Source organism: Synechococcus sp. J7-Johnson (assembly GCF_024345795.1).
Classification (GTDB): Bacteria; Cyanobacteriota; Cyanobacteriia; order PCC-6307; family Cyanobiaceae; genus Regnicoccus_A.
On record NZ_JAGQBU010000003.1, the window covers coordinates 109,974 to 162,407 of the forward strand.

43 protein-coding genes (1 of these 43 cut by a window edge) are annotated in these 52,434 nt (G+C 64.9%); 28 read left to right on the forward strand and 15 right to left on the reverse strand.

What is annotated here, in order from left to right:
- The 5 genes from thrS to KBY93_RS02895 form a co-directional block, all read left to right on the forward strand.
- On the forward strand, positions 1-150 hold the 3' end of the coding sequence (thrS, locus tag KBY93_RS02875) for a threonine--tRNA ligase (protein WP_255092782.1). It extends 1,632 nt beyond the left edge of the window; only the last 150 of its 1,782 coding nucleotides appear in the window; its start codon lies beyond the left edge, outside the window; the stop codon is at positions 148-150.
- Positions 147-1,178, forward strand: coding sequence for a glucokinase (locus KBY93_RS02880; RefSeq protein WP_255092731.1), 1,032 nt, complete (start codon positions 147-149; stop codon positions 1,176-1,178). The genes thrS and KBY93_RS02880 overlap by 4 nt, the downstream gene beginning before the upstream one ends.
- Before the next feature lie 45 nt (positions 1,179-1,223).
- Complete coding sequence (thrB, locus tag KBY93_RS02885) at positions 1,224-2,174, forward strand: homoserine kinase (protein WP_255092732.1); 951 nt, start codon at positions 1,224-1,226, stop codon at positions 2,172-2,174.
- A gap of 91 nt (positions 2,175-2,265) precedes the next feature.
- Positions 2,266-3,840, forward strand: a complete 1,575-nt coding sequence (locus tag KBY93_RS02890) for an NAD(P)H-quinone oxidoreductase subunit 4 (RefSeq protein WP_255092733.1) — start codon at positions 2,266-2,268, stop codon at positions 3,838-3,840.
- A 55-nt stretch (positions 3,841-3,895) separates the two neighbouring features.
- Entirely contained in the window at positions 3,896-6,031 is a 2,136-nt protein-coding gene (locus KBY93_RS02895) for a M3 family metallopeptidase (protein ID WP_255092734.1), read from the forward strand.
- A gap of 19 nt (positions 6,032-6,050) precedes the next feature.
- Here KBY93_RS02895 and KBY93_RS02900 read toward each other — a convergent pair whose 3' ends face one another.
- Genes KBY93_RS02900 through KBY93_RS02920 form a run of 5 tightly spaced genes read right to left on the reverse strand, consistent with a single transcriptional unit; the run spans position 6,051 to position 13,870 of the window.
- The gene (locus KBY93_RS02900) at positions 6,051-6,644 is read right to left on the reverse strand and encodes an alpha/beta fold hydrolase (protein WP_255092735.1); all 594 of its coding nucleotides are present in this window, start codon (positions 6,642-6,644) and stop codon (positions 6,051-6,053) included.
- A 4-nt stretch (positions 6,645-6,648) separates the two neighbouring features.
- Positions 6,649-7,059, reverse strand: coding sequence for a dihydroneopterin aldolase (locus tag KBY93_RS02905; RefSeq protein WP_255092736.1), 411 nt, complete (start codon positions 7,057-7,059; stop codon positions 6,649-6,651).
- Positions 7,056-8,375: a glutamate-5-semialdehyde dehydrogenase gene (locus KBY93_RS02910; RefSeq protein WP_255092737.1), complete on the reverse strand. Its 1,320-nt coding sequence runs from the start codon at positions 8,373-8,375 to the stop codon at positions 7,056-7,058. The genes KBY93_RS02905 and KBY93_RS02910 overlap by 4 nt, the downstream gene beginning before the upstream one ends.
- Before the next feature lie 49 nt (positions 8,376-8,424).
- Positions 8,425-9,309, reverse strand: a complete 885-nt coding sequence (locus tag KBY93_RS02915) for an ROK family protein (protein WP_255092738.1) — start codon at positions 9,307-9,309, stop codon at positions 8,425-8,427.
- A 16-nt stretch (positions 9,310-9,325) separates the two neighbouring features.
- Positions 9,326-13,870 (reverse strand): translocation/assembly module TamB domain-containing protein, encoded by a 4,545-nt coding sequence (locus tag KBY93_RS02920; protein WP_255092739.1) that lies wholly within the window; start codon positions 13,868-13,870, stop codon positions 9,326-9,328.
- A gap of 68 nt (positions 13,871-13,938) precedes the next feature.
- On the opposite strand from KBY93_RS02920, the gene KBY93_RS02925 reads away from it, so the two are divergent.
- From KBY93_RS02925 to KBY93_RS02975, 11 genes are all read left to right on the forward strand, one after another.
- Entirely contained in the window at positions 13,939-14,406 is a 468-nt protein-coding gene (locus tag KBY93_RS02925; RefSeq protein ID WP_255092740.1) for a Ycf51 family protein, read from the forward strand.
- Positions 14,406-14,795: a DUF4332 domain-containing protein gene (locus KBY93_RS02930; protein ID WP_255092741.1), complete on the forward strand. Its 390-nt coding sequence runs from the start codon at positions 14,406-14,408 to the stop codon at positions 14,793-14,795. The genes KBY93_RS02925 and KBY93_RS02930 overlap by 1 nt, the downstream gene beginning before the upstream one ends.
- 68 nt (positions 14,796-14,863) lie before the next feature.
- Positions 14,864-15,190, forward strand: a complete 327-nt coding sequence (locus tag KBY93_RS02935; RefSeq protein WP_315856379.1) for a hypothetical protein — start codon at positions 14,864-14,866, stop codon at positions 15,188-15,190.
- A gap of 36 nt (positions 15,191-15,226) precedes the next feature.
- Complete coding sequence (locus KBY93_RS02940; protein WP_255092742.1) at positions 15,227-16,771, forward strand: CocE/NonD family hydrolase; 1,545 nt, start codon at positions 15,227-15,229, stop codon at positions 16,769-16,771.
- A gap of 24 nt (positions 16,772-16,795) precedes the next feature.
- On the forward strand, positions 16,796-17,512 hold the full coding sequence (locus tag KBY93_RS02945; protein ID WP_255092743.1) for a DUF3887 domain-containing protein: 717 nt from the start codon (positions 16,796-16,798) through the stop codon (positions 17,510-17,512).
- Positions 17,513-17,568: 56 nt separating this feature from the next.
- Complete coding sequence (gene glgB / locus KBY93_RS02950; protein ID WP_255092744.1) at positions 17,569-19,878, forward strand: 1,4-alpha-glucan branching protein GlgB; 2,310 nt, start codon at positions 17,569-17,571, stop codon at positions 19,876-19,878.
- 26 nt (positions 19,879-19,904) lie between these two features.
- A complete protein-coding gene (gene hemE, locus KBY93_RS02955; RefSeq protein ID WP_255092745.1) occupies positions 19,905-20,963 on the forward strand; it encodes a uroporphyrinogen decarboxylase in 1,059 nt (352 codons plus the stop codon).
- The gene (locus tag KBY93_RS02960) at positions 20,960-21,982 is read left to right on the forward strand and encodes an NAD(P)-dependent oxidoreductase (protein WP_255092746.1); all 1,023 of its coding nucleotides are present in this window, start codon (positions 20,960-20,962) and stop codon (positions 21,980-21,982) included. The genes hemE and KBY93_RS02960 overlap by 4 nt, the downstream gene beginning before the upstream one ends.
- Positions 21,983-22,064: 82 nt before the next feature.
- Complete coding sequence (gene petE / locus KBY93_RS02965; protein ID WP_399222442.1) at positions 22,065-22,412, forward strand: plastocyanin; 348 nt, start codon at positions 22,065-22,067, stop codon at positions 22,410-22,412.
- Positions 22,413-22,523: 111 nt separating this feature from the next.
- A complete protein-coding gene (locus tag KBY93_RS02970) occupies positions 22,524-22,865 on the forward strand; it encodes a c-type cytochrome (RefSeq protein ID WP_255092748.1) in 342 nt (113 codons plus the stop codon).
- Between the two features lie 144 nt (positions 22,866-23,009).
- Complete coding sequence (locus tag KBY93_RS02975) at positions 23,010-23,306, forward strand: hypothetical protein (protein ID WP_255092749.1); 297 nt, start codon at positions 23,010-23,012, stop codon at positions 23,304-23,306.
- Here the strand turns inward: KBY93_RS02975 and KBY93_RS02980 are convergent.
- Complete coding sequence (locus KBY93_RS02980; RefSeq protein ID WP_255092750.1) at positions 23,267-23,473, reverse strand: hypothetical protein; 207 nt, start codon at positions 23,471-23,473, stop codon at positions 23,267-23,269. The two genes, KBY93_RS02975 and KBY93_RS02980, sit on opposite strands and share 40 nt — an antisense overlap.
- 93 nt (positions 23,474-23,566) lie before the next feature.
- Between KBY93_RS02980 and KBY93_RS02985 the strand changes: the two genes are divergently transcribed.
- Complete coding sequence (locus tag KBY93_RS02985) at positions 23,567-23,824, forward strand: hypothetical protein (protein WP_255092751.1); 258 nt, start codon at positions 23,567-23,569, stop codon at positions 23,822-23,824.
- 53 nt (positions 23,825-23,877) lie between these two features.
- On the opposite strand, the gene KBY93_RS02990 is transcribed toward KBY93_RS02985, so the two are convergent.
- Complete coding sequence (locus KBY93_RS02990) at positions 23,878-24,351, reverse strand: hypothetical protein (protein ID WP_255092752.1); 474 nt, start codon at positions 24,349-24,351, stop codon at positions 23,878-23,880.
- Between the two features lie 161 nt (positions 24,352-24,512).
- Here KBY93_RS02990 and clpB point away from each other — a divergent pair, with 161 nt between their 5' ends.
- The gene (gene clpB, locus KBY93_RS02995; protein ID WP_255092753.1) at positions 24,513-27,140 is read left to right on the forward strand and encodes an ATP-dependent chaperone ClpB; all 2,628 of its coding nucleotides are present in this window, start codon (positions 24,513-24,515) and stop codon (positions 27,138-27,140) included.
- An 86-nt stretch (positions 27,141-27,226) separates the two neighbouring features.
- Here clpB and KBY93_RS03000 read toward each other — a convergent pair whose 3' ends face one another.
- Complete coding sequence (locus tag KBY93_RS03000) at positions 27,227-27,679, reverse strand: hypothetical protein (protein ID WP_255092754.1); 453 nt, start codon at positions 27,677-27,679, stop codon at positions 27,227-27,229.
- An 861-nt stretch (positions 27,680-28,540) separates the two neighbouring features.
- Here KBY93_RS03000 and KBY93_RS03005 point away from each other — a divergent pair.
- On the forward strand, positions 28,541-29,929 hold the full coding sequence (locus KBY93_RS03005) for a hypothetical protein (protein WP_255092755.1): 1,389 nt from the start codon (positions 28,541-28,543) through the stop codon (positions 29,927-29,929).
- On the opposite strand, the gene KBY93_RS03010 is transcribed toward KBY93_RS03005, so the two are convergent.
- Positions 29,886-31,124 carry a glycosyltransferase gene (locus KBY93_RS03010; RefSeq protein WP_255092756.1) on the reverse strand — a complete coding sequence of 413 codons (1,239 nt, stop codon included), beginning with the start codon at positions 31,122-31,124 and terminating at the stop codon, positions 29,886-29,888. The two genes, KBY93_RS03005 and KBY93_RS03010, sit on opposite strands and share 44 nt — an antisense overlap.
- Before the next feature lie 176 nt (positions 31,125-31,300).
- Between KBY93_RS03010 and KBY93_RS03015 the strand changes: the two genes are divergently transcribed.
- Positions 31,301-32,335, forward strand: coding sequence for a hypothetical protein (locus KBY93_RS03015; protein ID WP_255092758.1), 1,035 nt, complete (start codon positions 31,301-31,303; stop codon positions 32,333-32,335).
- A 296-nt stretch (positions 32,336-32,631) separates the two neighbouring features.
- Here KBY93_RS03015 and KBY93_RS03020 read toward each other — a convergent pair whose 3' ends face one another.
- The 4 genes from KBY93_RS03020 to KBY93_RS03035 are packed head-to-tail and all read right to left on the reverse strand — an operon-like array spanning position 32,632 to position 40,725.
- Positions 32,632-34,083, reverse strand: coding sequence for an HlyD family efflux transporter periplasmic adaptor subunit (locus KBY93_RS03020; RefSeq protein WP_255092759.1), 1,452 nt, complete (start codon positions 34,081-34,083; stop codon positions 32,632-32,634).
- On the reverse strand, positions 34,083-37,088 hold the full coding sequence (locus KBY93_RS03025; protein ID WP_255092760.1) for a peptidase domain-containing ABC transporter: 3,006 nt from the start codon (positions 37,086-37,088) through the stop codon (positions 34,083-34,085). The genes KBY93_RS03020 and KBY93_RS03025 overlap by 1 nt, the downstream gene beginning before the upstream one ends.
- Entirely contained in the window at positions 37,085-37,885 is an 801-nt protein-coding gene (locus KBY93_RS03030; protein WP_255092761.1) for a peptidylprolyl isomerase, read from the reverse strand. The genes KBY93_RS03025 and KBY93_RS03030 overlap by 4 nt, the downstream gene beginning before the upstream one ends.
- Positions 37,882-40,725, reverse strand: coding sequence for a glycosyltransferase (locus KBY93_RS03035; RefSeq protein WP_255092763.1), 2,844 nt, complete (start codon positions 40,723-40,725; stop codon positions 37,882-37,884). The genes KBY93_RS03030 and KBY93_RS03035 overlap by 4 nt, the downstream gene beginning before the upstream one ends.
- A 275-nt stretch (positions 40,726-41,000) precedes the next feature.
- On the opposite strand from KBY93_RS03035, the gene KBY93_RS03040 reads away from it, so the two are divergent.
- The 4 genes from KBY93_RS03040 to KBY93_RS03055 all read left to right on the forward strand — a co-directional run bounded on the left by KBY93_RS03040 (position 41,001) and on the right by KBY93_RS03055 (position 47,622).
- Entirely contained in the window at positions 41,001-43,070 is a 2,070-nt protein-coding gene (locus tag KBY93_RS03040) for a hypothetical protein (RefSeq protein ID WP_255092764.1), read from the forward strand.
- Positions 43,071-43,080: 10 nt separating this feature from the next.
- Positions 43,081-44,577, forward strand: a complete 1,497-nt coding sequence (locus KBY93_RS16125) for a DUF563 domain-containing protein (protein WP_255092765.1) — start codon at positions 43,081-43,083, stop codon at positions 44,575-44,577.
- 109 nt (positions 44,578-44,686) lie between these two features.
- Positions 44,687-46,714: a sulfotransferase family protein gene (locus KBY93_RS03050; RefSeq protein ID WP_255092766.1), complete on the forward strand. Its 2,028-nt coding sequence runs from the start codon at positions 44,687-44,689 to the stop codon at positions 46,712-46,714.
- 149 nt (positions 46,715-46,863) lie between these two features.
- Complete coding sequence (locus KBY93_RS03055) at positions 46,864-47,622, forward strand: sulfotransferase family protein (RefSeq protein WP_255092767.1); 759 nt, start codon at positions 46,864-46,866, stop codon at positions 47,620-47,622.
- 3 nt (positions 47,623-47,625) lie between these two features.
- On the opposite strand, the gene KBY93_RS03060 is transcribed toward KBY93_RS03055, so the two are convergent.
- On the reverse strand, positions 47,626-48,468 hold the full coding sequence (locus tag KBY93_RS03060; RefSeq protein ID WP_255092784.1) for a bifunctional 2-polyprenyl-6-hydroxyphenol methylase/3-demethylubiquinol 3-O-methyltransferase UbiG: 843 nt from the start codon (positions 48,466-48,468) through the stop codon (positions 47,626-47,628).
- Between the two features lie 37 nt (positions 48,469-48,505).
- Between KBY93_RS03060 and KBY93_RS03065 the strand changes: the two genes are divergently transcribed.
- On the forward strand, positions 48,506-48,742 hold the full coding sequence (locus KBY93_RS03065) for a hypothetical protein (RefSeq protein WP_255092768.1): 237 nt from the start codon (positions 48,506-48,508) through the stop codon (positions 48,740-48,742).
- Here KBY93_RS03065 and KBY93_RS03070 read toward each other — a convergent pair whose 3' ends face one another.
- Positions 48,743-49,987 carry a hypothetical protein gene (locus tag KBY93_RS03070; protein ID WP_255092769.1) on the reverse strand — a complete coding sequence of 415 codons (1,245 nt, stop codon included), beginning with the start codon at positions 49,985-49,987 and terminating at the stop codon, positions 48,743-48,745.
- A gap of 27 nt (positions 49,988-50,014) precedes the next feature.
- Between KBY93_RS03070 and KBY93_RS03075 the strand changes: the two genes are divergently transcribed.
- The 3 genes from KBY93_RS03075 to KBY93_RS03085 are packed head-to-tail and all read left to right on the forward strand — an operon-like array spanning position 50,015 to position 52,037.
- Positions 50,015-51,268: a hypothetical protein gene (locus KBY93_RS03075; protein WP_255092770.1), complete on the forward strand. Its 1,254-nt coding sequence runs from the start codon at positions 50,015-50,017 to the stop codon at positions 51,266-51,268.
- A gap of 11 nt (positions 51,269-51,279) precedes the next feature.
- Complete coding sequence (locus KBY93_RS03080; RefSeq protein WP_255092771.1) at positions 51,280-51,696, forward strand: nucleotidyltransferase substrate binding protein; 417 nt, start codon at positions 51,280-51,282, stop codon at positions 51,694-51,696.
- On the forward strand, positions 51,693-52,037 hold the full coding sequence (locus tag KBY93_RS03085) for a nucleotidyltransferase domain-containing protein (RefSeq protein WP_255092772.1): 345 nt from the start codon (positions 51,693-51,695) through the stop codon (positions 52,035-52,037). The genes KBY93_RS03080 and KBY93_RS03085 overlap by 4 nt, the downstream gene beginning before the upstream one ends.
- The last annotated feature ends 397 nt before the right edge of the window (positions 52,038-52,434 follow it).

A 52,434-nucleotide genomic window follows, 5' to 3' on the forward strand; every position in this document is an offset into this window, starting at 1 on the left:
AAGGAGGCGGAGCAGGGCAGCGTCAGCCTCCGCTCCCGCCGCGACGGTGACCTCGGCAGCGTGGCGGTCGCAACCCTGGTGGCTGCGGCCCGATCCGCCGGCGAGACCCGTGCGGCTGGCCTTGGCCTGGAGCCGGCGACGGCATCTTGACCACCCTGCTGGCTGGCGACATCGGTGGCACCAAGACCCTGCTGGCCACCTACCGGCTGGAGACGGGAGAGCTGGTTCAGCTCCGCTGTGAGCGCTTCGTCTCCGCCGCCTGGGACGACTTCCCGGCCCTGGTACGCCAGTTCTTAGCCGGCGGCGCAGCCGGATCCGAGGCCCCCAGTCATGGCTGTCTGGCGATTGCCGGGCCGGTGCAGGACGGCCTGGTGCGGCTGACCAACCTGCCCTGGGAGCTGGACGAGCTGGAGCTGACGGCTGAGTGCGGGCTCAGGCGCCTGGAGCTGGTCAACGACTTCGCCGTGTTGATTTACGGGCTGCCACACCTGGGGGAGCAGCAGCAGGCGGTGGTGCGAGAAGGAGTGGCCCAGCCGGGGCCCCTGGCGATCCTCGGGGCGGGCACGGGCCTTGGCGTGGCCATCGGGGTGCCTGGAGCCCAGGGCCTGATCGCGCTGGCCAGTGAGGCTGCACATGCTGAGTTCGCGCCGCGGCTGGAGCGGGAGTGGCGGCTGAAGCAGTGGCTGCAGCACGATCTGTCTCTGGAGCGGGTCTCGATCGAGCGGATCGTCAGTGGCACCGGCCTGGGCCATGTCTTCCGCTGGTTCCTGCACGAGGCCGGGTCCGGCGCTCCCCATGGGCTGGCGGAGGCGGCAGGGGCCTGGGCCCTGGCGGAGCTCCACGGCGAGGCGGAGCGCCCCGATCTGCCGGCACTGGTGGCCGCCGCTGCCGCCAGCGACGATCCAACCGCCGCTGCGGCTCTCGATCTCTGGCTGGGTGCCTACGGCTGCGTGGCGGGGGATCTGGCCCTGCAGAGCCTGTGCCGCGGTGGGCTCTGGCTGGGGGGTGGCACCGCCGCCAAGCTGCTGCCCCAGCTGCGCTCCCAGGCCTTTCTCGGCCCCTTGGCGGCCAAGGGGCGGCTGACGCCGGTGCTGCAGCAGATCCCGCTGCGGGCCCTGATCGATCCAGAGGCTGGCCTGTTCAGTGCCGCTTGCAGGGCGCGGATGCTGCTGGACTGAGGCTGGTCGGGCGGATGGGACACTGACCCGAGCAGAAAGGTTGTGATGGTGAGGCCCCGCATCGGGCAGGGTGTGCAGGTGGATGTGCCGGCGACCACCGCCAACCTTGGTCCAGGGTTCGATTGCCTCGGGGCGGCCCTGGAGCTGAACAACCGCTTTGAGCTGCGCTGCATCGAGGGGGATGGTGAACGCTTCGATCTGCTGATCGAAGGCACCGAGGGGGCTCACCTGCGCGGTGGACCGGACAACCTCGTCTACCGCTCGGCCCAGCGGGTGTGGAAGGAGGCAGGCCAGCAGCCGGTGGCGCTCGAGGCCCGGGTGCGGCTGGCGGTTCCACCGGCCCGGGGGCTGGGCAGCAGCGCCACGGCGATCGTGGCCGGCCTGATCGGCGCCAACGCTTTGGTGGGGGAACCCCTGAGCAAGGAGAAGCTGCTGGAGCTGGCCATCGACATCGAGGGGCATCCCGACAATGTCGTTCCTTCGCTGCTGGGTGGTCTCTGCATGACCGCACGAGCGGCCTCGCACCGTTGGCGGGTGGTGCGCTGTGAATGGCAGGAGAGTGTCAAGGCGGTGGTGGTGATTCCGGCCATCCGGCTCTCCACCAGCGAGGCGAGGCGGGTGATGCCCAAGCTGATTCCGATTGCCGACGCCGTGGTCAACCTGGGCTCGCTCACCCTGCTGCTGCAGGGGCTGCGCACCGGCAATGGCGATCTGATCGCCGACGGCATGCACGACCGGTTACATGAGCCCTACCGCTGGGGTTTGATCCAGGGGGGACGCCAGGTGCGCCAGGCGGCGCTCGACGCCGGAGCCTGGGGCTGCGTGATCAGTGGCGCCGGGCCGAGCCTGCTGGCTCTGGCCAGCGCCGACCATGCCCCTGCCGTGAGCCGGGCGATGGTGTCGGCCTGGGAGCGGGAGGGGGTCGCCTCCCGGGCCGAAGTACTGCGGGTGCAGCTGAGCGGCAGCCGCTGGAACGACCTCCCAGACCGCCCCTGAGCAGGTGCTAGTGAGTACAACTACCTAACTGATACATTCAGTGCCCGAAAGCCGGTTCATCCGGCTACAACCGACCCTTCCGCAATCTCGAATGGACGCCACTCTGCCCCTCACAGTTGCGTCCGACTTGCCTGCTTCCTTTCCCTGGCTCAGCCTGATAGCTCTGTTGCCGGCGGCAGGCGCCCTGCTGATGCCGCTGCTCCCCGGCGACGGCACCGATCCCCGCGCGCCCCGCACCATCGCCCTGGTGGTGCTGCTGGCCGATCTGCTGCTGATGATGTGGGTGTTCAGCCAGCGTTTTGACGGTGGACTGAGCGGCCTGCAGCTGGTGGAGCGGGTGCCATGGGTCCCCCTGCTCGGTCTGGAGTGGTCGCTCGGAGCTGATGGCCTCTCGGCGCCCCTGGTGGTGCTCAGCGGATTGGTCACCCTGCTGGCGGTGGCGGCCAGCTGGAACGTGAACCGCAAGACCCAGCTCTATTTCGGCCTGCTGCTGCTGCAGGCCTCGGCCCAGTCGCTGGTGTTTCTGTCCCAGGACTTTCTGCTTTTCTTCCTGGCCTGGGAACTGGAGCTGGTGCCTGTCTACCTGCTGATCGCGATCTGGGGCGGAACCCAGCGCCAGTACGCAGCCACCAAATTCATTCTCTACACCGCCACCGCCTCGCTGTTGATCCTGATCAGCGGGCTGGCCCTGGCCCTGGGCGGCGATGGCTTCACCCTCAACCTGCAGGAACTCAGCCAGCGCTCCTATGGCGGCAGTTTCGGACTGCTCTGTTATCTGGGCTTCCTGATCGGCTTCGGGGTGAAGTTGCCGATGTTCCCCCTCCACACCTGGCTGCCCGATGCCCATGGTGAGGCCAATGCCCCGGTGTCGATGTTGCTGGCGGGGGTGCTGCTGAAGATGGGTGGCTATGCCCTGTTGCGCTTCAACGTGCAGATGCTGCCCGACGCCCATGTCCAGCTGGCGCCGGCCCTGGTGGTCCTGGGCATCGTCAACATCATCTATGGGGCACTGAATGCCTTTGCCCAGGACAACGTCAAACGAAGGATCGCCTGCAGCTCGGTGAGTCACATGGGCTTCGTGTTGCTCGGCATCGGTGCCATTGACAGCCTCGGCATGAGCGGAGCGATGCTGCAGATGATCAGCCACGGACTGATCGCCGCCTCGATGTTCTTCGTTACGGGGGTGTTCTACGAGCGCACCAAGACCCTCTCGATCCCGAACATGGGGGGGCTCGCGAAGGTGCTGCCGATCACCTTCGCCTTCTTCCTGGCCAGTTCGCTCGCCTCCCTGGCTCTGCCTGGCATGAGCGGCTTCATCAGTGAGATCACCGTCTTCCTGGGAATCACCGCCAACGATGGCTTCACCGTGCCCTTCAGGGTGGTCACGATCGTGCTGGCGGCCATCGGCCTGGTGCTCACCCCCGTCTACCTGCTCTCGCTCTGCCGGAGGGTGTTCTTCGGACCCAGGATTCCGGCGCTGGCTGTGGTGGGCGACATGAAGCCCAGGGAGCTGGTGATCGGCCTCTGCCTGCTGGTGCCCACCCTGGCGATCGGCTTCTGGCCCCGCCTGGCGATCGATTTTTACGGGGCCACCACCAACGCCCTGGCGGAAGGGCTCAGCAGCCCCAGCGCGATTGCGATCGGGCGGATTTCCGCTCTCGGTTGAACCGCCGTAGTGGCGCTGATCAGCTGGAATGAGCCCATTGACGCGGTTCACGTCCATGAGCGCCTCCCTGCTTGCGCCCCCGCTGCTTCGCGGCGAAGGCCTTCCCGACTTCTCGGCCATCACTGCCGAGCAGGTGAGCCAGCAGATCCCTGGCCTGCTCGACGAGCTCAACGCCGGCCTGAGCGAGCTGGAGCAGCGCCTGGAGCTGGCCCTGGCCTCGGCTGAACCCCTTGGCTGGGCTGAGGTGATGGATCCGCTGCAGCGGCTGGGGGAGCGCCTGCGCTGGAGCTGGGGTGTTGTCACCCATCTCAATGGCGTCTGCAACAGCCCCGAGCTGCGGGAGGCGCACCAGAGTCAGCAAGTGGCCGTGGTGGCCTTCGGCAACCGCGCCGGTCAGAGCCGCACTGTGTACCGGGCCCTGGAGCAGCTCCAGGAGCAGCACAGGGCTGGCCGCCTGCCCCTCGATGCAACCCAGGAGAGGATCCTCGCGGCCGAACTGCTTGAGATGCAGCTGCGGGGCGTGGCCCTGGAGGGGGAGGCCCAGGCGGCCTTCAATGCCGCCAGTGAGCAGCTCGCCCAGCTCGCCACCCGTTTCGGCAACCACGTGCTTGATGCCACCAACGGCTGGACCCTGGCCCTGAGCACGTCGGACGAGGTGGAGGGACTGCCTGAAAGCCTGCGCCAACTGCTGGCCCAGGCGGCACGGGAGGCGGGGCTGAACGGGCCCGATGGCAGCCAGGCCAGCGCCGAGGCCGGTCCCTGGCTGGTGGGGCTGGACATGCCCCGGGCCATGCCCTTTCTCAAATACAGCCGCTGCCGCGACCTGCGCGAGCAGCTGTACAAGGCCCAGGTGAGCCGTGCCTCATCCGGTGATCTCGACAACCGCCCCTTGATCGAGCGCATCCTCACCCTCAAGCGCGAGCAGGCCGTGCGGCTGGGTTACGCCAACTGGGCCGAGGTGAGCCTGGCTTCGAAGATGGCCGAGTCTGTGGACGCGGTGGAACGCCTGCTGGAGGATCTGCGCGCGGCCTCCTACCCGGCTGCTGAACGGGAGCTGCAGGCACTGGCCGCCTGCGCCGAGCGTCAGGGCGCCCCTGAAGCCAGCGAGCTCAAACCATGGGACGTGAGCTTCTGGGCCGAGGTGCTGCGCCGCGAGAGCTTCGATCTGCACGGGGAGGCCCTGCGCCCCTGGTTCCCCCTGCCGCGGGTGCTCGATGGCCTGTTCGCCCTCTGCGGCCGCCTATTCGGCATCCGCATCGAAGCTGCCGATGGCGAGGCACCGATCTGGCAAGCCGATGTGCATTTCTTTCGGGTCTTCGATGCCGGCAGCGGTAAGCCCATCGCCGGGTTCTATCTCGATCCCTACAGCCGCCCCGGCAGCAAGCGCGGTGGAGCCTGGATGGACGATTGCCTCGGTCGCTCCATTGATGCCGCCGGAAATCCGGTGCTGCCGGTGGCCTACCTGATCTGCAACCAGAGCCCGCCGGTGGGGGACACCCCCAGCCTGATGACCTTCGAGGAGGTGGAGACCCTCTTCCATGAATTCGGTCATGGGCTCCAGCACATGCTCACCACCGTGGAGCGGCCCCAGGCGGCGGGCATCAACCATGTGGAGTGGGACGCGGTGGAACTGCCCAGCCAGTTCATGGAGAACTGGTGCTACGACCGGTCCACGCTGCTTGGCATGGCCCGGCACTTGCAGTCCGGTGAGCCCCTGCCCGAGGCGGAGTTCGCCAAGCTGCTGGCGGCGCGCACCTTCATGGGCGGCAGCGCCACCCTGCGCCAGGTGCATTTCGCCCTGGTGGATCTGCGCCTGCACAGCGCCTGGACTCCCGGTTCAGGCCAGAGCCCCGAGGATCTGCGCCGGCAGATCGCCCGCACCACCACGGTGCTGCCCCCCATCCCGGAAGACTGCTTCCTCTGCGCCTTCAGCCACATCTTCGCGGGGGGCTACTCCGCCGGCTACTACTCCTACAAGTGGGCCGAGGTGCTCAGTGCCGATGCCTTCAGCGCCTTCGAGGAGGTGGGTCTGGGGAATGAGCCAGCCGTTCAGAGCACGGGCCGCCGTTTCCGCGACACGGTGCTCAGCCTCGGGGGCAGCCGCAGCCCCGCCGAGGTGTTTGAGGCCTTCCGCGGCCGGGCTCCCTCGGCGGAGGCCCTGATCCGCCACTCGGGTCTGGTGGCCGCCTGATCAGTGTCGCTGGAGGTGGTCAGGGGCGCAGCAATTCCCGATGGATCACCTCCAGTGACGCTGGCGCGCTGAGCACGTTCTGGTGCAGCAATACCGGCAGGGTCCTGGCGGGTCCGAATGGCAGTACCCCCTTCCAGGCCGGCACCACCACCTGGTCGGTGGGGGTGTAGAGGCTCAGGCACTCCACCCCGGCCAGGGCGTGGGGATCGTCGTTGAGTCGGCGCAGCAGCGGACTGCCCGGTTTCATGTCGGCGATTCCCCCCAGCAGGAACGCCGGCCAGGGCTGGGCCGTGAGCGTGCCCTGCTGCGGGCTGGCCACGCTGATGAAGCGACGGGTGCGCTTCTCGCCGCTCAGCAGCTGCAACCAGCAACGGGCGATCACCCCGCCCATCGAGAAGCCGAGCAGATCGATCGGTTCCTCGGCTCCGAACCTTGCTTCGATGGCCTTGCCCAGCCGCTCGGCCAGGTCCAGCAGGGGGGTGGCACCGAGCCGGTGACTCAGGTGGGGAACCAGCAGCGGATCGCGGGCTCCCGCCAGTTGCTGCTCAAGGCGCCGGAACAGGCGGGGCGAATCCCAGAGCCCATGCACCAGCACCAGAGGCGGGACGGTCATCGGCTCAGCTTGCCGCGGGCGCATGGCGCCAGCGCTCCACCTGCACCAGGCCGCTGAAGCCGCTCACCGGGGCTGCGCATTTGGTCAGGATCACCCGCTGGGTCACGGGGCCGTAGAGCTGCTCGATCCGCTCCATGATCCGCTCGGCGTAGTGCTCGAGGGTGAGACAGCGGACTAGCCGCGCCTGCTCCTGCAGGGCCTGGATCGCCAGGCCGTAATCAAGGCTGAGGGCCAGATCATCGCTTCGGCCTGCGGGGCCGAGGTCGTGGAAGAGGCTGAAGGCCAGCTCGAACCATTGGCCCAGGTCCCTCTCCTGCTCCAGCACACCCACGTGCGCCCAGAGCCGCAGCCCGTTCACGTGAATCGCCTCACGGCCAGGCAGGGATGGGGGCAGTGGCTTGGCCGGAAGGCTCATCGGGGCAGGCTGCGGTGTGTGAATCGGCTTTTGCCGCTGGCGTAGTCGGCCACGATGTGGCCTTCACCGCGCAGGTGATAGCGGTAGGTGACCAGCCCCTCCAGCCCCACCGGCCCACGCGGTGGCAGGGTCTGGGTGCTGATGCCCACTTCGGCGCCGAAGCCGTAGCGGAAGCCATCGGCGAAGCGGGTGGAACAGTTGAGGAACACCCCGGCGCTGTCGACGGCGGCGAGGAAGCGCCGGGCCGCCTCGGGATCGTTCGTGCAGATGGCGTCGGTGTGGCGGGACCCGTGGCGGGCTATGTGCTCCAGGGCCTCATCGAGGCTGTTCACCACTTTCACCGCCAGGATCCGATCGGAGAATTCCCGGCCCCAGTCGTCGTCGCTGGCGGCGATGGCAACTCCCAGCCCACAGGCCAAGGGGCAGCCCCGCAGTTCCACCGCCGCCGCCGCGAAGGCGGCGATGGCCAGCGGCAGGAAGACGGCAGCCGCATCGCGATGCACCAGCAGGGTTTCGATCGCGTTGCAGGCGGCCGGGTACTGGGTCTTGCTGTCGATGGCCAGGCGGAGGGCCTGGTAAAGGTCCGCGGCGCGGTCGACCAGCAGGTGGCAGACCCCATCGGCATGGCCGAGCACGGGAATGCGGGTGTGGTCCTGGATGAAGCGCACCAGCTCGTTCGAGCCCCTGGGGATGATCAGATCCACCAGGCCATCGAGTTTGAGCAGTCCCAGGCTCTCCTGGCGGGTGGTGAGCAGGGCGAGGGCCGCCGGATCCACCGCGCTTGCCGCCAGGCCTTTCTGCAGGGCCGTGAAGATCGCCGCGCAGCTGCGGCTGGCCTCGCGCCCTCCCTTGAGCAGGGCACCGTTACCGGAGCGGATCGCCAGGGCCGCTATCTGGATCAGGGCATCGGGGCGCGCCTCGAAGATCACCCCCACCACCCCCAGGGGCACCGTGATCCGCTCGAGCACCAGGCCCTGATCCAGTTCGGTGTGGAGCTGGCGGCGGCCGACCGGATCGGGCAGGTCCACCAGCTGGCGGACTCCGTCGATGGCGCCTGACAGCTTCGCCGCGTCGAGCCTGAGGCGCGCCACCAGGGCCGGTGCCAGCTGCTCGGCCGCCGCTGCTTCCAGGTCGGCAGCGTTGGCGGCCACGATCGTGCCGGTGGCCTGCTCCAGCGCCTGGGCCATGGCGCTCAGGGCCTGGCGCCGCTGATCATCCGAGGCCTGGCCAAGTGCCATGGCGGCACGGCGAACGGCTCCGGCCCGGCTGAGCAGCTCGGGACTGGGATCGGGGACGCCGGATGGAGTGGAAGCCATCGACCCATCATTTCAGCCGCACCGGCTGTTCCAGTCGCACCGGCCTGGCTCAGGTCGGCAGAGCATCTATGGCCAGCCGCACGGCCCCCAGCCGGCCGGCGCCGTTGCCGAGGGCGCAGCGGCGAATCTCCAGGTCCCGGCGGCTCTCCGGCAGCACCCGCTCCTCCACCTCCCGCCACACCGCCGGCAGGAAGTGGTCGCTGGCGGCACTGAGGCCGCCGCCGATCAACACCAGCTCCGGAGTGAGCACATAGAGCAGCGAACTCAGGCCGATCCCCAGCCAGCGGCCGTAGCAATCCCACACCGCCTGGGCCTCGCCATCCCCGGCATCGGCGCGGCGGCAGAGCTCGGCGGGATCCAGCGGGCTCAGCCGCCCCAGCCCCGTGATGCTGCAGAACTGCTCGAGTGAGCCGCGGTTGCCGCTGCGGCAGGGCGGACCGTCCGGATCGACGCCGATCAGACCGGGCTCGATCGCCGCTCCGTCGCGGCCGGTGAACAGCTGGCCTTCCAGCAGGGCCGCGCCGCCCACGCCCGTGCCCAGGGTGAGCAGCAGCACGTCGCTCCGGCCGCGGGCAGCGCCCAGCCAGGCCTCCCCCAGCAGGGCGCAGTTGGCGTCGTTGGCCAGGACGACCCGCCGGCCCAGCTGGGGCTCCAGCCAGTCGGCCAGGGGAACGTTGTGCCAGCCGGGCAGGTTGATCGAGACCCGTGCCACCCGGCCGCTGCGGTCCATCGGTCCAGGGAGGCCGATCCCCACCCGATCGGCCAGGCCCGCCGGGTCCACGGCCGTGATCGCCTCCACCAGTGCCGTGCAGACCGCACCGGGCAGGGCTGGCCGGGGGGTGGGGCATTCCAGTTCGGCCAGGCAGGCGCCGCTGGCATCGAAGCGGCCGAGCTTGATGGCGGTGCCCCCCAGATCCACGCCGATCAGTTCCATCCTTGAGTGGGCTCCTTCAGAAGCGGAAGAACAACTGCAGCTGGCCCTGCCAGCGCCCTTCGGTGTCGAAGGATCCCTGCAGGCCCAGGGTGTCACTGGCCTGGTAGCGCAGGGTGAGCTGGGGGGGGATGTCGGTGCGGTTCGGGGCCGCCAGCACGGAGAAGTTGAAGCGTTCGGTGATGTCGAGGCCCAGCTCCGAGCCCAGCACCAGCTGGGCCGGCGCGCGCCGCGACTCCCCCCGGGAACCCGAGGCGTTACTGCCCACCTCGTTCACGGAAGGGGAGAAGAAGGTGGGGAACAGGGAGAAGCTCACCCGCTGGCCGAAGGCGTTGCTCAGGGTTCCCACCAGGGGGGAGAGCAGCGACTGGCCAAAGACCGTGGCCAGGGCCGCCGTGGCATTGCCGCCGCTCAGTCCGGCCAGGGAATTGCCGCCGATCAGGGCCACCAGCCGCTCCTCCGGCAGGGGAGGGGAGCTGCGGATCGTGAGCGTTTCGGCGATCCGGTCGGCCGGGCCGCTGACGGTCACCACCACCCTGACCAGGTTGAGCTGATCGAGCGGGGTGTAACCGCCACGCAGGTCGAAGTCGTTGACGGCTTCGCGGCCCTGGCCCACGTTGAGCGTGTTCGATACCCGGGTGCGCAAGGCGATGTCCACGTAGGGGATCAGGCCGAGGCTCGGGGTGAACACCGCCACGTTGGGGGCGTCGGGATCGAGGGTGAAGTTGGTGGTGAACAGGCTCAGACGACCACCGAGCAGCCGCACCACGCCGCTGGCGCTGAGGCTGGGGTCGATGCGGCCGTTGAGGGTGAGGGTGCCGCCCGTCTTGAAGCTGGCCACCGGCGGCACCACCACCTCCAGATCGGGGCCGAGCTTGAGGCGCAGGTTGCTCAGGCGCAGCAGGGGGACCCGGGGGATCGAATCGCGCAGGTCAAGGGCGGTTTTGCTCTCCACCTCCGGCCCCAGCAGCACCAGGGGCTTCTCGAAGTTCCACGACTCCTCCACCAGCCGCCGGGCCTGCTTCGGCTGGAGGACGCCGCTCTCATCCTCCTGGGCCAGGGTGCCGGGCTGGCCGTTGATCGTGCCTTTGCTCAGGCTCAGCTCGCCGCTGAGCAGCGGCCGCAGCAGGCTGCCGCGCAGGGCCAGGCTGCCATTGGTGAGGGCGTTGAGGCGGGGCGCCTTGATCCGCGCATCTTTCACGGTGAGGTTGAGGGGTTGGGGCTGGGGTATGTCACGGAACAGGCCGAGACCACCGCTGCCATCGAGCTCCCCCTGGCTGCCTATGCGGGCCTTGAATTCCTGCACCAGCAGCTCCTCGAAATCGAAAAGCACCGTGGCCTGGAGCTGGCTGATCTCCTGACCGGCCACCACCAGTTCGCCGTCGCGGAAGCGCAGGAAGCCATTGGCCAGGGGCTTGAGCAGGCTGCCCCGCATCAGCAGCTCCAGATCGGCGCTGCCTTTGCGCCAGTCCAGCCCACGCCCCACCAGGGTGCTGATGAAGCGCAGGCCGTCGCCGCGGCTGGAGAGCCTCAGCTTCATCCCCTCCTGAGCGGGATCGAGGGGGACGCTGCCGCTGAGGGCGACGCGGCTGTCGGCCCCTTCGCTGCTGAGGGAGGCCGACAGAGCCAGGGCATCCCCATCCAGGCTCACTGTGGCGTCCTCAAGCCGCAGCGGAATCCCGTTCAGGCTGGCGTCGATCAGGCTCAGGCTGGTGCGGAAGGCGCTCTTGCGCAGAGCCGATCCCAACTGGTAGGAGCCCTCCAGATTCAGCCCCCCCCGCAGGCTGCTGGGCACCGGCGTGGCCAGGGCCAGCAGGGCAAGAGGAAGGTTCTCGAGGCTGAAGCTCCCTTTCCCGCCCCGGATCGGTCCTTCCAGCCGCACCTGGAACGGATCGAGCCGCAGCGCTTCGTCGCGGTCATCGGCCCGCAGCCAGAGGTGGCCCTTGGCGCCCAGATCCAGGTTTAGGCGCTCCAGATCGGGCCCGGCCAGGCTGATGTCGAGATCCACCAGACCGCGCAGGTCCTCGAGCCGTGTCCGTGATCCGGCGGTCGTCGGACCCCGGAATTCAGCCAGCCGTGCCTGGGCCGCGCGGAGAGCCTGGAGCTGGCCATCGATCGTGCCGCCGAGGGTGTCGATCACGAGGGTGCCCAGGTCGCTGGCCCTGCCCCTGGCCAGGGGGCTGCCGCCCCTCCAGATCGTCAGTGCCTGGGCCAGCTCCTGGAAGAGTTGCAGCGGCAGTCCTCGCCCCTCGAGGCGGCTGCGCAGGCGGCCCTTCCGCTCGCCATCGGCGCTGAGGGCCACCGTTCCACCGGCCAGGGGCGTGAGCTCTCCCTTGAAGCGGAACTGGCCTGCCGTATAGCGGCCTGAGGCGGTGAGACGCTGCCCGCGCACCCCCAGCAGCAGCGGACGCTCCACGGCCACGCTGCCCTCCATCGCCAGGGGCTGCAGATCGAGAATTCCCTTGCCGCTGAGCAGTCCGTCGAGGGCCCTGGGCCTGGAGGAACCACCAATGGCGAGCTGCAGGCCCACGAGGGGAAAGCGGCTCGCCTGCCAGCGGTAGCGGCGCGCATCGCCGTTGAAGCTCAGAACCCCTTGCTGGCGGCGCAGCTCCACCTGGCTGGGCAGCCAGGACCGGTTCAGCCTGGCCTTGAGGCTGCCCTGCTGGGCAGGGGTCAATGCCGTCATGGCCAGATCGCCGCCACCGCCGCTGCGGGCAGTGAGCCGCCCTTCCCAGGTTTCCAGCAGTTGCAGGGGGCCGCCACCGGGCTGCCGCACCGACAGCCAGAAGTCGGGGCGCAGGGCTGCCAGGGGGCCACTGAGGCGGCCCCTGGCGCTGAGATCTCCCTGGAGCGTGCTGCCCAGCAGGGGGCCGAGCCGGGCCAGGGCGTAGGGCCTGAGCTGCAGGTTCAGGCCCAGATCGCCTGCCACCAGGCCCCGCCGGCGCTGCCAGCGCAGCGGAAGGCTGCCATCGGCGCTGAGCTCCGGACTCTCGAAGCGGACCAGCCGCAGCTGGTCATCGGACCAGGCCAGATCGGCGCTGGCGGTGCCCAGCAGCAGGGTGTCCTGCAGGCGCAGACCGGAGGGGGCCGTCAGCCGCGCCTGCAGGCGGCCGAGGGGACCAGCCCGGCTCTCGCTCGGCCACGCACTGGCCTGGACGTTCAGCAGGGTGCTCCCCTGCCTCTGAAAGCTGGCGCTCAGGGTCGGCTGCCGCAGGGTTCCAGCCAGGAGCAGGCCGCCTTCCAGCCAGGAACTGCTACCCAGCAGGGCCTGGGCCGCGGCTCCGGCCGGCTGCCAGAGGGAGGGATGGAGCCGCAGCCGCTCGCTGCGCACATTGAGCTGGGGCCAGATCTGACCCCTGGCCGTGATCTCGGAGCGGCCGGAGCGCAGGCGCAGGCTGTCGAGCCGCAACTGGAGGTGGCTGCGCCAGTCGGAGCGGATCAGGGCGTTGAGCTTGAGCGGTTGGGGGCTGGTGGGGGTGCCCTTGCCGAGGGGGATGTGGCCATCGAGTGCCAGCAGCGGCTGGCGCCAGGGCCCGCTCACCCCCAGGCCGAGCCGGTCGCCGCGCTGGGGATCGCTGGCGCTGAAGCGCAGATCGAAGCGGCTTCCAGGCACCAGGGAGCCCTTGACCGTGCCGCGCCAGTTCGCCATCCGCCAGGGATCCCCCTCCAGCTGGATCTCCTGCCCGCGGCAACCAACGGCCAGGCGTCTGGCCTGAAGCGGCGCCGGCAACAGCGGATCCCGCAGCTCCAGCTCCCCAATGCGCAGCGAACCCCGGCAGCTGGTGCTGCCACGGCGGCGATCCAGCTCCAGGCGGCCATCGGCGGTTCCCTTCAGCGACTGCTGGCGCGGAGGACTGGCACGGGGAATCAAGGAGACCAGTGGCGCCAGGTCCCAGCGCCGCAGGTCGAGGCCGAGCTTCACCGCGCCACTGCGCCAGTTGGCCGAGCCGCGCGCCAGCGCACGGCCGTTGCCGGCCCTTGCCCTGGCGGTGGCGCGCCAGTCGACGCTGCGGTTGTGGATCCTCACCCCGGCTCTGCCCTGCAGCTTCAGGTCGAGAGCGCTGGAGCCCAGCTGCAGGCGGGCGGGCTGCTCCAGCAGGATCTTGAGAGTGAGTCTTGGCGGGGGCCTGTCTCCAGCCGGCCCGAACACCCATAGCTGCCCCTGGGCATTGGGGATCAGGCTGAGCTGGGTGCCCCTGGGCCGCAGCTCCAGCACCGGCGCCCGCTCCACCAGGCTGGCCAGGGGATCCAGGTTCACCCCAATCCCGTCGAGGCGCAGGTTGGAGCTGTCGGTAGGCCCGCTCAGGACACGGCTGGGGCCGATGCTCAGCCCCCAGGGCCTGAGGCCTTTGTAGGGACCGAGCTGGACGGGGTGGCCCAGCCCCCGTCCGATCAGCACCTGCAGCCTTGGCCGCCAGCTTTCATAAACCCGGCGAGCCAGGTGATCGGACCCCCACCAGGCTCCGGCCAGCCCTGCGCTTCCACCGAGGGCGGCAGCCAGCAGAAGTCGTTGGCGGCGGCTCCGGGACTGGGTTCCCGTTTCAGGCGAAGGCGGGGACCCCATCGGCTCGTCGCTGTCACCGCCTGAGGTCGCCGCAATATAAAGGGGTTTCCGCTCCTGCTCTGGCCGCCATGCCCGTCGATCCGTTGTCGCTCAAAGCCGGGCTCTGGCTGGGGGCCGCCAGCGGCGCGCTGGCGGTGTGGATGGTGCTGGCCTTTGTCATGGGCTGGGGCTTCCGCTTCCGGCTGGTGGGGGTCACCAGCTTCACGGCCCTGCTCTCGCTCTCCTGTCTGGCCTTCGCCATCAGCTACTCGCCACGCACCCAGGTGGAGGGGGCTGTGACCGTGCCGGTGGTGTTCGACAACGGCAGCAACCTGGTGATCGCCGCTGCGACGGCTGATCTTTCCGCTGAGGCCTATGCCCCCACGGTGGAGCAGCTGGCTCTGAACCTGCGCAGCAGCGGCCGCAGCAGTGCCGATGGGCTGGTGCATGTGCGCCTGCGGCGGGTCGAGTCAGCCAGCGCCGGCGTCAGTCGGCCGGTGGTGCTGGCGGAGGCCACCCGCAGCCTCGATGACGGCGCGGTGAAGGTGCTGCGTTGATGCTGGTTCTTCCCTCCCACTTCCGCGCTGAGCAGAGCCAGCTGAGCCTGGCCGGTCTTAAAGACTGGCCGTCGCTGGCAGCCCAGAGCGATCTGGCCCTGCGGCGCCTGGCCCGCTGCGGCGCTTCGGAGCAGCGACTGATCAAGCTGCGGGGCCAGGCACGCCTGATCAGTGAGCTGGGTCTGGCGCCTGAGCATGCCGCTCTGCTCCTCTATGCGGGCATCGCCAGTTCGGCCGGGCTGGCCGAGGCATCGCCCCAGCAACTGCTGCGTCAGCTGGGCCGGCTGCAGCGCTCTTTGACCGGATCCGCGCTGCCGGCGCCCGATGCCACCCAGGTGCGCGCCTGGATCGCCGCGGCACGGCGGGCCACCGGTCGCCCACCAAACTGACCAGGACTGCTCCAACCGGTCTCACGGAGACCGTCAAATGGATGGATCACCCCTGCGGTGGACGGTCCTTGCCTGTTCTCTCCCTTTTTTCTCAACCACGTAAACGGCTGCCGGTCCTCAGTCAGCTCGCCCTGGTTGCTCTGGCCGCGCTGATCGGAGCCGGGCTGCCGCTCACCCCCCTCCAGGCGGCCTCACCGCTGCTGGAGTCGGTCAAGCAGAACCCGCAGCAGGCCAAACGGATCTGCGCCGACCTGCGCCAGCTCAACAGCCGCGGCGTCAGTTCAAATTCGCCGGAAGCGGTTGCCATGGTGGCCCAGAGCCAGGGGCTGAGCTCAACCGACGCCGAAATTCTCACCACCTATGTGGTCGGGCTTCACTGCCCTGACGTGCGCTGAGTCGCTGCGCTGGAAACCGAGCTTCTCGAGGAGTGGATGCCCTGCCCCGACGGGGTACGGCTGGCCACCAGGGTCTGGAAACCGACGCGGCCCGGACGCTGGCCGCTGCTGCTGATGCGCCAGCCCTACGGGCGGGCCATCGCGTCCACCGTCACCTATGCCCATCCGCGCTGGTACGCCAGCCAGGGCTATGCGGTGGCCGTGCAGGACGTGCGCGGCCGGGGAGATTCCACAGGCGAGTTCAGGGGCTTTGCCCAGGAGGCGGCCGATGGCGCGGTGGCCCTGGCCTGGGTGCGCAGCCTCGCCTACGTCAACGGCCGGGTTGGTACCTACGGCTTTTCCTATCAGGGACTCACACAGTTGCTGCTGAGCCCCGGCAGCCCCCTGCCCGATGCCCTGGCTCCGGCGATGGCGGGCCTGGATGAGCAGCTGCACTGGGCCAGCGAAGGGGGCGCCCACTGGTGGGCCTTGGGCCTGGGCTGGGCGCTGCAGCTGGCGGCTGAAACGGTGCGCCGCGCCGGGGATGAGAACGCCTGGCGTCGCCTGCGCCTGAGCCTGGAGGGGGGCACGTTCCTGCGGGATGGCCTGGCGTTGCTGGAGCAGCACGATCCAGGCGGGATGGGGTTGGGCTGGTTGCGGCTGGATCCCGCCAGCCCCGCTGGCTGGAGGCGCCATCAGCCGCCGGAGGGTCTGTTGCGCAAGCCGATGCTGCTGGTGGGCGGCTGGCACGACCCCCACCTGGGCGGGGTGCTCGATCTGCGGTCCCGCGCCCAGGCCGCCGGCGCCGATCCCTGGCTGCGCATCGGCGCCTGGAGTCATCTGAACTGGGGCGGAGGCCTTGATCGCCTGCAGCTGGCCTTCTTTGACCGGCACCTGCGGGACCGGGATGGCCTGGAGGCCCATCCGCGCGAAGCGGTGGCGGATCTCGGCGCTGGCCCCTGGCGGGGCCTGGCCGCTGGCGGCGCTGAGCCCCGCCAGTGGGCCCTGCGCAGCGAAGGGCTGGCCGCGATCGATGCCGGCGAGGGTCGCCTGCTCGCTGGCATCGAGGGCGGCGGTGTCGTCTGGCTGGTGCATGACCCCTGGCGGCCGGTACCCGGCCGGGGCGGCCATCTGGGCCTAGATGCCGGCCTGGTGGCCCGCACGGATCTCGATGCCCGCGCCGATGTGGCTTGCTTCACCACCACGCCCCTGGCCGAGCCGCTGCTCCTGGCGGGGCGACCGGAGCTGGAGCTGGAACTCAGCGCTGACCAGGACGGTTTCGATCTCTGTGGCGCCCTTTCGGTGATCCGCCAGGGCAGCGTCTGGCAGCTGAGCACCGGGGTGCTCCGGGCGCTTGGCCCCCACTGCCGCCGCCGTCAGCGCTGGCGCCTGAAGCTGCAGCCCCTGGTGGCGAGCCTGGTCCCCGGCGAGCAGCTGCGGCTGTCGCTGGCGGCAGCGGCCTGGCCCCAGGTGTGTGTGAACCCCGGCAGCGGCGAGGCTCCCCTGGGCCCGGTGGGCCCGGGCCACCGGGTGATCACCCTGCAACTGCAGCTGGCTGAGGCCTGGCTGCGCCTGCTGCCGTTTGATTCTCCGGCAGACTGAGCCGAGCCCAACGCCCGCATCTCCGTGAACCTGCGCGTCCCTCTGCTGGCGATGGCCCTGGCCTGCGGACTGCATGGAGGCTGGGCACTGGCCACTTCCGCGCTGCAGCCCGCCCAGGCCAGAGCAGCCGGACAGGTGTTGCTCGATGCCCTCAAGCGCAACGACAGTCAGGCCGTGTTTGAGCTGCTGTCTCCCGACCTGCAGAAGCTGACCACCGTGGAGCGGGTGCGGGAGCGCCTGCAGCAGCAGGGGACCATCCTCGGCAGCCGCATCACCGACGTGTCGACGGGGGTGGATGACAGCACGGTGGAGGCTGAGCTGAGGGGAACCAGCGGCAGCCGGCCCCTGGTGCTGGTGCTAGATGGCCGGGGCCGTCTGCTGGGCTGGGAACTCGATCAGAAGGACACACCGATCAAGCAGATCGCCACCAACTTCATCACGGCCCTCAGCCAGGGCCGGGTCGTGGATGCCCGCAGCCTGCTGATCCGGAGTCTTCAGGACGAGGTCAGCCCCCAGGATCTGCTCAACCGCTGGAAGAATCTCGAGAAACTCACCGGTACATTCCAGCGCCTGCGCTCAACCGTGGTGGCCAGTGAAGGTGGACCCCAGCAGCTGGTGCTCGTCACCACCCAGTTCCAAAGGGTCACCGACAACCTCTTCGTGATCCTTGATCCCGAGGGACACATCATCGGCGTCGATTTCCCTGAAGATCCCGCCCAGCCCGGCACCCCCTTGCCCTGAGCGATGGGGCTCCAGGATCGGCCGGCCTAAGCTCCCGTTCCGCCTGCCGATGCTCGATGCCCTCCACCAGCCTCGAATGGATGGTCCAAGACGGCCAGAGGCTTCAGGACTGCCGGCACGACCATCCGTTCGCCGTGCTGGGACCCCATCCCCATGGCGATGGCTGGGTGGTCAGGGCCTGGATGCCGGAGGCAAGCCAGGTGGACCTGGTGCTCGACGGCCGCGCTCAGCCGATGGCCACGCCCAACCATCCCTGGATCTTTGAAGTCGAGCTGAACGAGGACCCTGGCCGCCGCTACGAATACCGGGTGCAGCGGGGTGGCATCGAGCATCAGCAGCACGACCCCTGGGCCTTCCGTGAGGAGTGGATGGGGGAGCTCGACCGCCATCTCTTCGCCGAGGGCAACCACCATCACATATGGCGCCGTCTCGGCGCCCACCCCTGCGAGCGCGAGGGCATCGCCGGCGTGCAGTTCGCCCTCTGGGCACCCAATGCCCGCAGCGTGGCGCTGCTGGGTGGCTTCAACAGCTGGGATGGCCGCCATCACCCGATGCAGCTGCGCATCGGGGGGATCTGGGAACTGTTCGTGCCCGGGCTGAGCCCCGGAGCCATTTACAAATACGAGGTGCGCTCAGCCGAGGGCCACTGCTATCAGAAGGCTGATCCCTACGGCTTCCAGCACGAGATCCGCCCCCAGACCGGCTCGGTGGTCGCCCAGCTGGGTCAGTACCGCTGGGGCGACCAGGCCTGGCTGGAGCAGCGCGACGGCCGCGATCCCCTCGATCAGCCGATCTCGGTTTATGAGTTACACCTGGGCAGCTGGATGCATGGCCCGGCCGACCAGCCCTACATCGAGGCCGATGGCAGCCCCAGGCCGCCTGTGGCGGCCGCCGATCTCAAGCCCGGCGCGCGCCTGCTCACCTATCCCGAGCTGGCCGACCGGCTGATCCCCTACGTGAAGGAGCGGGGATTCACCCATCTGGAGCTGATGCCTATCGCCGAGCATCCCTTCGATGGCTCCTGGGGTTATCAGGTGACGGGCTTCTACGCCCCCACCAGCCGCTTCGGCCCGCCGGATGAATTCCGTGCCTTCGTGGATCGCTGCCACGCCGAAGGTATCGGCGTGATCCTCGACTGGGTGCCCGGCCATTTCCCCAAGGACAGCCACGGCCTGGCGTTCTTCGATGGTTGCCACCTCTATGAGCATGCCGATCCCCGCATCGGCGAGCACAAGGAGTGGGGCACGCTGATCTTCAACTACAGCCGCAACGAGGTGCGCAACTTCCTTGTGGCCAACCTGGTGTTCTGGTTCGAGGAGTTCCACATCGACGGCATCCGGGTGGATGCGGTGGCCTCGATGCTCTACCGCGACTACCTGCGCCCCGAGGGCGAATGGCTGGTCAACGAGCAGGGCGGTCGCGAAAACCTCGAAGCCGTGCGCTTCCTGCAGCAGGCCAATTCGGTGCTGTTCCATCACTTCCCCGGTGCCCTCTCGATTGCCGAGGAATCCACCACGTGGCCGATGGTCACCAAGCCCACCGACATGGGTGGTCTGGGCTTCAACCTCAAGTGGAACATGGGCTGGATGCACGACATGCTCGATTACTTCGAGCTGGATCCCTGGTTCCGCCAGTTCCACCAGAACAATGTCAGCTTCTCGATCATGTATCACTACACCGAGAACTTCATGCTGGCACTCAGCCACGATGAGGTGGTGCATGGCAAGAGCCATCTGTTGCACAAGATGCCTGGTGACGACTGGCAGAAGTTCGCGAATGTGCGTGCCCTGCTCGCCTACATGTGGACCCACCCGGGCAAGAAGACGATCTTCATGGGTATGGAGTTCGGCCAGCGCTCCGAATGGAACGTCTGGGGCGACCTGCAGTGGGACCTGCTCGAGTTCGAGGCCCATCAGGGACTGCGCAACCTGGTCGACGACCTCAATCGCTTCTACCGCGAGGAGCCGGCCCTGTGGAGGGACGATTTCGACCACTACGGCTTCCAGTGGATCGATTGCAGCGACAGCCGCCATTCGGTGATCAGCTTCATGCGCCGCGAGAGCCGCACCGGCAGCTGTGTGGTGGTGGTGGCCAACTTCACGCCCCAGAGCCACTCCCATTACCGGATTGGTGTGCCGATGGAGGGCTACTACGCCGAAGTCTTCAACACCGACAGCAGCCGCTACGGCGGCAGCAACCTCGGCAACCTTGGGGGCAAGTTCAGCGAGGACTGGGCTGTCCATGGCTACGACCAGTCGCTTGACCTCTGCCTGCCGCCCCTGGGCGTGCTGGTGCTGAAGCTCGACCCGGTTCGCAGCCAGGCCCTCTGTGACGAAGCCGCCGTAACGGGTGGGGCTCTCGGGTAAGTTCGCCCCTGGCATTCCCTTCTCCCATGGCCGACTCGCTCCCCCTGCTGCTGCGCGCCGCCCGAGGTGAGCAGGTGGAGCGTCCACCGGTCTGGATGATGCGCCAGGCCGGGCGCTACATGAAGGTCTACCGCGACTTGCGCGACCGACATCCCGGCTTCCGGGAACGCTCGGAGCAGCCCGATCTCTCCTATGAGATTTCGATGCAGCCGTATCGGGCCTTTCAACCCGACGGGGTGATTCTCTTCTCCGACATCCTCACGCCCCTGCCGGGAATGGGGATTGATTTCGACATCATCGAGAGCAAGGGACCGATCATCGATCCGCCGATCCGCAGCCTGGCCCAGGTGGAGGCGCTGCGGCCCCTGGATGCGGCGGCTTCGCTTCCGTTCGTTGGCGAGGTGCTGGGCCGGCTGCGCCAGAGCGTGGGCAACGAGGCGGCGGTGCTGGGCTTCGTGGGGGCCCCATGGACCCTGGCCGCCTATGCGGTGGAGGGCAAGAGCAGCAAGAACTACGCCGTGATCAAGGCGATGGCGTTCCAGGAGCCGGCGCTGCTGCATCGCCTGCTGGCTCATCTGGCCGATTCGATCGCCGCCTACGTGAGCTATCAGATCGAGAGCGGTGCCCAGGTGGTGCAGTTGTTCGATTCCTGGGCCGGTCAGCTCAGCCCGATCGACTACGACGTGTTCGCCGCTCCGTATCAGAAACGGGTGGTGGATCAGGTGAAAGCGAAGCACCCCGACACCCCCCTGATTCTCTACATCTCCGGCAGCGCCGGTGTGCTGGAGCGGATGGCCAGAACCGGCGTCGATTTCATCTCCCTCGACTGGACCGTGGACATGGCCGACGGCTGCGCCCGCTTGCCGGAGCACTTGGGAGTGCAGGGCAATGTGGATCCCGGTCTGCTCTTCGGCACCCCGCAGGCGATCCGCGAGCGCATCGTCGACACCGTGCTTAAGGCCCGCGGCCGCCGCCACATCCTCAACCTCGGCCATGGGATCCTGCCGGGCACGCCCGAGGAGAACGCCCGGGTGTTCTTCGAGGCCGGCAAGTCGGTGAACGAGCTGCTGGGAGCAGCTGTTTGAGCGGCGTTCCGAGCGGTAACGGTCGTCCGGCCCGCATCCTGATCACCGGAGCGAGCGGCTGCGTCGGTCAGGCCATCGCTGAGCAGCTGCTGGCCAGCTCCGATGCCGAGCTGCTGCTCTGGCTGCGGGATCCCGCCAAGCTCACGGCCGTGCCCAGGCAGCATCCGCGCATCACCCTGCTGGTTGGCGATCTGCGTGATCAGGCGCCCCACGCCGCAGAGATCGCCTCGGCCACCCGGGTGATCCACACCGCCACCGCCTGGGGCGATCCGGAGCGGGCCCAGCAGGTGAACGTGGTGGCCGTGAAGGAGCTGCTGAGCCGGCTCGATCCCGAGCGGCTGGAGCAGATCATCTATTTCTCCACCGCCAGCATTCTCGACCGGCAGCTGCAGCTGCTGCCGGAAGCGGCCGCCTACGGCACCGAGTACATCCAGACCAAGGCCCTATGCCTGCAGCAACTGGAGAGCCATCCCCTGGCCGAGCGGATCGTGGCGGTCTTCCCCACGCTGGTGTTCGGCGGCTCGGTGGGTCCTGGCGATTCCCACCCCACCAGCTATCTCACGGCGGGCCTGAAGGAGGCGGTGCGCTGGCTGTGGCTGGCGAAGTGGCTGCGGGCCGAGGCCAGCTTCCACTTCATCCATGCGGCCGACATCGCCCTGGTCTGCGCCCATCTGGCGCTGAACCCGCACCAGCCCAATCCAGAGCCGAATCAGGGACCGCTGCGCCGGCTGGTGCTGGGGCAGCCTGCGGTCACGGTCGATGACACCGTGAGCCGCCTCTGCCGCTGGCGCCGCAGCTGGCGGCCGCCGCTGGGGCTGGCGCTGAACGGCTGGTGGATTGAAGCCCTGATCCGCGTGCTGCCGATCGAGGTGAACGCCTGGGATCGCTTCAGCATCCGCCAGCGCCACTTCGTCCACGAGCCGGTGAGCCCGCCGGAGCGCTTCGAGCTGGTGAGCCATGCCCCCTCCCTGGAGGCGGTGTTCGAGCTGGCGGGGCTGCCCAACCGCGGGGCTATCTGAAGACGTCTTAAAGTGTCATCAGTGTTAGGAAAACCTGATGGTCCAAGCTCTGCAGGCCTGCGCGGCGCGTCTGATTCAGGCCATGGCAGCTTCTGCCCTGCTCGGGGCGCTGCTGGTGCTGGTGAGCTTCAGTTCGGTCCTGCCGGCAGAGGCCGCCACCGTTGAGGTGAAGCTCGGCACCGACGGCGGCATGCTGGCTTTCGAGCCCAGCGTGATCACGATCAGCAAGGGGGACACGATCCACTTCGTGAACAACAAGCTGGCCCCCCACAACGCCGTCTTCGATGGCCACGAGGAACTCAGCCACATCGACCTGGCCTTTGCGCCGGGTGAAAGCTGGGATGAAACCTTTGATCAGGCCGGCAGCTACGACTACTGGTGCGAGCCCCACCGCGGTGCCGGCATGGTGGGCAAGGTGATCGTGGAGTGAGGTCCCTGGGGCTCAGTGACGAGATTGTTTCATCCACTCCCCCAGCCGGCGCTCTGCCGACTCTGGGACTCTATTTTTGACGGGTTGCCCGCTCCATTGCTCGCCTCCCTGATGCGTCGCCTGCTTTCATTCTTCGCCGTCTGCCTGGCCCTGTTGCTGGGAGCCGCTCCCAGCTTTGCCGCCGACGCCGCCCATGGCGGGCAGATCTTCTCCGCCAACTGCGCCGCCTGCCACATGGGCGGCGGCAATGTGGTGAACGCCGAGCGCACGCTCAAGGCCGAGGCGCTCGAGGCCTATCTGGCCAACTACAGCAGTGACCACGAATCGGCCATCGCCTATCAGGTCACCAACGGCAAGAACGCCATGCCTGCCTTCGGAGGCAAGCTCAGCGAAACTGATATCGCCGATGTGGCCTCCTACATCGAGGAAATGGCCGCCAAGGGCTGGGCCTGATCAAGGGTCGTTGATCCAGAGCGTTCTGCTCCATCTTTGATTTCCATCCACCACCCCTGCCAAGGGGTGGTTTTTTTGTGCTTTGTGTTCGCCCGCTGGTCAATCCCGCTGGGCAAGGCGAGGCTGGGTTCGACCGACGCAACCGTGGTTATGTCGATGGAGCAGCTGCGGCGGCTGGTGGCCGACGCCGAGCGGCAACCGAGGCTGAGGGCCCTGCTGCGGCTGGGAGATCAGGAGCGGCCCTGGCAGCGGCTGATCGAGCGCGCCAGAACCTTGGGCTACCCGATCGAGTGGGCCGACCTGGAGCAGGCGAGTGCGGCGGAGGCTGCCTCCAGGTTCCTGGAGCAATCCAGGATCGCCCCCGTGGCCGATCTGCTGGGCTCGGTGACCGGGCGGAGGGCTCAGCTGAGCGAGCGTCGCCTGGAGAGCACCTCGAGGTAGAGGTCTTCGGGCACGTCGCGGATGTCATATTCGCTGGGCAGCACGCCGTGGGCATGGCGGTGCACCACCAGCCAGCAATTGCGCTCCGGATCCTTGCTGGTGCCCTCGAAGTCGCGGGATTCCTGCGCCAGACGCAGCACCAGGGCCTCCCTCTCCTCGTTGCTCATCCCTATTCTTGGCCCGTGGCCTGACGTGGCGACATCATGGCAACTGCATGGCAACTGCACGGATGGGGGGCTTGCCTGGCAGTGCTGCCCCTCATGCTCGGCGCTCCCGTTTCCGCCCAGCACCAGCCCCTGGCGGTACCGCCCCTTTCCACCACGCCATGGCTGCCTGGTGCCACCTGCCCGCTATTGGTGCCGCTGAAGGACTCGGTTCTGCAGCCGCTGCGGATCGAGCCGCGGCAGGTGCCGCGCAAGAACGCCGGCGGCTGTCTTTCGGCGGCGGATGCGCTGTATGGCGCTGACGGTTGCCCGCTCAGGCCCTGCCCGCGGGCGCTGCCGAACCTGGACCTGTAATTCTGATCCGGGTCAGCTGCTGATTCAGTTGCTGATCCGCTTGCGCCCCGGTGTCAGCGGCAGCCGAACACCGAAATCGTGTAACTGAAGCCGGTGGCGTTGGCGTTGTAGCCCGTACCCACCTTCACATTCACCTGGCTGACAAGTTTGCCGGCCGGAGGGTAGAAGGGGCCGAACTGGCGAAACAGGCCCGGAGGTGCATCCAGGGTTTCATTAACCACCTGCAGGTTGGTGCCGTCGCTGAACTTGAGGTAGGCCTGGATGGGATAGGGCCCACGCTCCGTGGAGGTGGATTTGAAATTCACCTTGTAGCTGGAGTAGGCGCGGTTCACCGTGAAATCGGTGTTGAAGTTGGTGCGGCCGAAGGGAAATACCAGGGGGCCGTTCAACTGGATCGACTTGCTGACGCTGGTGCCTCCCCCCACGGCCGGCAGGTAGGTGCAACTGGCGGCTGCAGCGCCGGGGGCCAGGCATGCGCCGAGCAGGGAGAGGGCCGCCAGCGCGGCAAGGGGCCTGGGCCTGGTCATCGGCATCGTCATCGGGCAGGAGCGGAGCATTCGAGTGAAGTTAAGGACAGGCCCGGCCCGCGCCGTTCGGTTGATTCGCCAATTGTTTCGGCCTGCCCATCCTGTGCTGGCCGTCCTTCTGTTCATAGCGTCAAGAGAACTGATCAGAGAGGAGAACAGGTATGCATCCCACCGCCGAAGCATTCACGGAGAAGGCCTGGGGCGCCATCGTGGCCGCCCAGCAGCTGGCCCAGCAGCGCAAGCAGCAGCAACTGGAGAGCGAGCACTTGTTCGCCAGCCTGCTCAGCCCGCCCGGACTGGCCAGCCGCATTCTCGAGAAGGCCGGCGTTGATGTGTCGGCACTGAGCCAGGCGGTGGAGGCTTTCCTCTCACGCCAGCCGAGCCTGGGCGCGGCGCCCGAGAACGTGTTTCTGGGCAAGGGGCTCAACAGCGTGCTCGATCAGGCCGAGCAGCTCAAGGCCAGCTACGGCGACAGCTTCATTTCGATCGAGCACCTGCTGCTGGCCCTGGCGATCGACGACCGCTGCGGCAAGCAGCTGCTCTCCCAGGCGGGCACCAACGCTGACAAACTCAAAGATGCCGTGAAGGCCGTGCGTGGCAACCAGAGCGTGACTGACCAGAACCCCGAAGGCACCTACGAATCCCTGGAGAAGTACGGCCGCGATCTCACCCAGGCCGCCAAGGACGGCAAGCTCGATCCGGTGATCGGCCGCGATGAGGAGATCCGCCGCACGATTCAGATCCTCTCGCGCCGCACCAAGAACAACCCGGTGCTGATCGGTGAACCCGGTGTGGGCAAGACCGCGATCGTTGAGGGCCTGGCCCAGCGGATCGTGAATGGGGATGTGCCCCAGGCCCTGCAGAACCGTCAGCTGATCGCACTTGATATGGGCGCCCTGATCGCTGGGGCGAAGTATCGCGGTGAATTCGAGGAGCGGCTCAAGGCCGTACTCAAGGAGGTGACCGAAAGCGAAGGCCAGATCGTGCTGTTCATCGACGAAATCCACACCGTTGTGGGGGCTGGCGCCGCCGGCGGCTCGATGGATGCCAGCAACCTGCTCAAGCCGATGCTGGCCCGCGGCGAACTGCGCTGCATCGGTGCCACCACCCTCGATGAGCACCGCCAGCACATCGAGAAGGATCCGGCCCTGGAGCGTCGCTTCCAGCAGGTGTTCGTGGATCAGCCCACGGTGGAAGACACGATCTCGATCCTGCGCGGCCTCAAGGAGCGCTACGAGGTGCACCACGGCGTGCGCATCGCCGACAACGCCTTGGTGGCAGCGGCGGTGCTCTCCAGCCGCTACATCGCTGATCGCTTCCTGCCGGATAAGGCGATCGACCTGATGGATGAATCAGCCGCGCGGCTGAAGATGGTGATCACCTCCAAGCCGGAGGCGATCGATGAACTCGATCGCCGCATCCTGCAGCTGGAGATGGAGAAACTCTCGCTGGGGCGTGAATCCGATACCGCCAGCCGCGACCGGCTGGAGCGACTGGAGAAGGAGCTGGCTGATCTGAGTGAGCAGCAGAGCACCCTCAATGCCCAGTGGCAGCAGGAGAAGGGGGCGATCGATGAGCTCAGCGCCATCAAGGAGGAAATCGAGCAGGTGCAGCTGCAGGTGGAGCAGGCCAAGCGCCAGTACGACCTCAACAAGGCCGCCGAACTGGAATACGGCACCCTGGCGGAGCTGAACAAGAAGCTGGCGGCCAAGGAGGCCGAGCTCAACGCGGGTGATGGCGAGAAAACGCTGCTGCGCGAGGAGGTGACTGAAGACGACATCGCCGAGGTGATCGCCAAGTGGACCGGCATCCCCGTGAGCCGGCTGGTGCAGAGCGAGATGGAGAAACTGCTGCATCTCGAGGATGAACTGCATACTCGCGTGATCGGTCAGGAGCAGGCGGTGACCGCCGTGGCTGATGCGATCCAGCGTTCCCGCGCCGGGCTGAGCGATCCCAACCGGCCGATCGCCAGCTTCCTGTTCCTTGGCCCCACGGGTGTGGGCAAGACGGAGCTATCCAAGGCCCTGGCCGCCCAGCTGTTCGACAGCGACGACGCCATGGTGCGCATCGACATGAGTGAATACATGGAGAAGCACGCCGTGAGCCGCCTGATCGGAGCGCCTCCGGGCTATGTGGGCTACGAGGAGGGCGGCCAGCTGACTGAAGCGGTGCGGCGCCGGCCCTATGCGGTGATCCTGTTCGACGAGGTGGAGAAGGCCCACCCCGATGTGTTCAACGTGATGCTGCAGATCCTCGATGACGGCCGCGTCACCGACGGGCAGGGCCGCACGGTGGATTTCACCAATACGGTGCTGATCCTCACCAGCAACATTGGCAGTGCCTCGATCCTCGATCTGGCCGGTGATCCAGCCCGCCACGGCGAGATGGAGCGGCGCGTGAACGACGCCCTGCGCGGCCACTTCCGGCCTGAGTTCCTCAACCGGCTGGATGAATCGATCATCTTCCACTCGCTGAGGCAGGAGGAACTGCGCCAGATCGTGGAGCTGCAGGTGCAGCGGCTGCGCCTGCGCCTGGAGGATCGCAAGCTGGGCCTGGAGCTCAACGGCGAAGCACTCGACTGGCTGGCCGCCGTGGGTTACGACCCGGTCTATGGCGCCCGGCCCCTGAAGCGGGCGATCCAGCGCCAGCTGGAAACCCCGATCGCCAAGGCGATCCTGGCCGGCACCTTCCCCGAAGGCAGCACGATCGCGGTGGACGTGGAGGCTGCTGCGGAGCCACCGCGGCTGCGCTTTCAATTGGCGAAGAGCCGGGAGTTGGTGGTGGCGTGAGGTAGCTCAAAAACATTAAAAAAATCCCTGTTGCCTGGTCAGGCAGCAGGGATTAGGGGATTAATGATCAAATCTCGCCATAAGAATTAGCCGTTGCTGTTGGGGAAGAGCATAGTTGGATCAAGTGGATTACCGGTCTCAGGGTTAAGTCCACCAATGACGAGAGTGTCGTCAACAGTAGAGGAAACAACCTCCTGTCCAACAATTGAGGTGTCACTGCCTACAAGATCCGTGAATCCAATAGGATTAGCTTCGGATTGGCCAAAAACAACTGCATCAATTGATGGAGCATCCTGAACAGACCCATCAAACTCAACAAGTGAGATTGACTCAGATGTTGCTAAAGTACCCGAATCTACGACAATATTAGTGTCAACACTTGGGGTAGTTATAGGAGTACCAAATTCTCCTTGAGTAAGGTCTCTTGCCCAAAAATTTATAATGGGGGTAGTGTTGTGAGGGCCTGGCAAGGGGCCAAAAGCATTCTCATATTCAGTGATGAGTTCAAAATTGCCACCGCCAAGTTGACCTGTAGACATGATTTAAGAATGATTGGTGAGTTTTGATTCAGAAAAATCCTAATCGAATTTGACGAGAAGGACAATAGTGCTATCTAGCAAATGCTAGAAAGCAAGAGAAGATTGGCAGAAACAATGGATGATCCTGATTGACATGGGACAGTTTGTGATTTGGATTGCTTGCATTAACGACTGGACAACATCATTTCAGAAATCCAGAAGGTGTGTCTGTATCCTTTGCGACAGCCTAGGCTTTCTGATGGTGATTATGAATACAGTCGTACAGTTGTGAGCAAATTGCTGTTGCTAAGCAAATCAAACTAAAAAGTGAGTCTAGCACGAGTCGGCTCTTATGATTAGTTGAAAAGAGAGATTTGTTTGGATATGATGACACTTGCTCATTGGAGGTAGCTTGACGCTGATTCAAAATGTGTCTCAGCCGACTCTGGCTCAAGCTCAGAGCTCTTGTGACACTTTGAATCAGCTCTAATTCACCCTGCCCCCTGAATCGGTGCAGATTCCGTTCACAGCAACGGATTCCGAGAAACGGCAGTCAGGGCCGTGACACGACCTGGGCGCTGGGGCGAAAGACGTGCCGGATCACATCAAGGCGAACTGGCCCGGTTGCAGCTGGATCGTCGAGTTGATCACAACCGTTACCCGCAAAGGGAAGCAGGTCACGCAGACCCACACCTTTGCTACAAGCTTCATACCGCCCCAAGCTCGTGGCTAAGACAGGTGCTCCAGCGCTGGACTATTGAGAATGAGTGGCATTTAGTCTGCGACAATCAGCTGGGCGAGGACGCCCGTCGCTCCGCCAACCGGGTCGGTGTACCGCTCAGTTCATGCCGGCGCCCGGATTTCGCTCACGACATCCACCGGATGCTGGCGTTGGGGGTTAGTCTTGGTGATAAATCTTTAGCAACTGAATTGCCTGATCAGACCGAACAACTTGCTCTATCTATTAGGGAAGCCCTTGTTTGTGAGCAGCGCCATGATTGGATAGGTGCTGCTGCGGGCTATGCAAAGGCGAGCCAGTTGGATCCCCAAGATGCTCGGCTTGTTACCAATTTAGCCCATGCGTTATGGCTCGCGGATCTACCCCATCCGGCAGAGAAATGTTATCGACGAGCTATCAAGATGGATTCCTGCTCAGGCACGGCCTGGTGTGGACTGGCTAATACATTGCGGGATCTGAACCGCTTCGAGGAGGCGGCTGAGGCTTACGCACAGGCTACCGGCAGTGAAGCAGCCTGGTGCCTCAGCCAGGTGATGCTGGGGATGGAGCACTATTCAGAAGGTTTTAGGCTGGCAGAGAACAGGAAAAGCCTAAACTTTTTTAATTTCTATTGGCCTCAGCCTTTCTGGGACCAGAGACGCTTCCATACGCTTGACCCTCGCGAGGACCTCTGGGTGTGGAGTGAGCAGGGTTTTGGTGACACCTTTCAGTACTTGCGTTGGATTCCGCTGCTGATCGAGACTCGCCACCAGCAGGCCATCGCCCTGGGCGCTCCATACCCCGCTGAACTGTATCTTGTTGTGGAGTCTAACCTGGTTTCACTTTTTCGTGAAGGGCTGGCTTGGATGTCAAGACCGCCGCATGTGCTTTGCAAGAGCAAGCCAGCTGGACCCGTACCAAAGAATCACGGGCCGATGATGAGCCTCCCGCACTTTTTGGGAATGGTTCCGGATCCCCATGACTCAGGCCCAATCCTGCGCTCGCCCCTCTGGAATCCTGGTGGACCATCCCTTTTCTCTTGCGACTTGGACGATAAGAGCCACCGAGTTGGGATTGTCTGGGCATCAGGACGGTACCTCGATAAGCCCTATTCTCACAGAGAGTATCTCAAACGTAGTCTTCCCCCGGGTGAGCTTTGGGGACTGATCGAAGGATTGCAGAGTGGTGGAGCTCAGCTTGTTTCGTTGCAGTATGGTGAAGATACTGAATTGGCGTCTCTGTTAGGCTTTTCTTTAGCCAAGCCATTGCTGGACCTTGGAACTTTTTCTGCTGTTGCTCGCGTACTAGCTCAGCTTGATCTGATTATCACTGTTGATACCGCCATGGCTCACCTTGCGGGGTCGATGGGCATGCCTGGGTGGATTCTCTTGCCCTGGAGTGCCGATTCCCGTTGGCTTCGCGATCGATCCGATAGCCCTTGGTACCCGAGCCTTCGTTTGTTTCGTCAACCTCGTACAGGCGATTGGCATGAAGTGATCGACCAGGTGCTCATGGCCTACGGCGAGCTTTTTTCAGCAGCACCAGGCTGTTAATCCACTGTTGAAATGATTGCATTCCCTGGTCATGCCTGAATCGCTCCAGTACGGTCTGGCGCGCCGCGACTCCTAACCTTTGATGCTCCTGAGGGTTCCGCAATACCTCACTGATACGCTCTGCTATTCTTGCCGGATTATTCAGCGAGACTAATAGGCCATTCTCTCCGTCGCGGATCACCTCGCGAACCGGCTCTGTGTTGGAGGCTACGACAACCGCACCACAGGCCATCGCCTCAATCAGGCTCCAAGAGAGAATATAAGGATAGGAAAGATAGGCATGAACAGTGCTGACCTGCAGTAGTGCTACGAGTTGTTCATGTTTGATCACTCCCATTATGTGCAGACGATTCCAGTCAAGATGCTCACCAAGTTCCTCTCGCATGGCGGCCGTGTAGCCCCCAGGATTCAGGCATGGAGGGCTGTAACTCGTTCCGTCCCCTCCCACGATCACGACCTGGAGCCGCGGATGGTTGCGAAAAAGGTATGGTAGAGCCCGCATGAATCGACAGTAGCCTCGCAGAGGCTCAAGGCTTCGACTTACGAATGTAAGAACCATGTCATCGCAGTTGAGTATCAGTCCGTCGTTCAGCCTGATCCGGCGCTCTGAATCCGGCCGGCTGTAACGACTATTCACTCCTTCGTGGATCACCTGGATCCGGCTTCGCCATGCGGAAGGAAACGTGCTCCGCTGGTATAAGGTGGGTGTAAAGGCGGCATCCGAATCGGCAAGGGCTGCCAGCGCCATCAGGTTGTTTCTCCTAAGAAACCGCAACTGCGTCTGGGTTACAGGAGGCGCATCTGGATCATCAATATCAAGCAGTTCCGCCTGTCCGTAAAGCTCCGGGTAGGCGATCAGAACGGCTTCTGGCCAGATGTCTCGCAAGTAGAGGCCTTCTCCCCAGGCGCTGTGGAACACCACCACTTCAGGATTCAGCCCGGAGGCTTTGAGTGCCTCGGCCCGCTCTGCAACCCGTGCCGCCCGGATCAGATTGCACTCCAGTACTGGATCGCAAACACTGTCCGAAAGTTGTAGGGGGTCAGGTCCCTCGTACAGATGGACTTCGCACCCATCCACAACTGAGTGGCTGCCAGTCGTGCCAATGGCATGTACGCAGTGGCCCTCAGCCAGCAAGCCGCTCGCATGAGATGCAAACTGAGCCGGGAACCCTTGATGGATGAACAGGACCTGCATCCTCTGCGGCAGTCTTGGCGACAAGGAGATCTTCCTGGATATCGGTAAAGTAACGTTCAGCCCTTCAGATCCGCCAAACTCCACCAATGCCGTTTCTCCGCCGTCTGCTCGGTCTGCCCATCCCCGCTTCAACCGCTGGGAGATCGACCTCAGAACCTCTTCCCGAGCCGTCCTCGGTGAATCGCCTTGTCAGCAGTAATCCCGAACATGACGCTTCGTTGCCGATTGAGCCGCTAGCATGGTCTGTTCGCCGGCTGCAAGACATCTTCAGTAAGTTAAATAATTCACCTAACCAGCAGGCCTTGGAAGATGCCCAAGCGGCTCGTCTCTGTTTCACCAGATTCTGGCTCACTGCTCCGGTTGATTGCCTGGAAACATTCTATAGCGGTCCGATCGGTGAGGCTTATCGACTGATGCTGGGCGGTGTGCTTCCGGCGCTTGCGTTGAACGAGAAGGAGAAGTGTTGGAAAACCGGTCTATCCCAGCGGTTGACCAAGGCCATCGGCAGCAATGAAACCACCAACCTGCTGTTGGCCGTGATGCCGTACTACGACCTCAACACCATGCGGGTGGCAGATCCCTTACGCCAGGTTCCCGAATGGTTGCAAGTCGATTACGCGGAACGTTGTGATCCGCAGTTGTTAGTGGTGTTGCGCAGCCGCCAGGGTCAGCGATCGAAGGCAGTCAAGCCGTCCAGCCAGCCAGCCCTTCTGGCAGCATCTGCAGCTTCCACAGTGGCTCGCAACCTTCCGCTTTTGTCGGAGCGCCGCGGCAATGAGGCGATGGCACTGATCCAGGACAACGAATTCCTGGGGCGCATGAGCGGATTGATTAATCTGTATGCCATTGATCCCAGTGATGCTGAGCTCAAGGCTGAGCTGAATGTGCTCCGCCGACAGGTGGGCCAGATCTGGCTGGATGTGGAAACATCCCAACTGGAGAGCCTCTATCGCACACCATTTGGTCAGCTCACCCAGAACCTCATCGGGTCAGGGTTCAGCCGCGAACCTCTCGGCGCTGAGGAGGAAGCTGCCAAACGGCAGCTTGGGCTGTTGGTCGGCGAAATGAGCCATCCTCAAGCCTTGAATGCCCTCATCGCGGCCCTGCTTTATTACTCCCCCCTGAAGGTGAACCTAGGTGGCAGTGAACGGTCACTGCCCTCTTGGCTAGTGCAGGAGCTGCACCAATTGCGCCTGCGGATGTCCAATTGAGCCTCAATGGTGAAACTCCCTCCAAAGCAGCCAATAGGCGAGATAGGCTACAGGTGGTGGCAGGAGCATTGGAAGTACCGCCAGAAGCCCTATGGACGCGGATCCCCAGAGCAGCAAATACAGGCACATCAACAGGTAGCCCACCAGCAGGGCGGATACAACAAAGGATCGGCTGAACACCCTTGTTTTCAGCCGTTGCCAAGTGCGCAACCTAATTGCCCTGCTGCGTTGAGGCGCGGGCACGTAGATCGACCAGTTTGATGGGGGTGACTCAGGCAGGTGTGGCTGACGTGCCATCAGCGTGTGCGCTCGAATTCGCGTTTGCGATCCTCGAAGAACCCTGTAAAGATACTGAGAAAAGTCCGTTCTCTGAGCTGAATGTCGGCAGTGAGGGCCATGCCGGGTTTGATTGGGATTGGTTTGCTCGCTCCCTTGAGATGTTGACTCTTCAACTTGAGAATGGCTGGATAGAATAGACCAGTGGCATCGGTTTTCAGGGTTTCAGCCATTTCCTCTGTGGTGAGAGAATCGGAGCCAATGCGTTCAACCACGGCCGGGATGAAGCCGAACTGGCTGGAGGGGAAGGTGTTGAGTGAAATCTCCGCAACCTGGCCAGTACGGATGAAGCCGATCGCATCGTTGGGGATGAATACCTTGGCCTCGAGGGCATCAGCCGGAACCACACGCAACAAGGGTTTGCCGATTTCGACCACCGATCCCTTCGACACGTCTATGTCGAAGATGGCGCCCTTGCTGGGGGCTGTGAGCACTCCATATTGAACTTGTAGTTGAGCCTGACGGATCTGACCATCGAGGTCTGAGAGTTCGCGCAGATTTTCTTCGATCTTGGCGCGCAGTTCGGCACTGGGGGCCGCTTGGGCACTGCGAAGGGCAGCCCTCAGGCCGGCGGCCGTGCGTTCTTCGCTGGCCAGGCTGGAGCGTAGTTCATCGGCACGGTTGCGTGTTTCCAGGGCCTGAACCTCGCTGACCGCACCAGTACGGGAGAGGATGGCGTAGCGCTCGGCAATGTTGGACGTGGTGGCCAGGCTGGTGCTTAGTCCGGCAATCCTGGCCTCACTGGCCCGTAGTTGCTCTTCGGCGAGCTGGCGGCGGCTGCTGAGATCTTCGGCCTGGTTGCCCAGCTGCAGCCGTTGGTTACTGGTGAGGCCGCTGGCCTGCTGATCCCCCAAGGCAGCAGCGAGAATTTTATTTTCATTGAGCAGCCGGTTACGCACAGCCTCGGCGGTGGTGAGGCTGCTGCGGGCCTGGCGGAGATCAAAGCGCAGCACCACGTCGCCTTGGTTCACGGACTGGCCGTCCTTGACCAACACCTCGTCCACGACACCAGGCACCGGTGCCTGGAGGATCTTCACCTTGCTGCCCGGTTGGAGCTTGCCCTGGACGGCAACGGTTTCTCCCAGAGGGGCCACAGCAGCCCAGATGATGAGGAAGCTCGCACCGCCGATTGCGGTCCAGGTGATCAGGCTGGAGGTGCGTCGGCTTTTGTTGAGCAGAGCTGGTTGGTTGAACTGCCAGTCGGGCAATGGAGCGAGGGCACCGCCTGGTTTGGGTGCGGTCGTTGAAGACTGGCCGTTTTGGTCAGTGATGGGTTGTTCTCCCACAAGATCGATGCGTACGGGCACCACTCTTTCGTCGGTGGCGGAAGTGCGACGGCGGCGGGGTGAGCGCAGCCAGTTCAGAACCCTGTCGTAGCTGTCGACCAGGGCGTTCGAGCGATCGCTTGGCATCAGAGTCCTCCCTCCTGGGTTTGACTTTGGTAAAGGGCGTAGTACCAGCCCTGGCGCTGGATCAGGTCGCGGTGGGTGCCTGTTTCCATGATGGCGCCGCGATCCATCAGCACGATGCAGTCGGCCGGTTGAACGGTGGCGAGGCGATGGGTGATGAAGAAGACCGTGCGACCCCTGAAAGCCTCGAACAGGTTGATACACACCTGCCTCTCGGTGCGGGCATCGAGAGCGCTGGTGGCCTCATCGAGGATGAGCATGCGCGGGTTCTGGAGCACAGCCCTGGCCAGGGCGAGGCGCTGGCGCTGGCCACCGGAGAGGCCGGCGCCACGCTCGCCCACATCGGAGTTGTACCCCTTGGGAAGGTCCATGATGAAGTCGTGGGCGCAGGCGATGCGAGCGGCGCGGATCAGCTCCTGGGCGGTGGCATCGGGTTTGACCAGCAGCAGGTTTTCGCGAACGGTGCCATCGAACAGCACGCTGTCCTGGGGCACCACCCCGATCTGGCGACGGAGAGAATAGAGCTCCACCTTGTTGATGTCGGTGCCATCGATCAGCACCTTGCCTTCGAGGGGGCGGTAGAAGCGCGGCAGCAACTTGAGCAGGGTGCTCTTACCGCTGCCCGAGCCGCCCACCATGCCCACGAAGGAGCCCACGGGAACCTCCAGGTTCACGCCATTGAGCACGAGAGGACCGCTATCGGAGAAGCGGAAGGCGAGATCGCGGAATTCCACTTTGCCCTGAAGAGGAGGCATGGGCAGGTTCAAAGACTCACTGGGGGTCTGCTCAGTCTGGCGATCCACCACATCGCCAATCATCTGAATCGATTCACTCACCTGCTCAAAACTTTGCCAGGTGCTGGTGAGCTGGACCAGAGGCTGGGTGATCTTGCTGCTCATCATACGGAAGGCGATGAAAACACCTAACGACAGTTGATTCTGTATGACCAGATATATGGCTACAGCGATCGTCAGGATCTCTCCAAGGCTGTTGATGAAGTGCGATATGTTCGAGATTGTTTCCTTGGTGATCCTGAGCTTGAAGTCTTCACCGATAAAGCGGGAGTAGCGGTTCTGGAATTCCCAGCGGGTCTTGAGCTCAGCGTTCTGGGATTTGATCGTCTGGATGCCGGTGATCGATTCGTTCAGATAGGAGTAGGTGGCCACCGATGCACCCATGCTGAGTTTGATCTGGGTGCGCAGCATGGGTGTGGTGATGATCGTGAGAGCGATCATCAGGGGCAGGGTGGCGAGGCTTGCGAGCGTGAGCGGAACGCTCATGGCCAGAAGAATGAACAAATACAGAAAGCTGAAAGCTAAGTCGACCACCAGGGTGATGCTGTTGCCCAGCAGGAATTCACGCAGTCGATCCAGCTGGCCGAAGTAGAACATCACCGTTCCTACGGGGCGGCTGTCGAAGAAGCCCTGGGGCAATCGCACCAGATGATCGAGAATGGTGGCTTTGGCAGCCTGGTCGATACGGTTGGACGTGTCGGTGAGGATGAAGCTGCGCAGGATCTCGAAGACAGCTTTGACTAACGTCGCCAGCAATAAAACTGCGGCAATGCCCATCAAGACATTGAGACTCTTTGCTTTCACCACGTTGTTGACCATCACCATGGTGCCGAGAGGGACGGCCAGTCCGAGAAAGTTGATGGCGAAGGAGAGGGCCAGCACCTCAATAAACTGACGCCGGTGTTCGCGCAAGAAGGGCAGAAACCAGCTCCAACCGAAACGTTGTTCCTTGGCATCGGGTTTGCGCTGCAGCAGCAGCAGCTCCACCAGGCCGCCGGCTTCCGTGACCACCTGCTCGGGAGGAAGCAGCAGGGGGCCAAGCTCTGGCTCGAGCAGGCGCAGCTCACCTGATTCGGTGGTGCCTTCGAAGATGGCGAAGTGGCCCTGGGCGAAGAGGAGGGCGGGGGTCATCGCCCGCTGCAGCCGGTCGGCGGGGAGCTGGGTAAGCACCACCCGTAGGCCAAGGGAATCGAGGATCTGGCCCAGATTGATCAGGTTGAGTTGACCCTGCCGCTGCAGAACGGCTTCCACTTGATCGAGCAGGGCATCCCTGTTCACGGGAACGCCGAAGTAATGGGCAATCGCCATGCAGATGGCGATCGGGCCCTCCCTGGGGCCGGTGGCGCGCCGTAGGCGCAGTTCACCACCACGGCCTTCGGCCTGGGGTTGGGGTTGCTCGGGGGAGAGGGCATAGCCCCCGGGTGATGGCACGAGTTCGGAGCCAGCCGGCTGCTGTTCAGGAGCCTCAACGGGTCTGGAACCCACCAGCAGATCGGGAGATTCCTCAGTTGGTGGTGGTGGTGTTGTTCCTGAGCTGGGGAGGCCCACCAGGCGCAACCAGGGGCTGCCTGGCTGGGGTGGCTCCAGTGCCACCTCTGTCTGCCAGGGCTGGCCCAACGGTCCGCCGCTGCTCACGAACCAGGCCAGGCTCGCTCCGAGGCTGGGCGGCGTTGAGCCTGTGGCCGGCCAGCTGCGCACACGGGCCTGGTCGCGCTTGGCCGGCCAATCGCGCAGCAAGCTCATCCATTGGGGATCCTGGGCGGAGATCGAAACCAGCACCCGGTGCAGTTCTGCGGCCGGCAGGGTGTTTTCAAACCAGAGGCGAAGCGTGTCGTGCTGGCTTAACAACTCCTGGAAGAGTGTGGCGGGAAGGCTCAGAACTTCCAGTTCGGAGCTGGCACGCAGGTGTTCGCAGGGGTCGCCGCGCACCAGGGAACACCAACCGGCGATGTCGCCGGGTTGGAGGCGATCGATGGTGCGCAGATCGCCGCTGACTGGATCGACGGCCAGGCTGCGCAAGCTGCCGGAGCTGACCAGCAACACAGCTTCCGGCATCACATCAGGGCGCACAACCGTTTGGCCCAGGCGATAGCGGCGGGCGTCGAGCAGTGGCTCAAGCGACTCGATCACCGCAGCGGGGAGGCGATCGAAGGGCCGAAAGGACTTGAGGAGCCGGCGTGCGTGTTGCGGAAGGCTGGAAGCGGAGCTGCTCATGGATTCACCGGTTCGGCAACAGCGATCAGGGGCATCAGCTCTTCCCCTGCCATCAGCAGGCTCACCTGCTCCTTGAACCACACCTGAAACAGTTCGTCCACCATCGCCGCACGCATTGCGTCGTCTAGCTGAGCAGGGAATCGTTCTTCCAGCCGCACCAACAGCCACCATCCAGCCACTTCGAAGGGAGGCCACAGTTGTTTCGGACGGCTGACGCGCAGGCGCTCCACGAGGGCCTTATGGCCGGTGGTGAGGGCGATCGGACCGATCAAGCCCCGGGTGGCGCGTTCCTGCCCCTTACTGTGTGCTGCCACAAGGCTGGGGAAGTCGGCTTCCTCCTCAAGCAGTTGGCAATGCAACTCCTCTGCCAGCTCTCGATCTGACACCCGTAGAAGCGAATAGGTTACCTGATCGAGGTCAAGCTTGCGTTCAAGAAAACGTATTTCAGCCTGTTTAGCGTAGCAGTCCTGGCTGTAGCGGCGTACCCGCTCGGCCTTGGTGGCGAAATAACGCAGATCGTCGAGCGACCAACCTTTGGTCTCCAACCAGCCGGAAAGGGCTTCGTCATTGTTGATGCCCTCAGCTTCGAGGTAGGCCCGCATCAGGGAGATCTCTTCATCCTCGTGCATGGTGATCATGCTGGCCACCCGGTCGAGTACCACCCCCTGGGCCAGGGCCAGGGCAACCCCCTGCTGGCGCAAGAGCCGGTTGGTTTCTTCCACCGACAGCAGCGGGCGATTGGAGGCGATGGCGATCACGGCCGGGGGCACCACCCCGGAGAGATGGGTGGCGGTCATTTGCATACGGGCAGATGTAACTGGCCCAGGGCTGTGGCCATCAGCTCGAGGCCACGGTCGCGGGAATAGTGGTGGCGGGCATGCTCAAGGGCGGCGGCACTGGTTCGTCTCCAGAGATCGTCGTCGTGGATCAGGCCGGAAATGTGGTTGCACCAGCCCTGGGGATCCTGGGCGATGAATATTTCACAGGCGTGGCGCAGGCCGGTGGCTTCGGCTGCCACCGGGCTGAGGACCTGGGGCATGCCATGGGCCAGGGCGGCAATCACCTTGCCCTTGATGCCGGCGCCGGACCTCAGGGGGGCGACGAAGACCCGGTGCTTGGCGTACACATCGGCCACATCGCGAACCCAACCATGCACCTGGACACCTTCGCAGGTTTGCCAGGCCTCGAGGAGAGCGGCATCGAGACCGCTCCCATAGATATGAAAGTTGAGATCGGGCACTTGCTCGCGAAGCCGAGGCCAGATTTCTTGTAGAAACCATTCCATTGCATCGCGGTTGGGAGGGTGCTGATAGCTACCAAGAAAGCTGATTCCTGAGCGGCCCTCGAGCGGGGCGGGATTGGGGTGGGTATCAACCACCCAGGGGCAACGAGCGGTGGGCCATTGCCCCAGGCTCTCGGCGGCGATCACGGCCTGCTCGATCTCGCTGTAGCTGAGGGTGAGATCTACAGCGGCCATCGCCTCTAGTTCCTGGCGGCGGGTATCGCGCACGGCGTCGAGGGCTCGCTCGGCTGCCTCGCCACTGAGACCGGCTGCCTGGGCCTGACGCAGTTCTCTGAGGTAATGGAGGTCGGCATTGCAGAATACGAGCTTGGCCTGTCTTGCATGCTTTTTCAGGAGATCAATGCTGTCGCGAACTGTGGTGTAGCGGGTCAGGTAAACCAGATCGAATTCACAGCCCCGTTCCTGCAGAAAGCGTTCCAGGGAGAGCACGAAGGGGGCATGGATGGTTTCGATGCCACGGCGTTGCAGGTCTTCGGTGTAGGAGCCAAGCCAGGCTAGGTTGGCTGGAACGAAGGTGATCTTGTAGCCAAGGGCCTGGATCAGCTCCATTTCCACCAGGGCGGCATGGCTGCCGGCATCACGGTCCGGCCGGGGAGTGCCGTGATCGAGTACGAGAGCACGTCCGAGGATGCCACGGTCCTTGATCGATTCGGCGGCCTCGAAGCTCGGGGTGGTAACTCCGCTGAAGGCTTGCTTCCACTTGCGCTGGAACAGGGGAGCATGCAGGGTCTGGAAGCGCTTGAGACCATGATTGCTGTCTGGATCGGTGTCGGTGCCGCAGCTGAGGCCCTCGTGGTGGATCACCCTCGCAAGGGGGGCGTATCGCACCACCAAGCCGGCCTGGCGCACCTTGAAGCCCAGGTCGGTGTCTTCGTAGTAAGCGGGGGAGAACTCCGGGCTGAAGCCACCGATCTGGATCCAGAGGTCTCGGCGGATGGCCAGGGCGGCACCACTGACATAGTCGACCTGACGGGTATAGGCCACGCCAGGGTGGTAAGGGTTGCGGCCACGCCCGTAATTCCAGGGTTCACCGTTGCCCCACACGATCCCCCCGGCTTCCTGAAGCCGACCGTCGGGATGGATCAGCTGGGCGCCGCTCATGCCAGTGTCGCTCCAACGCCTGAAGGGTTCCAGGAGTTCCTCCAGCCAACGGCAGCAGGGTTCGGTGTCGTTATTGAGCAACACCACGTATTCACCGCGGGCGGCGGATGCGCCGCTATGGCAGGCCTGGTTGAAGCCCCGGGCGTAGTCGTGTCGGATCACCTGCACTCCGGGGGCTTCCCGGGCCAAAGCTTCGCTGGTCCCATCACTGGAGCCATCGTCGACGACGATCAGCTCGAAGGCCACCCGGGTGGGGGCGTAGGCCAGCCCCGCCAGGCAGCGGCGGGTGACGGAGTAGCTGTTGTGCACGGGCACCACTATCGACACCAGGGGCTCCGGACTGAGGGGCAAGTGGATCGGTGCTCGATTCACAGGGCTGCCATCGGGGCCGGCCTCCTGGTTGGCGGCGGCTGTGGCCGGAGGCTCGACGGGGCCACTGAGCAGTCGCTGCAGCAGAGGCAAATCCCTGGGCAGTGGTGTGCCGTCCGCGTCGGCCCACTGCAGCCAGGTGGTGAGGCTGCGGTGGTGTTCCCGTGCCAGGGGATGAAGTTGATCGGGGAAGGGGGCCTGACCGTGATCGTGTAGCGACGACCAAGGGGTGAGTTGAAACGGTGTGATCTCAAGGCTTTCGGCCTGAAGTGCCCCATCGTTGTCGTGAAGGGCGAAGTGGTGGACCTGGCCATCGCACTGCTCTGGTGGCAGCGGAGCCTGGATCTGTCCCTCGTCATTGGCGGTGACGATGCCGAGGCTGGCCCCGTCGAGGCGCAATTCCAGCTCCCGGCCCGGAGAGGCCCAGCACACCAGGAAGGGTCCGTGCAGGGAATCCACTCGCACGCCGGAACCGGAGCGGCAGCAGAGTTGCTCCAGCAGCTGGTAGCGCTGGTCGTCGAGGCGCAGGGGGCTGCCGGCGAGTTCCACGGAAGGATCCGTGACCAGAAGCGCCCGCATCACCAGGCCGGTGGAGCGGGCTGGCAGCTCAATGCCGTTGCGTCCAAAAAATGAAAAACCGCACTGGTGGCTGAGTCCCTCGCGGTCGAGATCAGGGCGCGGCAAAGACGCGGTCAGCTCAGCCAGGGGCCAGCTGCGGCCAGGCCTGAGCAGGTCCTCGATCACCAGCCGAACCCTTGGTAGCCTGGGAACCTCCGCTGATCCTGGTAAAGGACAAGCCCAGCCCTGGAGGGAACCATCGCCGGCAAAGCCTTCGAACGCCCCGATCCAGGCGCCTCGAGCCATGGGCTGGAGAGCCGATGTCAACTGGTTCGACACGGTCGTACTTGGTTGAACATCCTACGAAACTAGGATGGCTGGATGGTGACGTGACTGCCTGGGGTGCATTGACCAAGTGGCAATGAAATCGTTCGCTGCCAGCAACATGGCAGAACCGAGGTCTCCATCTCTCTATCCTCCACTTGACCACTTCGATGACAAAACCAGCTCCGTGGACAGCTATCAAGTCTGATCTTGGCCGCGGCGGAGGAGTGAGTCAAGACTCTGCTGAGAGTGTTGATTTGACCCAACTGACCAAGGATGAGCTTCTGGGGCTGTCCCTGGAAACCTTCGAGTTGATCAACTCCGCTCTCGGGCGTGGCGACGACGAACAAGCAGTTGCACATCTGCCTGGTCTTTTGCGGCTGTTCGATGTATTGATTTCGGCATTCTCCAGCCATCAGGGCAGTCTCAGCAGGTTCTTTTCCCGAGCCTTCGTAAGCCTGCTGCCCTCGATTAATCAGCGGGCTCGAGCCGAGGGGTTTGATGCGGCTGCCGTCGACAAGCGGGCCGAGCTTGCCTGGCAGGCTCTCATGATCGTTAACCGCCTACGTGAGTTCGGTATCGATCTTCCCAACTGGCTGGCTGGTTATGAAAAGGGTCTGGCTACGCACGGTATCCTTCTGTTAAGGGAGGCTCGCAGTCAGGATCTGATTACCGATACGGCTTCTTTGCCCACCGAGCTGCTCCTGCTGTTGCGCCTGGGCGAACTGATGGAACCCCCGGGCCAGTGGGTGATTCTCGATGCACGTCGTTTACTCGCCCAGCAGATCAAGGAGGCTTTGGAGCAGGACACTCAGTCAGCGGGGCTGCGTGACAGGTTGAGGGACTGCGCTGAGCGATTCCGGGGTTTCTCCACGATCGATCCGAATCTTGACGAGCTTCTCCGCAGGCTTGATGCGCTCCCCTGCGTAGCCATTGGCGAGGTTGAGCCCAGGACATCGGCGGAACCCCGAGACGATTCGCTGAGGGACGAAGTGGTGCCCGTAGCGGTGGTCGCCGAATTGATCGGAGCGGGAGAGACCCTGGATCCGCTCTCGGCGGAGGAACTGGCCCGGCTGATCCCTGAGAGCGTCGAGCAGTGGCTGGCCTCGCTTGCGCCGCAGAGCACCGCCGAGCTGGCCTTGGTGCATGTTCCAGGGGCACGCGTCGTCCCCCACGATCGAGCGCGACTGCAGCTGAATCTGGCTCCGCTCCTGTCATGCGGCAGCGTTGATCAGATCGATGCCCTGATCCAGGCTTTTTTCCGTCCCCTGCAGGGCGCCGCCGCATCGCACACCTTCAGCCTGCTGGAGCCCACATCCAGCCTCTATGAGTCGCTCGGACTGCTCTGGCGCCATGGGGGCCAGCTCGACCCCGATCACTTCCCCCTGCTGACCGTCTGCACTACAAGCTGGAACCGCTGCGGTGGTCCGGGAGCGTTGGGAGCCCGGCTGCTCCCCTCCCGGTTCCCGGTGGCACGGATGGCCCCTGGTCAGAGCCTCGTGCGCCCTCTACGGGTTGAGCTCGCCGCCCTGCAGGCTGTGCTTTACCACCACGAAGCCCTGGAACCTGCCATGGCAGCGATCCGCCGCAACCACCTCAACCATGGGTGGATGCACCGCCGGAAGGAGCCATCGTCGTCTGATCCCGGCGATCTCGAAGAGAGCCTCCGGCTGCTGCACACAAAAACGGGCTTCTACGCCGACAGCTATGCCCCCCTGGACTGCCTGGAGCGCTGGAGTCGGGGTGTGCTCTCGGCCCTGCTGGACATGCAGGTGGCGGCTTCATCTATGGGCCCGGGATTTTACTCGGTGGCTCAGAAGCTGTTCGAGCAGACCGGACGGGTCAAGCCCTTGCTGCAGTGGCCCGACGATCAGGAGATCTACGATTTTCTCGCCGGCAAGGAGGTTGTTTTCGTCACTCCCCTGGCCGTTGATGTGGAAGCGCATCACCGATCGGGCAAGGCTTTCGATCTCTTCCACGACCTGACGATCCGCCCCTACGGCCTGCGTTGCGTTGAGGCCCCGCTCTCGCTGTATCCGAACCGGCCCCTGAGTGGATTCAGCGAAAGCCTGGAGCGCTGCCTCGAGGCGGTGGATGCTCTCTATCGCGAGCGTCCTTTCGCCATCTTCACCGCGGTCTGTGGGGCCTATGCCCTGCCGCTCTGCGAAGCGGTGAAGCAGCGCTATGGCGTCAGCTGCCTCTCCAACGGCAGCCTGATGCACGCCTATGTCGGGCTGCACCAGACCAGCACCTCGCGCTGGCGGCTGCAATCGCGCAAGCCAGAGAACTGGACAACCAGCCACTCCTTCGATGTAGGGGAACAGTGATGGCCTCCCCGTGATCAGCACCCTGATCGACAATTACCACCAGGCGGTCCGTTCTGCGGATCGGCGGAAGGCTGGCCGGATCGCCCGACGGGCCTACCGAGTCGATCCCTGCCACGATCTGAGCCAGTGCATGCTGGCCGAGAGCCTGACGATCGCCGGCAAGCACAGGGCAGCGCTGACGATCCTCGAGCGAAGCCCCCCCGCGGGCGGGCCGTCGGTGTGGCGGCTGATGCTCCTTATGGAGTCCGCGGGGCGTAGCGGACGGCTGGACACGCTCACGATGGCCCTGCAGGAGCTGCTGAGACGCCATCGCCACGACCATCGGATCTGCCTGCTGGCGCTCGGCAAAGTTTGGGACAGCGCCCCCGCGCCGCTCCTGGCCCATCTTGTGGGCCAGATCCAGGCCAACGCGGCAAACCTCGACGCCGCCGATGCGACAGAGCTTGGCTCCCGGACCGCTTTCATCCGGAAGTCGCTCAGCCTGCTGATGCTGGCCGAAGGGGCCCCGATGGCTGGGAGCTCTCCCGACGCCCGGGTCAGCGTTCCGATCCACACTGCGCAACGCACCGTGCCGGTGGTTCTTGATCGGCTCGACTTCTGCACTCTTTACTACAGCGGCTCATACAAAGCCGGGGTCGTGCTGACTGACGCCCAGCTGCGGCCCACAGCGGCGGGATCGGCCTCATGGACCCGGCCCGAACTGGCGCCCTTGCTGGCACTCGACAGCATTGACATCGACGACGTTGATCGGGGAGAGAACGGTGAGAACAACCACTTCCTGTGTGGAGATCGATTCACCTATGGGAACATGTATCACACTGGGATCGTGCACGTGGTCTGGGCAATGGCATGTTGCCAGCTGGCTCATCCGTCCGACACCCTGCTCTTCTACGGAGAGGCCTGGCCCTGGGCGAAGCTGATCATCGAGCGTACGTTCGGATCCGCACGGATTCGCTACCTCCAGGCCGATCGAATACACCGGATCCGGCGTCTCTACAGCCTCCCGCTGGAGACCCAGTCATTGTTGCACCGGGAGCGGGATCTCTGGGGCTTCCATCTTGGGTTCATTCGCAGGATCGCTTGCGACCTTGCCCAGGACGCCCCCCAGCTGGTTGGCGGGATCCCCAGCCATGTGTATATCTCCAGAAAGCTTGCCAGTGCCCGTGCTGTTGCTAATGAGGCGCAGCTGGAAGAGCTCTTCTCCGAGCATGGCTTCTCAATTGTGATGTTTGAGGAGCTCGACCCCAGGCAGCAGATGTCGCTGGTCAAGCACGCTTCTCATATTGCCGGAGTTCATGGGGCGGCCTTCAGCAACCTTCTGGTGGCAGATCCTGAATGCCTGATTGTCGAGATCGGCGAGGCTGTCGATACGCGGCGCTGCTATCAAATCCTGACCTCGTCCCTGAGCATCAGGCGCCATCACCTCATTCCCGCCATCCAGGCGTGCAAAGGAGTTCTCACGGTGGATGTCGATCAGGTGCGAGCCGCCCTGGCTGGCCTGATCTGATGCGAGGCGTAACGTAAAAGGCTGACCCAACCCCATCAACAGCCAGGTGCTCGCCAACCTTCTCCACCTGCATGGGTTCAAATGCGCTGGCAGTACCTTCATCTGGTCGTTGGAGCGTGCAACCGGTGGAGAGGTGCTTTACCTGGAATCACCGGGGGCGGGTGATCGGCTCGACTGGCGGCTGGCTTGCGAGTATCTGACCAAACTGGAGCGCCAGCCCCTGGCGATCACGTCCCATCTGATCTGCCTGCCGCCACCGGGGGCGATTGCCGCTCTGAAGGTGGCCTTCCTGCGGCAGCCGATGGAGCGTATCGCCTCGGCCTACCGGTTCCAGACCCAGGTGCAGAAGACAGACGAACCGGTGCCGTTCCGCCAGTACCTGGAGAACCTGCAGCAGGGAATCGTGGCCAATTTCCAGACCCGGCACCTCTCGCCCCAGGAGCCGGGCGACTGGGTGCAGCGCCGGGGCTGGGCGGCCCGGCCGGAGCTGATCGACCTAAGCCGGGAGGATCTGTTCGTGGGGCTGGTGGAGCGCTACGACGACTCGATCGTGGCGCTGGAAGACCAGCTGAAGCGGATGGGGATGGGGATGGACCTGGCCTATGCCAGGCCGGTCAACACCACCCAGAAGGCTGGTAGGGACGAGGAGCCGATGAACACGCCGTTGGGACTGGCTGTGACGGAGCTGGATCTGAGCCTTTACCGCCGCGCTGAACAGCGGCTGGAGGAGCGGCTGGCTGTGGTGAGCGATCTGGAACACAAACGAGCTGATCTGCAGCGGCGGCGCGCTGCCCTGTGCAACGCGCCGCCGCCTGTGAAGCTCAAACCTGAGACCGAGTGGGTGAAGCTGCCGATTCAGATCGGAGACGTGATGAACAAACCCGCCGGCGCGGATCCAGACTCCGATGATCTGAACGACGATTACACGCGCGAGGCGCTCAGCGGCGCTGCTGGTCTGCTTGCAGAGGACGGCCTCGCGCTCGATATCGAGACGCTAAATACCTGGGAAGCCCCCCGCTCCCTGCGCCGCTATCAGCGCCTGATCCTTGAAGGAAGGCCCTTCGCGCTGCGTCTCGGCGAGAAGCTTCTTCACTACCGCTGGTGTCGCGCCGATGCTGGTCGCAACGTGATCGAGTTTGAGGAGCACGGATCCGGCCGGCGCTTCTGCCTGAGCTCGGATCAATGCGGAACCGGTTACCAGCTCACGGATCAGCCATTGACACCCGGCTTCGGGGTGGGTGCCGCCCGTCCCGGGGAGGCCGCGCTGGTGAGGGTGGGTGAAGGCAATTTCGCCCATTTCATCTGGAATGAACTTGATGCCCTGCTTCAGGTTGTGCAGGGCGGTCAGGTGGAGGTCGTTCAGGATCACGTGACTGTGCTCAATGTGGGTCAGTTGGATAACGTCGTGCTTCGGGATAAGGCCGAATTGGACCGGCGACCCAGCCTCCACCTTGGCGCCATGGTGGTGACCCCGCGAGTACGCCATTTTGTGCTCAAGGATCTGGGTGTTTCCGAGGAGGCGCCGGTCCGGGCAGACGACGGTTACGGGGCCACGATCCTGGTGGGAGTGCGTGGTTCTGGCAAACGGGAACTCACCAATGAGGTTCCCGTCCTGATTCACCTGATTCAGACGCTGCGCAGGGTCTATCCTTCGGCTCGATTTCTGCTCGACGGGTTCACCTATCAGCGCAATAATCTCCACCATGCGAATGCCCAGCGAAGGGCCGAAGCCGTGGGCATCAGGATCGCGGAGATTGTAATGGCCTGTGGAACCAGCGGGATCACCATACTCAGTGGCCTGGAGATTGGCCCGGCTCTGAGAGAGATTCGTTTTACGGATTATTACATCACCCATGAAGGCACCATGCAGCACAAGATCGGCTGGTTCTTTCCCTGGATCCCAGGGCTCTGTCTGTGCGGACCGCAGCATCCTGTAGCCGTGGCGCGATGGCATCAGATCCAATGCCTCGAAGCCGTGGCTGTCGATTCACTTCCGCCAGACTTGCTTGATTACGAAAGCGTTGCGCCAACGGAACAGGCTGATCGAACCCCATCACGCGATCGCCCGTTCCGGATCACTGATCCAGAACGGGCGATCAGCCAGATCATCGAATTGGCAAGTCGCCACCTTGGCTGACTGTCGTAGGCTCAGCCCTGGCTGGTTCCAGGGCTGAGTAGGCCGGTTTCATAGATTGAGCTGAATCTCTCCCCATCAACAGCCAGGTGCTCGCCAACCTTCTCCACCTGCATGGGTTCAAATGCGCTGGCAGTACCTTCATCTGGTCGTTGGAGCGTGCAACCGGTGGAGAGGTGCTTTACCTGGAATCACCGGGGGCGGGTGATCGGCTCGACTGGCGGCTGGCTTGCGAGTATCTGACCAAACTGGAGCGCCAGCCCCTGGCGATCACGTCCCATCTGATCTGCCTGCCGCCACCGGGGGCGATTGCCGCTCTGAAGGTGGCCTTCCTGCGGCAGCCGATGGAGCGTATCGCCTCGGCCTACCGGTTCCAGACCCAGGTGCAGAAGACAGACGAACCGGTGCCGTTCCGCCAGTACCTGGAGAACCTGCAGCAGGGAATCGTGGCCAATTTCCAGACCCGGCACCTCTCGCCCCAGGAGCCGGGCGACTGGGTGCAGCGCCGGGGCTGGGCGGCCCGGCCGGAGCTGATCGACCTAAGCCGGGAGGATCTGTTCGTGGGGCTGGTGGAGCGCTACGACGACTCGATCGTGGCGCTGGAAGACCAGCTGAAGCGGATGGGGATGGGGATGGACCTGGCCTATGCCAGGCCGGTCAACACCACCCAGAAGGCTGGTAGGGACGAGGAGCCGATGAACACGCCGTTGGGACTGGCTGTGACGGAGCTGGATCTGAGCCTTTACCGCCGCGCTGAACAGCGGCTGGAGGAGCGGCTGGCTGTGGTGAGCGATCTGGAACACAAACGAGCTGATCTGCAGCGGCGGCGCGCTGCCCTGTGCAACGCGCCGCCGCCTGTGAAGCTCAAACCTGAGACCGAGTGGGTGAAGCTGCCGATTCAGATCGGCTGAGGGTTACCGAGAAGCCACCAGGACTATGACCCCTGGTATTTCAGCCCCTACCACTCCGTAGCTGGGAGCTGCGATCCAGTGAATGGCGGGATCTCGCAATCCGGCCGTCCGGACCTGATCGAGGATGTCCCAACCGGGGATCTGGTACACGAGGCTGCCGGAATCATCCACGGGATTGATGTGAAACTCGTCTTCGCCGATCGGTTCAGGGGTCTGGCCAGGGTGGTGCAGGGCCTTCACGATCGTGGTGTCTGAGTCGTAGGCGAAGGGGAAGGTGGCCAGCAGGTACCCACCGGGGCGCAGCACCCGGGCGATCTGGCCGAGTGCTGCTGGCAGGTCGTAGAGATGTTCGAACAGCTCGTTACACAGCACTAGATCAAAGCTGGCAGTGGGGAAGGTGAGAGCGCAGAGATCCTGGTGGGGCAGCTGGCCGTGCAGGGGATTGCTGCTGCTGGGAAGGTATTCGCTGCCGTGGAAGTTGGGGAAGCTCCTCTCCATTAGGCGGGCGAAGGGCGTGATGGCCTCCGGGCAGTAGAGCCGCAGCTCTGGCCTGGCCGGAAGGGAGCCAGTATCGATCAGGCGCTGCAGCAGCAGCAGGAGGGCACGATGCCGAGCGAGGATGCCCTGATGGGCTAGGGATTCGCGGTAGTTGTCGCCGGCCAGTTCCAGCTCCTGGGCGGGAATGAGCTGCTGGCTGAGGGGATCCCGTATGCCATGCAGGGCGATCAGACGCAGGGCCTGCTGCACCTGATCAGGCCAGCTGTGAAATTGTGCATTGAGAAAGGCCTGAAAGGGCGCACGGCTGCTGAAGATCTTCTCTTCCAGGTGGAGATCCTGGTCAAGCACTGGCAAGAAAGCGGGGGGTTCCGTAAGGTATCGAGCCATGGCCGATCCCTCCACCAGTATCGACGAGCTCACCAGCCTCCGGGAGCAGCTCGAAGAAGCACGCGACGAGGCGGAACTGAATCTGCTGCAGCTGCAGCAGGTGCAGGAGGAGCTGGAGTTCTATTTTCTGGCCCATCAGCAGCAGCAGGGCTTGCTGGAGCGCTACGGACAGGAGGCCCTGCGGGCGGAGGGGCTGATCGCGGCGCTGTTGGAGCAGCTGGAAGCCCGGGGCTGATCAGCTATGGAGGGCCAGCCGGCCTTCCCCGTCCGCCAGGGCGGCCGCAAAGGCGTCGAGGCCCTGTTGCAGGGTGTCGACGCTGCTGGCCGAGGCCGAGGCGGAGGCCAAGGCCGGCAGCGGCAGCTTGCGCTGGGCCGCGATTCGCTCCAGAAAGGCCTGGAAGTGGCTGAGCCGGGCCTCCGGTTCAGTGGGGTTGGCGGAGCCGGCGGACTCTGCTGCGGCAGAAGGTCGTTCCGTCTGGGCCAGCAGGGCGCGCAGCGGCTGCCACTGGGGATCCTGCTCCACCAGCTGCAGCAGCAGCTCGCGGGCCTGGGCGGTGTGACCCCGATCCAGCAGGCTGCGGGCGTGGAGCACGGCCGTGCCACGGCGGGCCTCGCGGCGGCGCTGGCGAAAGATCTCGATCAGCTCGGGCTGATCCCAGCCATGGTCCTGGGAGCAGCGGGCGATCGCCTCGCCCCAGTGACGCAGCGCGTCGCCGATGCGGCCGTCGGCGAGGGCGAGGCGGGCGCTGAGGTCGTGGCACCAGGGGTTGGCGGCCAGGGCACCGGTGGGTTGGTGCAGCCAGGCGGCGCAGCGCTGCAGCTGGCCGCGCTGCAGGGCAAGGTCGGCGGCCTTGAGCACGGCGTAGTCCCACTCCGGCCGGGCATCGGCGACCAAACCCCAGAAGGCGGCGGCGGCACCGGGGTGGGCGGCCATCTCGGCGTCGCCCACCAGCTGGATCAGCAGCTGCTGAAACGCCTCGCCGCCAGCCTGGCTGCGGTGCAGCAGCAGGGCCAGCTGATCGAGGGCTTCGTCGTCGAGGCCCTGCTGCCAGGTGGAGCGGGCCCGCTCGATCCAGCTCTGCTCCAGGGCGCTGGCCTCGAGCCAGCGCCAGCCCCGCAATTGCTGCACCAACCCCCGGGCCAGCCTGGCCTCGGGCGCTTCCTCGCCGGTGGCGGTGGGGGCGGGCCACAGCCCCCAGGGATCGGGCAGCAGCGCCAGGGTGGGCTCGAGCCGGTCGGCCTCGAGGATCAGGGCATCGGCGGCCTGGGGGTCGCCGGCCAGGCGCAGGGCCACGGCCAGCTCCAGGGCCCAGCGGGCATTCCAGGCCGGAGCGGCGCGCAGGATCGTGGCCCGCTGCCGCAGCACTTCGACACGCGCAAAGCGTCCTAGCCAGCGCAGCTCGGCGGCGGTGGCATCAGGATCTTTGGCGGGATCCGCCAGCGGGCACTGCAGCAGTTCGGCGGCGGTGGGCCAGTCCATGCCGGGGGGCGGTGATGTGCTGGCATTGTGATCGTCTTCGCGGGCGGCGCGTTGGGTGTACGGCGCCTGGTGATCGTGGATCCGGCCTGGAGCAGCCAGGTGGGGCATCACGCCGATCTCAATGAGGCCCTGCTGGGGGAGCTGGCCGAGGCCGGCTGGCGGCCGGAAGTGTGGGCCGACAGGGCGCTGGAGGAGAGGCCGGGGGTGCGTCCGATGTTTCGCGATTGCGGCTACGAAGACCCGCGCCACTGGGCCGATGTGGCCGGCACGCTGCATCTGGCCCGGCGCCTGGAAGCCCAGCTGCAGAGCGCGACTGCGGGAGATCCCGTGGCCGCCTGGGTGGTGCATACGGCCCTGCCGTTCCAGCTGCTGGGGCTGGCCCGCTGGCTGCAGCACCAGCCGGCGGCGGCGGTGGCGGTGTCGCTGATGTTTTCTCCCGGAGAAACGCTGGAGGGGCCGCCGGGCGATCCACAGGCCACGGCCCAGTGCCGCCTGGCCCTGGTGGGGCTGGGCCAGGCCTGCCGGGCGGCGGGCCACCGCCCCTGGATCGGGGTGCCCTCGACGCAGCAGGGAACCTTGCTCGCCCCGCTGCTGGTGGCGGCCGGATTGCCGGCGGGAGAGGTGCATCCGGCGGTGGTGGGGGCCGGCGGCCACACGATTCAGCGGCGGGCCGAACTGGCAGACGCCGTGCTGCTGCACTGGGGGGATCTGAAGCACGGCAAGGGGCGTCAGGAGGCCCTGGCGGTGGTGGCGGCGCTGCTGGAGCAGGGGCCGGGGCCGGAGCTGGGCTCCCCGGGCTGGCTATTCCATCTGCACAGCCGTGAACCCCTGCCTGCAGCCGAGAGGGCGCTGCTGGAGCGGGCCCGGCAGGAGATCAGGGGCTTCACGCTGCTGGAGGGGCCGGTGGCGCGCGCCGAGATGCTGGAGCGGTTGGCGGCCTGCCCGCTGGCCCTTCTAGCCTATGACCCCCGCACCTATGCCCAGCGCAGCTCCGGCATGTTGTGGACCTGGGCCTCGGCCCGGCTGGCGGTGGCAGAGCCGGCGGCGGCCGTGGGCTACGGGGAGGGCTGGCTGGCGGCGGAGGCCCCGGGGTTGGGCGTGAGCTGGCGGGCGCTGGCAGCGGGCGAGCGGACCCCGACCGGAGGTGAGTGGCTAGGGCTGCTCCGCCAGAGCCTGAGCGCTCTGGACAACGCTTCTGGTTTTACCCCCTACGGCAAGACCGTGTTAGGACGCAGCTTTGCCGGCCATCTGGTGGACACGGTCCTAGCTTCGGGCCAATGACCGCCGCTGCCATGGCTGACGCCGATATCCGCTGGCAGCAGCGCTTCTCCAACTACTGCCGAGCGCTTGTTCAACTGGAGGGTTTTTTCGGTCCTGAAGTTCTCAATGAACGAGAGGAACAGGGCCTGATTAAAGCCATTGAATATAGCTTCGAACTGGGCTGGAACACCTTGCGTGATCTGCTGCGCTCTCAGGGCAATGCCGATCTGCTCGGCTCCCGGGACACCTTGCGCGAAGCCTTCCGCGTGGGGTTGATTGCCGATGGGGAGGGCTGGATGCTGATGATTCAGGACCGCAACCTCACCAGCCACACGTACAACCCAGCCACCGCTCGGCAGATCGGGGCGAACATTCGCGGCCGCTATCTCGCCTGCTTTCAGGCACTGCGCGAGCGGCTCCAGTTGAGGCTGGAGGAGGAGAACAGATGATCATCACCATCCCCGGCCTGCCTGAGGCCAGCAGTGAGCGACTGCTGGGGGTATTGCGGGCCCATCCCCATGTGGACGCCATCTGGCTGTATGGGTCGCGCGCCATGGGCCGCCACACCCCGGCTTCCGATATCGACCTGACCCTGGGGGGCGACCGGCTCAGCCACAACGATCTGCTGCAGCTGCTGGCTCGCATCGACGACCTGCTGCTGCCCTGGCAGGTGGATCTGTCGCTGCGGCAAACCCTCTCCGAGGATCTGCAGGCGCACGTGGGCCGAGTGGGCCAGTGCCTGTGGTCACGGACTGCGGCGGTGGCCGCTGAGCGATCAACCCATGGCTGAGACCATCCACACCTCTGGCCACCCCTGGCTCACAGACACAGCTCTGGCAGACACTGCGGATCTGGGTCCTGGGCTGGATCCCGTTGGCCTGCAGAAGGGTCTGGAGCGGCTGGCGGCTCGCCCTGATGTGCAGGCCCTGGTGGTGTTCGGCTCGCGGGCCAGCGGAAATGCCCGACCAGACCAGGGCTGCCTAAAAGTTCCACAACAGCATTCTTGGCACGGCTGTCAGCATGGGTTTTGGTTGGCTGGAATGGCGGCCCTCCATGCCCGAAACCCAAACCACCGCAACGGAAGAGAGTGTTCCGAGCGATCTGATCAGCTTCCTCAAGGCCATCCCCGACGGTCGCCTCCCCCGTGGAGTGCGCTATCCGCAGTGGTTTCTGCTGCTGGTGGCGGT

Coding starts and splice junctions, on each gene's coding strand:
- KBY93_RS03030 (WP_255092761.1), bottom strand. CDS start 37,885: ATGACCGCCACCCATCTCTCCGGGGTGGTGCCCCCGGCCGTGATCGCC.
- KBY93_RS02980 (WP_255092750.1), bottom strand. CDS start 23,473: ATGAGCAACGAGGAGAGGGAGGCCCTGGTGCTGCGTCTGGCGCAGGAA.
- KBY93_RS02940 (WP_255092742.1), top strand. CDS start 15,227: ATGCCCTGCCCCGACGGGGTACGGCTGGCCACCAGGGTCTGGAAACCG.
- thrB (WP_255092732.1), top strand. CDS start 1,224: ATGGTGAGGCCCCGCATCGGGCAGGGTGTGCAGGTGGATGTGCCGGCG.
- glgB (WP_255092744.1), top strand. CDS start 17,569: ATGCCCTCCACCAGCCTCGAATGGATGGTCCAAGACGGCCAGAGGCTT.
- KBY93_RS03035 (WP_255092763.1), bottom strand. CDS start 40,725: ATGGCTCGAGGCGCCTGGATCGGGGCGTTCGAAGGCTTTGCCGGCGAT.
- KBY93_RS02895 (WP_255092734.1), top strand. CDS start 3,896: ATGAGCGCCTCCCTGCTTGCGCCCCCGCTGCTTCGCGGCGAAGGCCTT.
- KBY93_RS03020 (WP_255092759.1), bottom strand. CDS start 34,083: ATGCCAAGCGATCGCTCGAACGCCCTGGTCGACAGCTACGACAGGGTT.
- clpB (WP_255092753.1), top strand. CDS start 24,513: ATGCATCCCACCGCCGAAGCATTCACGGAGAAGGCCTGGGGCGCCATC.
- KBY93_RS02915 (WP_255092738.1), bottom strand. CDS start 9,309: ATGGAACTGATCGGCGTGGATCTGGGGGGCACCGCCATCAAGCTCGGC.
- KBY93_RS03085 (WP_255092772.1), top strand. CDS start 51,693: ATGATCATCACCATCCCCGGCCTGCCTGAGGCCAGCAGTGAGCGACTG.
- KBY93_RS02990 (WP_255092752.1), bottom strand. CDS start 24,351: ATGACCAGGCCCAGGCCCCTTGCCGCGCTGGCGGCCCTCTCCCTGCTC.
- KBY93_RS02925 (WP_255092740.1), top strand. CDS start 13,939: ATGCCCGTCGATCCGTTGTCGCTCAAAGCCGGGCTCTGGCTGGGGGCC.
- KBY93_RS02900 (WP_255092735.1), bottom strand. CDS start 6,644: ATGACCGTCCCGCCTCTGGTGCTGGTGCATGGGCTCTGGGATTCGCCC.
- KBY93_RS03025 (WP_255092760.1), bottom strand. CDS start 37,088: ATGAGCAGCTCCGCTTCCAGCCTTCCGCAACACGCACGCCGGCTCCTC.
- KBY93_RS03000 (WP_255092754.1), bottom strand. CDS start 27,679: ATGTCTACAGGTCAACTTGGCGGTGGCAATTTTGAACTCATCACTGAA.
- KBY93_RS03080 (WP_255092771.1), top strand. CDS start 51,280: ATGGCTGACGCCGATATCCGCTGGCAGCAGCGCTTCTCCAACTACTGC.
- KBY93_RS02970 (WP_255092748.1), top strand. CDS start 22,524: ATGCGTCGCCTGCTTTCATTCTTCGCCGTCTGCCTGGCCCTGTTGCTG.
- KBY93_RS02920 (WP_255092739.1), bottom strand. CDS start 13,870: ATGGGGTCCCCGCCTTCGCCTGAAACGGGAACCCAGTCCCGGAGCCGC.
- petE (WP_399222442.1), top strand. CDS start 22,065: ATGGCAGCTTCTGCCCTGCTCGGGGCGCTGCTGGTGCTGGTGAGCTTC.
- KBY93_RS03070 (WP_255092769.1), bottom strand. CDS start 49,987: ATGGACTGGCCCACCGCCGCCGAACTGCTGCAGTGCCCGCTGGCGGAT.
- KBY93_RS02985 (WP_255092751.1), top strand. CDS start 23,567: ATGCTCGGCGCTCCCGTTTCCGCCCAGCACCAGCCCCTGGCGGTACCG.
- hemE (WP_255092745.1), top strand. CDS start 19,905: ATGGCCGACTCGCTCCCCCTGCTGCTGCGCGCCGCCCGAGGTGAGCAG.
- KBY93_RS02905 (WP_255092736.1), bottom strand. CDS start 7,059: ATGAGCCTTCCGGCCAAGCCACTGCCCCCATCCCTGCCTGGCCGTGAG.
- KBY93_RS03065 (WP_255092768.1), top strand. CDS start 48,506: ATGGCCGATCCCTCCACCAGTATCGACGAGCTCACCAGCCTCCGGGAG.
- KBY93_RS02890 (WP_255092733.1), top strand. CDS start 2,266: ATGGACGCCACTCTGCCCCTCACAGTTGCGTCCGACTTGCCTGCTTCC.
- KBY93_RS02930 (WP_255092741.1), top strand. CDS start 14,406: ATGCTGGTTCTTCCCTCCCACTTCCGCGCTGAGCAGAGCCAGCTGAGC.
- KBY93_RS03005 (WP_255092755.1), top strand. CDS start 28,541: ATGCTGGCGTTGGGGGTTAGTCTTGGTGATAAATCTTTAGCAACTGAA.
- KBY93_RS03010 (WP_255092756.1), bottom strand. CDS start 31,124: ATGCAGGTCCTGTTCATCCATCAAGGGTTCCCGGCTCAGTTTGCATCT.
- KBY93_RS02910 (WP_255092737.1), bottom strand. CDS start 8,375: ATGGCTTCCACTCCATCCGGCGTCCCCGATCCCAGTCCCGAGCTGCTC.